This window comes from Bacteroides cellulosilyticus (genome assembly GCF_020091405.1).
GTDB lineage: Bacteria > Bacteroidota > Bacteroidia > Bacteroidales > Bacteroidaceae > Bacteroides.
The window spans coordinates 1,730,143-1,787,813 of record NZ_CP081903.1; the positions used below are offsets into that span (position 1 = coordinate 1,730,143).

46 protein-coding genes and 1 pseudogene (2 of these 47 only partly in view) are annotated in these 57,671 nt (G+C 44.6%); 35 read left to right on the forward strand and 12 right to left on the reverse strand.

What is annotated here, in order from left to right:
• The 6 genes and pseudogenes from K6V21_RS05935 to K6V21_RS05960 all read left to right on the forward strand — a co-directional run.
• Positions 1-1,019, forward strand: the 3' portion of a protein-coding gene (locus K6V21_RS05935; protein WP_224321217.1) for a glycoside hydrolase family 97 protein. 922 nt of this gene lie to the left of the window's left edge; 1,019 of the gene's 1,941 nt are visible here — the last part of the coding sequence; its start codon lies off the left edge, out of view; the stop codon is at positions 1,017-1,019.
• Between the two features lie 18 nt (positions 1,020-1,037).
• A complete protein-coding gene (locus K6V21_RS05940) occupies positions 1,038-2,399 on the forward strand; it encodes a glycoside hydrolase family 43 protein (RefSeq protein WP_224321218.1) in 1,362 nt (453 codons plus the stop codon).
• A gap of 61 nt (positions 2,400-2,460) precedes the next feature.
• The gene (locus tag K6V21_RS05945) at positions 2,461-5,046 is read left to right on the forward strand and encodes a TIM-barrel domain-containing protein (RefSeq protein WP_224322004.1); all 2,586 of its coding nucleotides are present in this window, start codon (positions 2,461-2,463) and stop codon (positions 5,044-5,046) included.
• 33 nt (positions 5,047-5,079) lie between these two features.
• On the forward strand, positions 5,080-7,107 hold the full coding sequence (locus K6V21_RS05950) for an NPCBM/NEW2 domain-containing protein (RefSeq protein ID WP_224321219.1): 2,028 nt from the start codon (positions 5,080-5,082) through the stop codon (positions 7,105-7,107).
• A 31-nt stretch (positions 7,108-7,138) separates the two neighbouring features.
• Positions 7,139-8,209 carry a glycoside hydrolase family 43 protein gene (locus K6V21_RS05955; RefSeq protein ID WP_224321220.1) on the forward strand — a complete coding sequence of 357 codons (1,071 nt, stop codon included), beginning with the start codon at positions 7,139-7,141 and terminating at the stop codon, positions 8,207-8,209.
• Positions 8,210-8,315: 106 nt separating this feature from the next.
• A pseudogene (locus tag K6V21_RS05960) lies at positions 8,316-8,465 on the forward strand (RNA polymerase subunit sigma-70); the annotation flags it as partial.
• Between the two features lie 93 nt (positions 8,466-8,558).
• On the opposite strand, the gene K6V21_RS05965 reads toward K6V21_RS05960, so the two are convergent.
• Positions 8,559-8,852, reverse strand: coding sequence for a DUF4884 domain-containing protein (locus tag K6V21_RS05965; protein WP_217716081.1), 294 nt, complete (start codon positions 8,850-8,852; stop codon positions 8,559-8,561).
• A gap of 209 nt (positions 8,853-9,061) precedes the next feature.
• On the opposite strand from K6V21_RS05965, the gene rbr reads away from it, so the two are divergent.
• Positions 9,062-9,640, forward strand: a complete 579-nt coding sequence (rbr, locus tag K6V21_RS05970; protein ID WP_007216470.1) for a rubrerythrin — start codon at positions 9,062-9,064, stop codon at positions 9,638-9,640.
• A 115-nt stretch (positions 9,641-9,755) separates the two neighbouring features.
• On the opposite strand, the gene nadB is transcribed toward rbr, so the two are convergent.
• Both nadB and K6V21_RS05980 read right to left on the reverse strand, forming a co-directional pair.
• Positions 9,756-11,327, reverse strand: a complete 1,572-nt coding sequence (nadB, locus tag K6V21_RS05975) for an L-aspartate oxidase (protein WP_224321221.1) — start codon at positions 11,325-11,327, stop codon at positions 9,756-9,758.
• A 77-nt stretch (positions 11,328-11,404) separates the two neighbouring features.
• Entirely contained in the window at positions 11,405-13,324 is a 1,920-nt protein-coding gene (locus K6V21_RS05980; RefSeq protein WP_224321222.1) for a tetratricopeptide repeat protein, read from the reverse strand.
• Positions 13,325-13,545: 221 nt separating this feature from the next.
• On the opposite strand from K6V21_RS05980, the gene K6V21_RS05985 reads away from it, so the two are divergent.
• The 3 genes from K6V21_RS05985 to K6V21_RS05995 all read left to right on the forward strand — a co-directional run bounded on the left by K6V21_RS05985 (position 13,546) and on the right by K6V21_RS05995 (position 15,203).
• On the forward strand, positions 13,546-13,905 hold the full coding sequence (locus tag K6V21_RS05985; protein WP_224321223.1) for a helicase: 360 nt from the start codon (positions 13,546-13,548) through the stop codon (positions 13,903-13,905).
• A gap of 50 nt (positions 13,906-13,955) precedes the next feature.
• Positions 13,956-14,366 carry a PH domain-containing protein gene (locus K6V21_RS05990; protein WP_217716078.1) on the forward strand — a complete coding sequence of 137 codons (411 nt, stop codon included), beginning with the start codon at positions 13,956-13,958 and terminating at the stop codon, positions 14,364-14,366.
• A 63-nt stretch (positions 14,367-14,429) separates the two neighbouring features.
• Positions 14,430-15,203 carry a LytR/AlgR family response regulator transcription factor gene (locus K6V21_RS05995; protein WP_217716077.1) on the forward strand — a complete coding sequence of 258 codons (774 nt, stop codon included), beginning with the start codon at positions 14,430-14,432 and terminating at the stop codon, positions 15,201-15,203.
• A gap of 228 nt (positions 15,204-15,431) precedes the next feature.
• On the opposite strand, the gene K6V21_RS06000 is transcribed toward K6V21_RS05995, so the two are convergent.
• Together K6V21_RS06000 and K6V21_RS06005 are read right to left on the reverse strand one after the other, a co-directional pair.
• Positions 15,432-16,643 (reverse strand): hypothetical protein, encoded by a 1,212-nt coding sequence (locus K6V21_RS06000; protein WP_224321224.1) that lies wholly within the window; start codon positions 16,641-16,643, stop codon positions 15,432-15,434.
• Positions 16,640-17,956: a DUF4270 family protein gene (locus K6V21_RS06005; protein WP_224321225.1), complete on the reverse strand. Its 1,317-nt coding sequence runs from the start codon at positions 17,954-17,956 to the stop codon at positions 16,640-16,642. The genes K6V21_RS06000 and K6V21_RS06005 overlap by 4 nt, the downstream gene beginning before the upstream one ends.
• Positions 17,957-18,244: 288 nt before the next feature.
• Between K6V21_RS06005 and K6V21_RS06010 the strand changes: the two genes are divergently transcribed.
• Positions 18,245-19,300, forward strand: a complete 1,056-nt coding sequence (locus K6V21_RS06010) for a Kelch repeat-containing protein (protein ID WP_217716074.1) — start codon at positions 18,245-18,247, stop codon at positions 19,298-19,300.
• A 22-nt stretch (positions 19,301-19,322) separates the two neighbouring features.
• Positions 19,323-19,667 carry a DUF4907 domain-containing protein gene (locus K6V21_RS06015; protein ID WP_224321226.1) on the forward strand — a complete coding sequence of 115 codons (345 nt, stop codon included), beginning with the start codon at positions 19,323-19,325 and terminating at the stop codon, positions 19,665-19,667.
• Here the strand turns inward: K6V21_RS06015 and K6V21_RS06020 are convergent.
• Positions 19,639-20,592 (reverse strand): hypothetical protein, encoded by a 954-nt coding sequence (locus K6V21_RS06020; RefSeq protein ID WP_224321227.1) that lies wholly within the window; start codon positions 20,590-20,592, stop codon positions 19,639-19,641. The genes K6V21_RS06015 and K6V21_RS06020 overlap by 29 nt on opposite strands.
• Positions 20,593-20,763: 171 nt before the next feature.
• Here K6V21_RS06020 and K6V21_RS06025 point away from each other — a divergent pair, with 171 nt between their 5' ends.
• The 4 genes from K6V21_RS06025 (at position 20,764) to dacB (ending at position 24,737) form a co-directional block, all read left to right on the forward strand.
• Positions 20,764-21,330: an ORF6N domain-containing protein gene (locus K6V21_RS06025; RefSeq protein WP_224321228.1), complete on the forward strand. Its 567-nt coding sequence runs from the start codon at positions 20,764-20,766 to the stop codon at positions 21,328-21,330.
• 71 nt (positions 21,331-21,401) lie between these two features.
• Positions 21,402-22,760 (forward strand): dihydrolipoyl dehydrogenase, encoded by a 1,359-nt coding sequence (gene lpdA / locus K6V21_RS06030; RefSeq protein WP_224321229.1) that lies wholly within the window; start codon positions 21,402-21,404, stop codon positions 22,758-22,760.
• Positions 22,761-22,813: 53 nt separating this feature from the next.
• Positions 22,814-23,239, forward strand: a complete 426-nt coding sequence (locus K6V21_RS06035; RefSeq protein WP_217716069.1) for a DUF2007 domain-containing protein — start codon at positions 22,814-22,816, stop codon at positions 23,237-23,239.
• A gap of 76 nt (positions 23,240-23,315) precedes the next feature.
• The gene (gene dacB / locus K6V21_RS06040) at positions 23,316-24,737 is read left to right on the forward strand and encodes a D-alanyl-D-alanine carboxypeptidase/D-alanyl-D-alanine-endopeptidase (protein WP_217716068.1); all 1,422 of its coding nucleotides are present in this window, start codon (positions 23,316-23,318) and stop codon (positions 24,735-24,737) included.
• Positions 24,738-24,853: 116 nt separating this feature from the next.
• Here dacB and K6V21_RS06045 read toward each other — a convergent pair whose 3' ends face one another.
• Together K6V21_RS06045 and K6V21_RS06050 are read right to left on the reverse strand one after the other, a co-directional pair.
• Positions 24,854-26,350, reverse strand: a complete 1,497-nt coding sequence (locus K6V21_RS06045) for an acetyl-CoA hydrolase/transferase family protein (protein WP_217716067.1) — start codon at positions 26,348-26,350, stop codon at positions 24,854-24,856.
• Positions 26,351-26,443: 93 nt separating this feature from the next.
• Positions 26,444-26,887: a hypothetical protein gene (locus K6V21_RS06050; RefSeq protein ID WP_224321230.1), complete on the reverse strand. Its 444-nt coding sequence runs from the start codon at positions 26,885-26,887 to the stop codon at positions 26,444-26,446.
• A 425-nt stretch (positions 26,888-27,312) separates the two neighbouring features.
• Between K6V21_RS06050 and miaB the strand changes: the two genes are divergently transcribed.
• Positions 27,313-28,680 (forward strand): tRNA (N6-isopentenyl adenosine(37)-C2)-methylthiotransferase MiaB, encoded by a 1,368-nt coding sequence (gene miaB / locus K6V21_RS06055; RefSeq protein ID WP_217716065.1) that lies wholly within the window; start codon positions 27,313-27,315, stop codon positions 28,678-28,680.
• A 484-nt stretch (positions 28,681-29,164) separates the two neighbouring features.
• On the forward strand, positions 29,165-30,316 hold the full coding sequence (locus K6V21_RS06060) for an ISAs1 family transposase (protein ID WP_224319883.1): 1,152 nt from the start codon (positions 29,165-29,167) through the stop codon (positions 30,314-30,316).
• A gap of 172 nt (positions 30,317-30,488) precedes the next feature.
• Here K6V21_RS06060 and K6V21_RS06065 read toward each other — a convergent pair whose 3' ends face one another.
• On the reverse strand, positions 30,489-31,337 hold the full coding sequence (locus K6V21_RS06065) for a helix-turn-helix domain-containing protein (protein WP_224321231.1): 849 nt from the start codon (positions 31,335-31,337) through the stop codon (positions 30,489-30,491).
• A gap of 79 nt (positions 31,338-31,416) precedes the next feature.
• On the opposite strand from K6V21_RS06065, the gene K6V21_RS06070 reads away from it, so the two are divergent.
• The 4 genes from K6V21_RS06070 (at position 31,417) to K6V21_RS06085 (ending at position 36,968) form a co-directional block, all read left to right on the forward strand.
• A complete protein-coding gene (locus tag K6V21_RS06070) occupies positions 31,417-32,697 on the forward strand; it encodes a nucleoside hydrolase-like domain-containing protein (protein WP_224321232.1) in 1,281 nt (426 codons plus the stop codon).
• Between the two features lie 474 nt (positions 32,698-33,171).
• Positions 33,172-34,914 carry a tetratricopeptide repeat protein gene (locus K6V21_RS06075; RefSeq protein WP_224321233.1) on the forward strand — a complete coding sequence of 581 codons (1,743 nt, stop codon included), beginning with the start codon at positions 33,172-33,174 and terminating at the stop codon, positions 34,912-34,914.
• Positions 34,915-34,991: 77 nt separating this feature from the next.
• Positions 34,992-35,402 (forward strand): DUF3244 domain-containing protein, encoded by a 411-nt coding sequence (locus K6V21_RS06080; RefSeq protein WP_224321234.1) that lies wholly within the window; start codon positions 34,992-34,994, stop codon positions 35,400-35,402.
• A gap of 27 nt (positions 35,403-35,429) precedes the next feature.
• Positions 35,430-36,968 carry a vitamin K epoxide reductase family protein gene (locus K6V21_RS06085; protein WP_224321235.1) on the forward strand — a complete coding sequence of 513 codons (1,539 nt, stop codon included), beginning with the start codon at positions 35,430-35,432 and terminating at the stop codon, positions 36,966-36,968.
• A gap of 212 nt (positions 36,969-37,180) precedes the next feature.
• On the opposite strand, the gene K6V21_RS06090 is transcribed toward K6V21_RS06085, so the two are convergent.
• Positions 37,181-37,684 carry a DUF3836 domain-containing protein gene (locus tag K6V21_RS06090; RefSeq protein WP_195352668.1) on the reverse strand — a complete coding sequence of 168 codons (504 nt, stop codon included), beginning with the start codon at positions 37,682-37,684 and terminating at the stop codon, positions 37,181-37,183.
• Positions 37,685-38,025: 341 nt separating this feature from the next.
• On the opposite strand from K6V21_RS06090, the gene K6V21_RS06095 reads away from it, so the two are divergent.
• A complete protein-coding gene (locus K6V21_RS06095; protein ID WP_224321236.1) occupies positions 38,026-40,293 on the forward strand; it encodes an alpha-N-acetylglucosaminidase in 2,268 nt (755 codons plus the stop codon).
• 6 nt (positions 40,294-40,299) lie between these two features.
• Here K6V21_RS06095 and K6V21_RS06100 read toward each other — a convergent pair whose 3' ends face one another.
• Positions 40,300-42,189 (reverse strand): DUF3857 domain-containing protein, encoded by a 1,890-nt coding sequence (locus tag K6V21_RS06100; protein ID WP_224321237.1) that lies wholly within the window; start codon positions 42,187-42,189, stop codon positions 40,300-40,302.
• A 10-nt stretch (positions 42,190-42,199) separates the two neighbouring features.
• Positions 42,200-44,185, reverse strand: coding sequence for a DUF3858 domain-containing protein (locus K6V21_RS06105; protein WP_195352665.1), 1,986 nt, complete (start codon positions 44,183-44,185; stop codon positions 42,200-42,202).
• Positions 44,186-44,382: 197 nt separating this feature from the next.
• Between K6V21_RS06105 and K6V21_RS06110 the strand changes: the two genes are divergently transcribed.
• From K6V21_RS06110 to K6V21_RS06165, 12 genes are all read left to right on the forward strand, one after another.
• Positions 44,383-45,285, forward strand: a complete 903-nt coding sequence (locus K6V21_RS06110) for a class I SAM-dependent methyltransferase (protein ID WP_217714947.1) — start codon at positions 44,383-44,385, stop codon at positions 45,283-45,285.
• 42 nt (positions 45,286-45,327) lie between these two features.
• On the forward strand, positions 45,328-46,209 hold the full coding sequence (locus K6V21_RS06115) for a cell division protein FtsX (protein WP_044262865.1): 882 nt from the start codon (positions 45,328-45,330) through the stop codon (positions 46,207-46,209).
• 101 nt (positions 46,210-46,310) lie between these two features.
• Positions 46,311-46,574, forward strand: coding sequence for a DUF3098 domain-containing protein (locus tag K6V21_RS06120; protein WP_044262867.1), 264 nt, complete (start codon positions 46,311-46,313; stop codon positions 46,572-46,574).
• Positions 46,575-46,583: 9 nt separating this feature from the next.
• On the forward strand, positions 46,584-47,387 hold the full coding sequence (locus K6V21_RS06125; protein ID WP_195352662.1) for an undecaprenyl-diphosphate phosphatase: 804 nt from the start codon (positions 46,584-46,586) through the stop codon (positions 47,385-47,387).
• 3 nt (positions 47,388-47,390) lie between these two features.
• Entirely contained in the window at positions 47,391-48,086 is a 696-nt protein-coding gene (gene truB, locus K6V21_RS06130) for a tRNA pseudouridine(55) synthase TruB (RefSeq protein ID WP_195423223.1), read from the forward strand.
• A 123-nt stretch (positions 48,087-48,209) separates the two neighbouring features.
• A complete protein-coding gene (gene queA, locus K6V21_RS06135; protein ID WP_217714944.1) occupies positions 48,210-49,268 on the forward strand; it encodes a tRNA preQ1(34) S-adenosylmethionine ribosyltransferase-isomerase QueA in 1,059 nt (352 codons plus the stop codon).
• Between the two features lie 11 nt (positions 49,269-49,279).
• Positions 49,280-49,615 (forward strand): hypothetical protein, encoded by a 336-nt coding sequence (locus tag K6V21_RS06140; protein ID WP_224321238.1) that lies wholly within the window; start codon positions 49,280-49,282, stop codon positions 49,613-49,615.
• 7 nt (positions 49,616-49,622) lie between these two features.
• Positions 49,623-50,090 (forward strand): 2-amino-4-hydroxy-6-hydroxymethyldihydropteridine diphosphokinase, encoded by a 468-nt coding sequence (gene folK, locus K6V21_RS06145; RefSeq protein WP_224321239.1) that lies wholly within the window; start codon positions 49,623-49,625, stop codon positions 50,088-50,090.
• A 16-nt stretch (positions 50,091-50,106) separates the two neighbouring features.
• Positions 50,107-51,093, forward strand: a complete 987-nt coding sequence (locus K6V21_RS06150) for a lysylphosphatidylglycerol synthase transmembrane domain-containing protein (protein WP_224321240.1) — start codon at positions 50,107-50,109, stop codon at positions 51,091-51,093.
• Positions 51,094-51,186: 93 nt separating this feature from the next.
• Entirely contained in the window at positions 51,187-52,806 is a 1,620-nt protein-coding gene (locus tag K6V21_RS06155; protein WP_217714933.1) for a DUF6377 domain-containing protein, read from the forward strand.
• Between the two features lie 212 nt (positions 52,807-53,018).
• Complete coding sequence (locus tag K6V21_RS06160) at positions 53,019-55,994, forward strand: SusC/RagA family TonB-linked outer membrane protein (RefSeq protein WP_224321241.1); 2,976 nt, start codon at positions 53,019-53,021, stop codon at positions 55,992-55,994.
• 23 nt (positions 55,995-56,017) lie between these two features.
• Positions 56,018-57,671, forward strand: partial view of a RagB/SusD family nutrient uptake outer membrane protein gene (locus tag K6V21_RS06165; protein WP_044262885.1) — the 5' portion only. The gene runs 38 nt beyond the window's last position; the window shows 1,654 of its 1,692 coding nt (coding positions 1-1,654); it begins with the start codon at positions 56,018-56,020; its stop codon lies off the right edge, out of view.

Genomic DNA, 57,671 nt, shown 5'->3' on the forward strand with positions numbered 1-57,671 from the left:
ATGGAAGCACGAAGTATGAAGAGCAGTTGCGCTATATTGATTTCTCGGCGGCAATGGGTTATCAGTCTGTATTGGTAGATGCATTGTGGGATACGCAGATTGGATATGATAAGATTGAGCAGTTGGCTAAATATGGGGCGCAGAAAGGGGTAGGTCTCTATCTGTGGTATAACTCTAACGGATACTGGAATGATGCTCCACAATCACCCCGTGGCATTATGGACAATGTGATAGCCCGTCGTAAAGAAATGAAATGGATGCAAAGCATTGGAATACGTGGCATAAAGGTTGACTTCTTTGGTGGTGATAAGCAAGTTACCATGCAACTGTATGAAGATATTCTTGCTGATGCCAATGAATACGGGTTGCTGGTGATTTTCCACGGATGTACTTTGCCTCGCGGCTGGGAACGTATGTATCCTAACTATGCGTCGAGTGAAGCAGTATTGGCGAGTGAAAACCTGCATTTCTCTCAGGGAAGCTGTGACGCTGAGGCATTCAATGCCTGCCTGCATCCGTTTATCCGTAATACGGTGGGTAGCATGGACTTTGGGGGCAGTGCACTGAATAAATATTATAACTCAGATAATGCTCCGCGCGGAAGCCGGCGTATGACTTCTGACGTGTTTGCTTTGGCTACTGCAGTATTGTTTCAAAGTCCGGTGCAACATTTTGCCTTGGCTCCGAATAACCTGACGGATGCTCCGGAATGGGCGATAGGCTTCATGAAAGAAGTTCCTACCACATGGGATGAAGTACGCTTTATTGATGGCTATCCCGGAAAATACGTAGTTATGGCTCGCAGGCATGGAGATAAATGGTATATTGCAGGGGTTAATGCCCAGAAAGAAACTGTAAAACTGAAGATTGCCTTGCCGATGTTTATGCCTGGCAATCAGGTACGGGTATTCAGTGATAATGAAGAATTGCAAGGAAACGTAAAACAAGTAAAGGTAAATAAGAAACAGGAGTTACAATTGACAATGCCTTGCAATGGTGGAATATTAATTGTAGAATAATCAAACTAAAAAAGCAATATGGATAAAATGAAGTCTTTATTCTTCTCATCGCTATTGACGGTGGTGGCTACTTCGGGACTGGCACAGAACCCGATCATTCAGACAAATTATACGGCCGATCCGGCTCCGATGGTATATAACGATAAAGTATATCTTTATACTACCCATGATGAGGATAATTCCACCTGGTTTACGATGAACGACTGGCGATTGTATACCACGAGTGATATGGTGAACTGGACCGATCATGGGGCTGTTCTGTCATATACCGACTTCAGTTGGGCCAAAGGGGATGCCTGGGCTCCGCAATGTATCGAAAGAGGTGGAAAGTTCTATATGTATGTGCCTGTGATTTCGAGAATCAATAACAGAGGTGCTATTGGAGTGGCAGTGGCTGATAGTCCTTACGGCCCCTTCTATGATCCGCTTGGAAAGCCATTGGTTCAGAGTGAATGGGGAGATATTGACCCGACGGTTTTTATTGATGACGATGGACAAGCTTATATGTATTGGGGAAACCCGAATTTGTATTATGTGAAATTGAATGAAGATATGATTTCCTACAGCGGGGATATTGTACGTGTACCTTTAACTGCGGAATCGTTTGGAAAGCGTGAGGGTGACTCTCAGAGAGCTACTTTGTACGAGGAAGGTCCCTGGCTTTATAAACGGGATAAGAAATATTACCTATTCTGGCCGGGAGGTCCGCTACCCGAGCATATCGGATATTCTACCAGCGATAGCCCTACAGGACCGTGGAAATATGGCGGTACGGTAATGGCTGCCGGAGGCGGATCGTTTACAATCCATCCGGGAGTTATCGACTTCAGAGGCAAGACCTACTATTTTTATCATAACGGAAAGTTGCCCGGTGGTGGTGGTTTCAACCGTTCGGCATGTGTGGAAGAACTTAAATTCAACAAAGACGGCTCAATTCCTGAGGTGAAGATGACGGAAGGAATCACCAAGGGGCTTGTTACCTTGAATCCATATGTAAAGAATGAAGCGGAAACAATCGCTTTCTCCGAAGGTTTTAAATCTTTCAAGAACAATCAGGTGGGTGTCTTTGTAACAGCAATGAAGGATGGTAGTTATATCCGGGTTCGTGACGTGGACTTTGGAACAAACGGTGCAACGAAGTTCACTGCCAGACTCGGTACGACACACAATGACCCCGTGCGGCTTGAGGTGCGCCTGGGTGGTGTGGACGGAGAATTGGTGGGAACCATTAAAGTACCCCGGACAGGTGGCAGTGACCGTTGGGATTTGCGAACCATTGATATCTCGAAAGTGACCGGAGTACATGATCTATGTTTTGTGGTGAAGGGAAGACCGTCTACCAACCTTATGTATTTCGATTATTGGATGTTCTCTAAATAAATCAGCACTATATACTATGAAAACAGTATGGAAGAAGTGGAATCTGGCTGGGTTAATTGCGATGACTCTGTCTCTTTCCATATTTTTACTAAATGCAGCATGTGTTTCGGACGAAAAGAAAAATGTAGTTCTTGAACTGGAACAGGGTACACTTTCATTGATACCGCTAAATCGGAATGCTGTTCGGGTACAGTTCGCTCAATCAGGTTCAGTGCCTATGCAGGAACTTATCTATACGGAGAACTCTCCCGTTCCGGAGTATGAAGTTGCAGAAGATGATAAATCTCTGACTTTATCTCTGGAAGGGATTTCTGTGGAGTTTGATAAAGGCACGGAGGCGCTGACTTTTAAAGATGCGAATAAGCGTATCATTCTTCAGGAAAAAGTCGGAGGGCGCTTTATGGCAGCTTCTTCTGTTCAGGGAGAAGCTACATTCCAGGTGGAACAACACTTTGTATCTCCGAAAGATGAGTATATATACGGTACTGGTCAATTTCAGGATGGTTATCTCAATATCAGAGGCTTGTCGAGGAGGTTGACACAGGTCAATACACAGATTTCCATACCTTTTATTCTGTCAAACAAAGGTTATGGACTGTTGTGGAATAACTATGGATTGACGGATTTCAATCCGGCAGATGAATCTATTGAGTTGACTCCTGCGAGTGCAAGCGGTGAGGCCGTTACTGTCAATACTACAGGTACGAGCGGGAATGTAAGAGAAACCCGGCAGACATACTCGTTCACAGCCTCATTGGAAGTACCTCATTCCGGGCGTTATTCTTTGTTGTTGGATGTCGGACAACGGATGGCACGCAAGTACTATCTTGCTATCGATGGAGATAAGGTGTTTGATATCAATAATTTGTGGCTGCCTCCTACAACTTCTGCAATAGTGGAATTGAGTGCCGGAAAGCATGCCATAGAGGTGCAGGGTGAGCGTAATGATAAGCCTGTACTATATTGGCATCCTGTTTCCGAAGAAACCGTTTTTCGTTCACCGGTTGCCCAAACATTGGATTATACTGTTTTCGCCGGTAATGGAGATGAAGTTATTGCCAGTTACCGCGAGTTGACCGGACCTTCTCCCATGATGCCTTTATGGAGTTTGGGATATATACATTGCCGGGAACGGTACAATACTCAGGCGGAGTTATTGGAGAATGCCCGTGAGTTCAGGCAACGGAAGTTACCTATAGATATGATTGTTCAAGATTGGCAATATTGGGGAAAACATGGTTGGAATGCGATGCGGTTTGATGAAGACAGGTATCCTGATCCGGGGAAAATGCTTCAGGAGCTTCATGATATGGATATACGCCTGATGATTTCCGTCTGGTCTAAAATAGATACCCAGTCTGAAATAGGAAAGCAGGCAACAGAAAACGGATATTATATTCCGGGCAGTGACTGGATTGATTTCTTCAATGCTGATGCTGCGGCTTTTTACTGGCAGAACTTCCGTAACGGACTATTGAAATATGGCATCGATGCTTGGTGGCAGGATGCTACCGAGCCTGAAAATGACGACCTCCAGAACCGGCGTATAAATAACGGGCAGACACCGGGAGAGGTTTACCGGAATGTTTATCCGATGTATGTCAGTAAGACGATCTATGAAGGTTTGCGCAAAGATGCTCCTGACCGGAGGGCTATGATATTTACCCGTAGCGGCTTTTCCGGAATGCAGCGTTATGCGGCGGCCACATGGTCGGGAGACGTGGGACATGACTGGGAAACTCTGCGTCGGCAAATAGCCGGAGGGCTGGGGCAAATGGCAACAGGTCTGCCTTGGTGGACGTATGATGCCGGTGGTTTCTTCCGTCCGGGCAATCAATATACCAATACGGGGTATCATGAACAGTTTATCCGTTGGTTGCAGGCAGGAACATTTTTTCCATTAATGCGTGTACATGGTTACATGAGTAATACCGAACCATGGAGATATGGAGAGAAAGTTGAACGTATCGTTGCCCGTTATTTAGATTTGCGTTACAGACTTCTTCCCTATATTTATTCTCAAAATGCTGCGATTTCCTTTAAAGGTTCCACTTTAATGCGTCCGTTAGTAATGGATTTTCCGGAAGACTCCCGTGCATTGGAGCAAAAACATCAGTTTATGTTCGGACCTTCTGTTTTAGTCGCCCCGGTTGTGGAAGGTGGTATTAACCGGATGAAAGTGTATCTTCCTGAATGTCCGGCAGGTTGGATAGACTTCTGGAATGGTGCATCTTATAAAGGTGGACAAATGGTGGATGTGGATGTTGACCTTGAGAAAATACCTTTATTTGTGAAAGCCGGTTCTATATTACCACTGGGCCCTACGAAACAATCTACTTCTGAAGACACAGAAGAACCGTGGGAAATCCGTATTTATCCGGGTGCCAATGGCACTTATTCTGTTTATGAAGATGAAGGGAATAACTATAATTATGAAAAGGGCCAGTTCTGCACATTTGACTTAAATTGGAATGATACGGACAGAACTTTGACTATCAGTGACAGGAAGGGAAAATTCACTGGAATGAAAAAGAAAATAACCTTTAATGTCATAATGGTATCGTCACAATCCGGTACCGGAGTTTATCAGTCAACACCGGATAGAACTGTCACGTATTCAGGGAAATCTATGGTAGTTTCGTTATAATGGTTTTAATCAATTAAGAATGAATTTTAGAGTATGAAGAAGAATAAGATTTTGATAATTGCAAGTTTTGTATTAGCAGGTATCGTTACTGGGTGTAGTCAGCCACAGACTGTGTGGCTTGATGATCTGGACCTGACAGCTATGACCCAGGGACATGGAGTTGGTATGAAAAACAAATCGGTTGACGGTAAAACCCTGACAATCGGAGGACAGACGTTTGAACGTGGAGTAGGTACCCACTCTGTCAGCGAACTGGCAATTCAATTGGATGGTAAAGCAACATCATTTACGGCTCAGGTGGGTCTGGATGATGAGATTCTGGAACGTAAGCCGTCGGCTGAATTTATTGTAATCGGAGACGGGGAACAGCTATGGTCCAGCGGAGTTGTGAAAGCAGGAGATGCGGCTAAGCAATGCTCTGTTTCACTTGATGGCGTGAAAAGGCTTGAACTGATTGTTGCTGATGGCGGTGATGGTCCTTATTATGACCATGCCGATTGGGCAGATGCAAAAATAATTTCGAAAGGTAAGAAAAGCTTTCCTACACTGAAGTTTATAGCTACTGAGCCTTATATACTGACTCCTCCTGCTCCTGCGACACCAAGAATTAATGGCGCTTCTGTATTTGGAGTACGTCCCGGTTCTCCCTTCCTGTTTCAGGTAGCGGCAACTGGTGATCGTCCGATGGCATTTGCTGCAGCAGGCCTACCGGCAGGGTTGGAGATTAATCCGGAAACGGGTTTGATTACGGGTAAATTGACCGAACCCGGAACGTTTGAGGTGACTCTGCAGGTTAAAAACGATAAAGGAATGGCGGAGAAGAAGTTCCGCATTGAATGTGGCGACAGAATAGCTCTTACCCCGCCGATGGGCTGGAACAGTTGGAACTGCTTCGGGCACGAAGTTTCGGCCGAGAAAGTGAAGCAGGCGGCAAGAGCCATGGTAGAAAGCGGTTTGATTAATTACGGCTGGACTTATATCAATATAGATGACTCGTGGCAACATCACCGGGACCCCAATGACCGGACCAGAAGCGGAAAGTTTCGCGATGCCCGTGGTAACATCCTGACCAATGCCCAATTCCCTGACATGAAGGGATTGGCTGACTATATCCATTCACTTGGAATGAGGGTGGGTATTTATTCTTCACCCGGCCCGTGGACTTGCGGAGGCTGTGTAGGTAGCTATGGCTACGAGAAACAGGATGCCGACATGTATGCCAAATGGGGAATTGATTATTTGAAATACGACTGGTGCAGTTATGGAGGAGTACTCGACCGTGATTTGAAGAAAGATCCCTATAGCGTATCTTCTTTAGCTTTTCAAGGAGGCGGAGATTCGATTGCCGGTAGGAAACCGTTTAAAATCATGGGCGACTATTTACGCCAACAACCCCGTGATATTGTGTATAACCTGTGCCAATATGGTATGGGAGACGTCTGGGAATGGGGAGATGCTGTCGGAAGTCAGTGCTGGCGTACAACTAATGACATCACTGATACCTGGGAAAGTGTAAAAAGTATCGCTCTTGCCCAAGACAAGGCGGCAGCTTGGGCAAAACCGGGTAACTGGAATGATCCGGATATGCTGGTGGTTGGTATTGTAGGTTGGGGAAATCCTCTCCAAACCAAGCTTAAACCCGATGAACAATATCTTCACTTTAGTCTTTGGAGCTTGTTTTCTGCCCCCCTCCTGATAGGTTGCGACTTGGAAAAGATGGATGACTTCACTTTCAGTTTGTTGACTAATAATGAGGTTATTGCTGTCAATCAGGATCCTTTGGGCAAACAAGCTACGTGTGTACATGCCATAGGAGAACTACGTATTTATGTGAAGGAGTTGGAAGACGGCAGTAAAGCGGTGGGATTCTGTAATTTTGATCGTGAAAAGGCGGAGCTCTCTTTCCGGGATTTTGATAAACTGGGCATTACAGGTAAGCAGACTGTCCGTGACCTTTGGAGGCAAAAAGACATAAAAACACTGGATGCCGGACGGGAAGCATTGTCCCTGAATGTTCCGGCTCATGGTGTGCTGCTTTATAAGTTTAAACCAGTTCAATGAATCTATTAAATTATAACTTAGTTATTTTATTATGAAAAATGGTCTTTTGGCTTTTAGCTTATATCTGCTCTTGTCCGGTTTGGGCGGGAAAAGTAATGAAGTGAAATTTACTCCGGAAGGGAATCCGGTCGTTTTAAATAAGTTTACGGCTGATCCGGCACCGATGGTGCACAATGGCACGCTTTACCTCTATGTGGGCCATGATGAAGCGGAAGAAGGGCAGGACTTTAACATAACGGAGTGGTTATGCTATTCCACCAAAGATATGAAGACGTGGACAGATCATGGAAGTGTGCTTAAACCTACGGATTTCTCATGGGGTGTAGGCGAGGCATGGGCATCTCAAGTTGTGGAAAAAGACGGGAAATTCTATTATTATACAACAGTACAAGCGGGATCGCCGTACAATAGTAAAGTAGTGGGTGTTGCCGTTTCGGATAGCCCGACAGGACCTTTTGTCGACCCGCGGGGTACTCCGCTTGTGACGGATGATATGACTCCTAATGGACCGCGCGGATGGTGGAATGATATAGACCCGACGGTTTTTATAGATGATAACGGCACTCCCTGGATGAGTTGGGGTAACGGAACTTGTTTCTTGGTGAAACTTAAACCTAATATGATAGAACTGGATGGACCTATTGAAATACTTAAAATGCCGAAGTTTGTAGAGGGACCATGGATTCATAAACATGGGAATCTTTACTACCTGACATACGCTTCAATGGGTAAAGGGCGTGAGACGATAAGCTATGCGACGGCACCAAGTATGGAGGGACCGTGGACATATCGTGGACTTCTGACGGGAATGGCAGAGAACAGCTTTACCATACATCCGGGAATCATTGAATTCAAAGGTCAGAGTTATCTGTTCTATCATAATGCAACGCTTACCCTGAACGGAAAATCAGGAGCCACAGGCCGTAGAAGTGTTTGTGTCGATTATCTGTATTACTTGCCGGATGGGCGTATGGCGTATGTGGAACAAACCAAAGAAGGGGTTACTGTGAAACCGAAGACGACAGCGGAAGTAGCCGGAATGGTGAATCCATCTGCTGATGAGAAAGAAGTAATTGTAGAGAAAGAGATTATTAAGAACTGAGTTTCCCTTGATTTAATAGAAAAATAAGCTTTTTGTAGGTTATATTTGCGGTAACAATCGACCGGATGCATTTTCTTACGTATCATTAATAAACGAAGATGTTATAATGATGAACCAAGAAAAGATACAAGAGCTTATAGTCAGGAGCAGAAGAGAAGATACGAATGCATTTTCTCTTCTGCTCTCTGATTTTCAGCCGCTTGCATTCCGGTTGCTGTGCGACGAAGACGAAGCCGAGGATATGGTGCAGAAAACCTTGCGCCATTCACCGCTCGATAATGATGCCGGTTATTCTTGCTATTAGCAGGTTATTGCTGGAAAAAATATCTTCGGTGGAAGAGAATTTAAATTAAGGATATACTTCGTCGTTGCCGGAATAAATAGTATCTTTATAGATAGTGACCGTCCGATGTGCAGTTGAATCATTCTTGATGGCAGTGACATCTCCCCGGGTAGTGAAATAGACATAGTTTCCCCTATCATAAAAGCGATAAACCCTGCATCCGTCATGTTCGAAAAGATAGCTGACCTTATATGTCGTGTTATTTTCAGATTTCCCTTCTTTTAGCGGAATTGCGGTGTAGCAAGAGGTGATTCCCATTACTATGAATGAGAAGATAAATAATTTAGCTATTGTCTTCATAGTCGGAAGTATTTATGTATGATTAAATACAAAGATAAGGTTTTCTTCGGATATATTTGCTGATTATAGATTTTATCTATCCCTGCATAGACAAATCCGATGAATAAAAAGTGTGTAAATATCAAACAAAATCCTTATTTTTGTGTTGTTAATAAGAATGACTAACGACAATTGATACGTAATTTACTAACTAAATAAGAAAAAGAACTATGGCTAAAAGTGTTAAGGGAACTCAGACAGAAAAGAATCTGTTGACCTCATTTGCAGGAGAATCACAAGCAAGAATGCGTTACACTTACTTTGCAAGTGTGGCTAAGAAAGAAGGTTACGAACAAATCGCTGCTATCTTCACTGAAACGGCTGACCAGGAAAAAGAACACGCTAAACGTATGTTCAAGTATCTGGAAGGCGGTATGGTGGAAATCACTGCAAGCTATCCTGCCGGTGTCATCAGCACTACATTGGACAACCTGAAAGAAGCTGCTGCCGGTGAACACGAAGAATGGTCATTGGATTATCCTCACTTTGCTGATGTGGCAGAAAAAGAAGGTTTCTATGAAATCGCTGCTATGTACCGCAACATCTCAATTGCCGAAAAAGGTCATGAAGAAAGATACCTGGCTTTCGTAAACAATATCGAGAATGCTACAGTATTCGCTAAAGAAGGTGAAGTAGTATGGCAATGCCGTAATTGCGGTTTCATCTTCACAGGTAAAGAAGCTCCTGAAGTTTGCCCGGCATGTTTGCATCCGCAGGCTTACTTCGAAGTGAAGAAAGAAAACTATTAAGAAATTCTTATTTCTACGATAAAGAACGCCCGGGTGTTTCGCTTGAAGAAACATCCGGGCGTTCGGCATTAATAAAGGAGATAACTCCTTAATTCCGCCAACGGGTGTCCTTATCCTATTTCTTTGCGTGCGGATAATCAATCGTATAGTGTAACCCCCGGCTTTCCTTGCGTTCTATTGCCTGACGTGTAATCAGATATCCGACATTGACCATATTGCGCAGTTCGCAAATCGCCCTGGATGCCTTGCTACGTTTAAAGAGATCTTCCGTCTCCTCATATATCATATCCAAACGTACCCAGGCACGTTTCAGACGCAAGTCACTTCGTACGATACCTACATAGGCTCCCATAATCTGGTTCACTTCTTTCATGCTCTGAGTAATAAGCACCATCTCTTCGTTGGTCACTGTTCCTTCGGCATTCCATTCCGGTATTTCGTGGTTGAACTCATAGCGGTCGAGCACGCTCAACGCATGTTTGGCGGCAGCGTCGGCATAGACAACCGCTTCAATCAAAGAGTTGGAAGCTAAACGATTGCCTCCGTGAAGACCTGTGCAAGAACATTCTCCTACGGCATACAGGCGATTGATGGAAGACTCTCCGTTCAGGTTTACCTTGATGCCACCACAGAGGTAGTGTGCGGCAGGGGCTACCGGGATATAGTCTTTGGTGATGTCGATGCCTAAGCTGAGGCACTTTTCGTAGATATTCGGGAAGTGCTTCTTGGTTTCTTCCGGATTTTTGTGCGTGACGTCCAGATATACATGGTCGTCGCCACGTTGCTTCATTTCGCTGTCGATGGCACGTGCCACGATGTCACGCGGGGCAAGAGAAAGACGCGGATCATATTTCTGCATAAACTCTTCACCACCCATATTGCGCAATACGGCACCATATCCGCGCATCGCTTCCGTAATCAGGAAACAGGGACGGTCGCCCGGATGATAAAGCGCTGTGGGGTGGAACTGGATGAACTCCATATCCTGTACGAAACCTTTGGCACGGTAGACCATGGCAATACCGTCTCCGGTAGCAACCAGCGGATTGGTAGTGTTGCGGTAAACAGCACCTACACCTCCCGTAGCCATTAGCGTTACTTTGGAAAGGAAAGTGTCCACTTCGCCCGTGTCCTCATTCAGTACATACGCTCCGTAGCACTTGATGCCCGGGGTATGGCGGGTTACGATGATACCCATGTGATGCTGCGTGATGATTTCTACGGCAAAATGGCGGTTGAATATTTCGATATTGGGGTGCGTCTTTACGGCTCTGATGAGGCTTTCCTGTATTTCGGCACCTGTATTGTCTTTGTGGTGCAGAATGCGGAATTCGGAGTGACCGCCTTCTTTATGGAGGTCGAAGTCTCCCTTATCGTTCTTGTCGAAGTCCACTCCCCAGTCTATCAGTTCTTTGATTTGTCCGGGGGCTTCGCGCACCACTTTCTCCACAGCGGCGCGGTCACTGATCCAGTCGCCTGCAATCATGGTGTCTTCAATGTGCTTGTCGAAGTTATCTACCAGTGTATTGGTTACTGAGGCAATTCCCCCTTGGGCGAAGAAGGTGTTGGCTTCTTCCAGTTCCGTCTTGCAGATGAGTGCTACCTTACCTTTATGAGCCACTTTCAGAGCGAAACTCATACCGGCTATACCGGAACCAATTACTAAAAAGTCGAACTCTTTAATCATATTTCGTATGTTTAAGTACTGCAAAGCTACAAAATAACTGGGTTGCTTGTACTTTTCCTGTATATTAATTCACGATTTTATGATAAGTATTGCTTTATAACCTCGTCCAGCGACTCATCTTTTGTAAGCTTTATTTTCTTACGCATACGCGAACGGATCATGTTGACACTACTCCGGTTGATGCCCATTATCAAGGCTATTTCATCCGTACTTTGATTCATGCAGATGAGCATGGCCAGTAGCTCCTCGTTGCGGGTGAGTTGCGGATATTTCTCCCGTAACTTAGGCAAGTAAAGCGGATATATGGCGGCAAATGATTTTCTGAAGGTGTTCTCGTCTTCTTTACTGAGCAGACTTTGTCCGGTCAGTTGGCTGACGGCGCTCAGGTTGTTGGCCGCCATTGCCTGCTCTATCTGTCCTGCTAATAATTCGTTGTGCCGGTTCAGTTCTTGCTGACGGGCCATTAACTTTTGTATTTCCTGTTTACGCTTTTCCAATAACAGGCGGTTCGCTTTCCTCTTGGTGATAAAATAGGCAATGGAAATGATAAGTAACAACAACAGTGCAATGGAGATGTATATATTGAAGAACAACTGATGTTGTTGCAGCTCCACTTGTGCGGAAAGCAACTTGTTTTCCTTCTCTTTACGCTCGGCGTCAAACCGGATGTTGGCGGCGGCAACGGCACGTATCTTTTCATCCAGATTCAGGGAGTCGGCGAAGAGCTGGTCGCGGTCGTAGCAACGGAAGAAGGCATCGTCCATTCTCATCCTCCGGTAGTAGTCCATCAGTATCCGGTTGGCATTCTTCTCTTTTCCAATCATGTCCATCCGGGCAAATCCACGGGCTGCCTTTTCTATAAGAGGTATTCCTTGTGAGGCCTTACCTGTCTCCAGCAGAGCACGTCCTAAATGAAGGTTCAGGTCATATCTGGCCCATTGAGGCATGCGGGTACTGTCCGGACAAATGCTTACTGCAAGCTGCAATGCTTTTTGTACAGAGTCCGGATAGTCCAGATAGCTGTCTACTGTGAGGACTTTGTTGACAAACACACCTTTAAAGCTCTCCTGTCCGGCTGAAATTTTCCCGGCCTGGTTCAGATAGTAGAATACAGAATCTTTATTCTGGGTTCTGCGGAATATTTCTGCACGATAGCGATAGAGATCGCCCAGTCCGAAGCTGTCTTTCAGGAGTGAATAATATTGGGCTTTTGAATTCAGTTCTAAGGCACGGTCGTACATGCCCAGTTCGGCATAGAGGTTGGCCTGTTCGCCATAGGCTATCACGATATTAGGCGGGGCTATGCTGTCATTGTAGCTGTTGATGGCCTCTTGGTTGGTGGCTACCGCTTTCTCGTATTCACCGACCAGGCGGTAGTAGATGCCCAGCCGGGATATGATGCGAAGCATATTGTGGAATTTTCCTCCCTGATGGTAATATTCCATTGCTTTCTCCAGGAGTCGGATGGCTTGGGGAACGTCGTTACCGGAATAGATATAAACTCCGCTGACAATTTCGGCTTGTGGAATGTAACGGTCGGCATCATCGTATTCGGGTAATTGCAAGTATTCGTCTGCCAGCCGGATAGCTGCCTCATTGTCTCCGTACATCTGGTGCAAGCCTGCCCGTGTGGATAACAATTCATGTTTGCAATGCTGTTGCAGAAAGGGAGCGTTGTTGAGGCTGTCCAGATATTCTATGCCGGGACGGAATTGCTTGCTGCCCAGATAGCTGAAATAGAATAAGTTGATCATCTGCCGGGCGTATTTGACCATTGTATCTTTGGGTTCGGTGTAATCTGCTACGGCTAACAATTCGGATATCTTTTGTTTGCCTTCGTCAATGGCTGCCTGATGCTTTCTCTCTTTCAGTAATGTGTTCAGTTGTTGGATAGTCTGCTGCCATTGCTGTGTGTCCTGACTGCCTGAAGAATGTGTGGGGGCGGTGCAGGCTCCGGCAGACAGTATGAGGAGTAATATAAGTGTTTTTATCTTCATAAATTGGAGGTTTATTTGGTTTGCCGGACAAAGATACAATTCCATTTTAAAAAAGAAATAAGTGCTACCTCTATTTTTTTATGTTTTATCGGGCTTGATAATGAGAGAGATACATTTTTGTATATTGGATTGTACATTGGTTATTTATGGTTTAATCTTATAGTTTCTGCAAATTTGCAGTCTATAGAAGACTAACCAAATAATAAATTAAGGTGGAAAAGATGTCACGATTGTGTATGAAAGAAATCAGTAGGGCTTTGATAGAGATGATTTCCGATGAATCGCCCTATGCTTCGAAAGATATGCTTTGCGGAGCGCGTGGAGCCGTTTTCCGCGAGATATTTATTTTTCATTATCCAGGCTTTATAAAAAAGGTGCAGAAGCTGGTTCCCGGTGTTACGAAAGACGAGGAACTGCTCTGTATGCTGATTGCCGTTGGGCAGTCGGTAGATGAGATTGAGCAACTGTTTTGTTTGCCGGCCGAGCAGGTGTATATGTTCCGTAAGTCGGTATGCTGGAAGATGAGATTGGAGGAAGAAAAGCTGTTGGGCGATAAATTGCGGGAGATATTGGAGGGATAACTCCTGTCGTTCCGCAAAAATACCTATCTTAGCGGCAAAAACAGAACAAAATGAATCGTATCTTCCATGCCCGCATCGCTATAGGGCAATATTTGTTTTTAGTGCTGACAACGATTATCGTTGTTTATGCCATGTGGATGCAGCATGCCGTCATGGCCATCCTTTTTATGCTCCTGCTCGTCATCGCCATCGAGCGCCTCATTCATACTACGTATACGCTGACCACGGACGACAAACTCCTCCTTTTTTACGGACGTTTTTCCCGTTCGGAGGAAATATCCCTGAAAGACATTATCTCTGTGGAACGGGCCTCGTCCATGAAAATAGGACGTTTTGCCGTGATGCGCTATGTGCTGGTGAAGTACGGAACGAAGGGAAAATGTGCCGTGCTACTTCCGGTGAAAGAAGATATGTTCATAAAAACCCTTACTAATCGTTTAAATGAAGTGAAGAAATACTAATTCTCCATTCACCTGTTGCAGCCTTCCCGAGAGTCGTCCGTCTAATTTCTAAAAATAAGAGAAATGATGATGAATTTGACTTGTGCTATTTTGCATGCCGACAGACAGGTGAGTGAACAATTAGAAGTGTTCATAGCCAAGACACCCTTTCTTGCTTTGTGTGGAAAGTACAGTAATCCTATTGAGGCTTTGAAGGGTTATTATGATAATAAGGTACACCTTTACTTCGTAGGAATCGGACAGGAAGAAACGGAGGGCATCAACGGGATGGAATTCTGCAAACTACTCTCTCCGTACACCCGTGTCATATTTATTGCGGATACTCCCCGGTATGCCGCCGAGTGTTTCCGGCTGGATGCATTGGACTATCTGATATCCGAAGTCAGTTTTCCGGTCTTTTTCGAAGCGGTGAACAAGGCTTCGCGTTGGTTCAGCCTGAAAGGTGAAACGGGAATATCGCTTACCGCTCTTCCCGAAAAGTCTCAGACAGAAACTTGCCAGCCGGAAACGCCCAAGGTGATTTATGTGAAGTCCGACAATCGGATTTTCCGCCTGGATATATCCAGGATCTCCTATATCGAAGGGTTGGGCGATTACGTGAAGATTTATAGCAAGGACGAACCGAAGCCTGTGCTGAGCCTGTGCACGATGAAGTATATGGAAGAGAAACTGCCTTCTGATGAGTTCATACGCGTTCACCGTTCGTTTATTATACGCAAAGACTGCATACGCATCATAGAAAGCAGCAAGATTGCTTTGGACAAGAGAAGTATTCCTATCGGAGAGGTTTACCGGAAGAAGCTGAAGAATTATATTGCTGATTATTCTGTTCTTTAACCTGTTGCGATGCTTGTCTCCGGAATTAGCTCGCATCGATACAGTGGTGGGATATCTTCCCACTGCGACTGAAGGTATTTCCCACTACGACTGAAGGTATTTCCCATTACGACTGAAGGCATTTCCCATTACGACTGAAAGCACTTCCCATTACGACTGAACTGGTGTTTCACTGCAACTGAACTTAGTGAAACACCAAGTTCTCTATCACACAGATAGTTATGCTTCTTATTTCAGCTTTGCCCGTGATATTCTTTCTCCGAACGTAAGATTCAGGTTTACGCTAAAACGACTTTCCTGCGTCAGGCTGCTGCGTGAATTTATCTGCTTCCGCCAGGTGGCGCCCAATGAAAGGTAGGAGTAGCGGATAGGAAAACTTGCCCCGGCACTGACCTCCAGATACTTCATTTTTCCACCTCTCAGATTTATATAAGAATTGCTGAAGCCTACCCCTCCCATTATTTCAGTGGACCGGGGATAGCGTGGATTTGTGGTATAAACTCCCCCGATATTCATCTTGTGCTGATTCTCATATTTCATGGAAGTGTAGGATGAAGTGTTACGGCTCCAGTCCAGGTAATTGTAGTCGGCGGTAACCACCCAACGTTCGGTAGTCATGGACACTCCGCTGCCGATGTGCATGGGCAGGTATTGCGTCCGGCTATGGTAACTCTTGTCAAGGTTGTCGCTGGTAGAGGAGTTACTATAAGTCAGACTGTTGTCGTGGCTGATTTGAAGGGAGGGAGCAAACACTAACCCGGCCGCCCACTTCTGCCTTCCGGTGGTATTGAATTCATAATGCACTCCGAAATCGGCGTAAAAGGCACGTTTGGAAGATTCATACTCCACAATGGCACTCTCCTGTGTTTCACTTTGGGTGACAGTTCCCAGTATGATGCCCAGATTCACGCCTACCGACAGATTTTTGGTCAGTGCAAAGGCATTGGTAAGATAACAGCGGTATAAGCCTCCCGATCCTTCAAATAACGAATAAGTATAGCTTCCGGGCATTCCTTCCACCTCTTCTTCGGTCTGGATGACGTATCCTACGCTGCTGTAAGGCGAAGCACCCACCATGGCATACCAGCGTGGCAATACACGGAAGCCTATGCTGAAGCGGTTGGGATTGCCCATAAAGCTGGAACTGTGATCGTTCTGGAAAGAATAACGGGCATACGAAGCCGATGCGCCGACATCGAATATAAAGCAGGTGCTGTCCATTCGGGTGATGGCTGCCGGGTTCAGAGTGTTCTGGAAGCCGGGCTTGTTCAGGGCTATGCCGATATTGCCCATTCCGGCATAGCGTCCGCCGTCGCTGGTGCTCAATTCACCTATTCCATACATGGAAGTAGGCAGGTTGGTGGTGTTCTGGGCTACGACAGAGAGGCTTGCTGCACATAAACTGCACAGCATAAGGGGAATCCGTTGGTGATGTTTCATTTCTCGTTGTATATTTTAAATCTGATATCTAATCTGCATTGCCTCTCCTGATCGGGGTCGTTGGCAAAGATGATCTGATTGAAGGTCGTTGTCATTTCATTGTCCGGCAGACTCAGCAGCAGTTTCTGTCGTTTGATGCCCCATGTGCCGAAGTTGTTGCGGATGAATTCGGTTACATCAAAAGAATAGTAGGTATCCCGTCCGAACATGTCGTCCACACTCAGATTGCCGGTCTGTACCGTTACACCGTCGCTGCCATATACATAGTCTTCCAGTACATTGTTTTCATCCGTGATGTAGAGGCGGATGTCTTCCGGTAACTGGTTCAACTTGTTATAGCTTCCGGCCTGCGGATAGAGGTAGAGGGTGGCGCTTTCTATGGAGACGATTTCTCCCGCATCCTGCAAATTGTTCAGGTAGGGGAACTCTATCTGGTTGTAGAGTCCGGTTAGCCCCTGCATATACGCATGCTTGTCCAGATCGTAGGAGTGGATAAGGTTTTCTATTCCGCTTTCCAGGGAGGCAAGGGAAGTCTCGGTCCGGTCGTGACGAATACCCGTGTAGGCATAGTCCGTATTTACGCTGAATACCAGTTCCTTTTCCGTGCGTTGGCTGGTTATCTCTTTATAATGCAGGGTGATGGCCATGGATGAATCATTTACCTGGAATCCGGTGATACATTCACCGCTGCTTTCGGCTACGAGGGCCAGTCCGGGAAATTTCTCCTTGAACTTATCTTGGCTGTCGAAATAGTCTTCTTCGGCTATGAGGTCCGTCAGCAGTTCCTTTCCCAGTTCGTCGGGCAGACGTATCTCTAATTCTTTCTTTTGCCCGGGGCGTGGAGTGAAGGCAAAGCTGAACAGGGGAGTGCCCTCGGTGGGCAATACGGTGGTGGTGTATAAATCTTCGTCATCATCCAGATAAATGGGCTGTTTCAGCCGGTATACGGAGATGCGTTGCTGCGTCAGCGTATCGCCCCAGAAGTGGCCGGAGGGCGTCATCCGTAGTACGAGTGAGTCGAAGCTATAGCTGTAGTTCTCGTTGGGAGTGAAACTGTTTGCGGAGTATTCGGCATAATAGGTGGCAGAGGCTTCGCCCCATGACGGGTCCTTGTAATGTCCCAGCTGGCAGATACTGTCTCCCCTGGTTTCTATGGAGTCCATAAGAATAGTGCTGATATCCACGGTGCAAGTGTCTACATATATATTGTAGAAAGAACTGTCGACCAAGCTTTTGCCCAGTTCTGAGTTTTCGTCCTGGCAGGCGCAGATGGCGGCGATCATTATAATCAGGCTATACAATAACTTTTTCATTGTTCATAGTGTTTTTGAGCTACGAGCTACAAGCTACAAGCTACGAGTGCCTTTCGGTATGATAGCGCAGCCACTCGTAGCTCGTAGCTTGTAGCTTATAAATTCTTTCGCAAAGGAAAATGAAATCTTCCATATCTTCCTATTAAAATCGGCTATCGGGCGGGTTTTATCGGTAAAGCTATTTACCGAAAAATTAGTGCTGTTTGTCGGTTATATTTGCTGATGAAGTGCCTGCCGCCTACTTTTGCTACCAAAAATATAGTAATCAAAATAAGTTCTGAAGAAAAAATGAATCGACTATTATTTGGAATGATGCTGCTGGCGGTTGGATGCCTGGCCGGCAGTTGTACGGACGACGATGAATACACCCAGGGTGTATGGATGAGAAGGTCGGACCTGGACGGTGTTGCACGGGGACAAGCCAATAGTTTCACCATCGATAATAAAGGCTATCTGTGCTGCGGTTTCCGTGGGACGAACAAGACATACCTGAAGGACCTTTGGATGTACGACATCAACAATGATTATTGGACACAATGTGCCGATATGCCCGATGAGGCACAAGGTCGCCACAGTGCAGCCTCGTTTGCTCTGAATGGAAAAGGATACATTACCACCGGTGTCCAGAAAAATGAGTCTACGAACCTGGCAGATACTTGGGAGTATGATCCCAATACAGACACCTGGACGCAGAAAGATGACTTTGGCGGAGGTGCACGTTATGGCGCACTGGCTTTTTCCATCGGAGAATATGGCTATGTGGGTACGGGTTATAATGACAACTACCTGAAAGACTTTTATCGTTTCGACCCTAATGCTGCTACCGGACAGCAATGGACAATCGTGAATGGATTCGGTGGATATAAACGCCGGTACGGTACAGCTTTCGTTATAGATGATGTGGCTTACATCTGTTGTGGGGAAAACAACAGTACTCTGGTAGACGATTTATGGAAGTTCGACGGTAGCGATTGGAAACAGTTGCGCGACATTGCCGATAATGATAGCGATGAAGATTATGACGACGATTATGCCATTACCCGTGCGGGTACCGTATCTTTCGTTATAGACGGTAGGGGATATATCGCAACAGGAACCCGTAGTGGGGTGACCAGTGATTATTGGGTATATGATCCGGAAGAAGATTTGTGGTATGGTGACTCTGATGATGACTATACGCCGATGACGAATGTGCATAATGTCAGCTCCGGAGGCTCATCGCGTTCCTATGCGGTATCTTTCTCCACGGGTAAGCGGGGTTTTGTTCTGTCGGGATCTTCGGGAACCAGTTATTTTGATGATGTCTATGAGCTCTTGCCTTATGAGCAGGAAGATGTTGATTAGTGTTTTTGCTATATAAAGATTTATGAAGCTGATGTTTATTGTGAAGATAGGTGTGCTGTCCCTTGTGGCAGTATGCCTTTCTTATTGTTCCGGTTGTACGAATGCTGCCGGAGAAAAGTTATCCTGCCGTTCCATGCAAGTGGAAGGGGGGTATGGATATGTGGTGGTTTACGGGGCAGATACACTGATTTATCAGCCTTATATACCTGCCATAGGCGAGAGGACAGCCTTTGCATCAGAAGAAGAAGCCTTGAAAATAGGCAGATTGGTGTGTCGCAAGTTAGCGGAGAAACAACCTCCTACCGTGAGCAGGGAGGAGATTGTTGAAAACTTACCGTCTATGCGTCTTCCGGCGGCAGGTCGCTGACTTCATGGCGTATAGGAGAACAATCATAAGGGTAACTCTTTAGCAGTTTACCTGTAATGGTTTTCTTTGTGTCACTGCCGGATCTTGACAAGGTCATAGTGTAACTGACTTGCAAGGTCTTATAATAGACATCAGCCTGATACCTGTTTTGTTTCATGCCGACCATGTCCACCTCGAAACTAATATCTTTTAATTCACCTCTGTACATTCCTCTGTCGGTGTATTTCTGTTTTTCTTGCTCGAAGATAATTTGTCCGTCTACAATATTTCCCGGCATATCCACATAGCGGCTTTCTCCTTCGGGATTCATCCATTCCTTGGGATATTCGCCGGTATCGGTGTCGAAGTAATATTCAGTAAAAGCATTGTAGAAGGGGAAAAAAGAAGTTTTCTTTATTTCTTCTCCGCTACCGGTTCTGTCTATCCAGGTGATTCCCCAAGGCTTTGTTCCGGCTTCTCTTACTCCATCAAATTCATCCAGGGAGTAAGTGATGGATTCTATCTGATAGTAATTGGTGCATATTTTCTGCCGGATGAATATTTGTTCTGAGTAAAGTCCTTGTTCGCTACTCAGTTTGAGAATCAATCTGCGCTCTTCCCCTGCAAAGTTGTCATTCAGTTGTATAGTCAGGGATTTTGCCTTGTCGCGGGTGATGCTGCCCCAATGGAAGCGTACGGTACCCATACCCTCCAGTTTCAAGGGATACCCGTTCTCATCTGTCATGATGCCTCCATCCGGGTACATAACGGAAGCCACAATCCAGTTGGTTCTGGTCATCGGAATCTCTATGGAGCTTGCATCGCCTTCGACGGTAAATTCTTCTGTAGAAGAGAAACGTTCATCATTTGCATTATCACAGGCTGTTCCACCGAAAAGGATGACAATGGAGAATATTAGCGCTTGGAGTACGTTTGTTCGTTTCATGTATCTTTAGTTTCGTTCGTTTAAATAGCTTTTGTTTATAGACGTATTTTATTGGAAAATACTGCAAACAAAGGTATGTTTTTTTAGTAAGAAAAAGATAGGGGAGGATGCTTTTTGTAGAATATTAGTTGTACCTTGTAGGTCTTTAAATCAACAAAATACATATAAAGTATGGAAAACGAATTACAAGTTATCAGAGAACAGGAAATAGAAGCATGCCTGATAGAACTGAGAGGACAAAAAGTACTGTTGGATAGAGATGTGGCAACGCTGTACGGAGTAGAAACGAAGCGGGTGAATGAAGCGGTGAGAAATAATCCGGATAAGTTCCCTAAGGATTATATCATTGAATTGAATGAAAGTGAGATACGATATTTGCGGTCGAAAATTTCGACCACAAATTTATCTTCCAAAGTACGTGCGGTCCCTAAAGCTTTCACCGAAAAAGGACTTTATATGCTTGCCACCGTTTTGAAAAGCCCCCGGGCTACGGCTACGACTCTTGCCATTATAGAATCTTTTGCCCATTTAAGAGAACTCTCCCGCAATCTAAATATCTTGTCAACAGAAACAGATGAAGGTAAACAGAAAACATTGACCCAACGCAGCAGTGAGTTACTTCACGAATTATTGTCTGTAGAAGAGAAAGGGGATACAACAGAAACCGAATCTTCGATAGAGCTGAATTTATATGCCTTAAAGATGAAGCGTACGGTGAAAAAGACAAAGAAAGGATAATTCTTTTGTGCAGATAAGAGAGGTTTTTATTAACTTGCAGGCAGTTTACAAGTATACTAATAAATAAGACTATGAAATACCAAGTTGCCATTATCGGTGGAGGTCCTGCTGGATATACTGCTGCCGAAACAGCCGGAAAAGCCGGTTTGAGTGTAGTGTTGTTCGAGAAACAGAATTTGGGTGGAGTCTGCCTCAATGAAGGCTGTATCCCTACCAAGACCTTGTTGTATTCGGCAAAGACGTATGATGCTGCGCGTCATGCTTCCAAATATGCGGTGAATGTTTCCGAAGTCTCATTTGACTTGCCGAAGATTATTGCCCGCAAACAGAAGGTAGTGCGCAAGCTGGTGCTGGGCGTTAAAGGCAAACTGACGGCACACGGTGTAAATATCGTGCAGGGAGAGGCTACCATCATTGACAAGAATACCGTGCAGTGTGGTGGCGAAACTTACGAATGTGAAAACCTGATTCTTTGTACGGGTTCGGAAACCTTCGTTCCGCCTATTCCCGGTGTGGATACCGTACCTTTCTGGACGCATCGCGACGCTTTGGATAATAAGGAGCTTCCCGCATCACTTGCCATTATCGGTGGTGGAGTGATTGGCATCGAGTTTGCTTCTTTCTTCAATAGTCTGGGCGTGCAGGTCACTGTGATAGAGATGCTTGATGAAATTCTGGGCGGCATGGATAAGGAGCTTTCTGCTATGCTGCGTGCAGAGTATGCCAAACGTGGAATTAAGTTTATGCTTAGTACAAAAGTGGTATCTATTGCTGAGGCTTCTTCCGATGATGGGAAACCACAGGTACAGGTGAATTATGAGAATGCGGAAGGTGCAGGTGCTGTATTGGCTGATAGATTATTGATGAGCGTAGGCCGCCGTCCGGTGATAAAAGGATTCGGGCTCGAAAACCTGGATTTACGAAAGACTGAACGGGGAAATATCTGTGTGAACGAATGTATGCAGGCCTCTGTTCCGGGCATATATGTATGTGGTGATCTGACGGGGTTCTCGTTGTTGGCACATACAGCCGTGCGTGAGGCAGAAGTAGCCGTACATACCATACTTGGCCAGAAGGATGCTATGAGTTACTGGGCTGTTCCCGGTGTGGTATATACTAATCCGGAGATTGCCGGTGTGGGGCAAACGGAAGAGGCTCTGCAACTAAAAGGTATCAACTATCGGGTTGTAAAGCTTCCGATGGCCTACTCCGGGCGTTTCGTCGCTGAAAATGAAGGTGTGAATGGAGTTTGCAAGCTTCTGATAGCGGATGATGAAACAATAGTGGGGGCACATGTACTGGGCAATCCGGCTTCCGAAATCATCACTTTGGCAGGTATGGCCATCGAGTTGAAACTGACTACTACGGAATGGAAGAAAATCATTTTCCCCCATCCTACGGTTTCTGAAATCTTTAAGGAAGCATTATGATAATCACAATCGCTTCTTAGCGCTTTTCAGGACTCATATAAAATATTAGAACGATGAAAACTGTAAAATTGATTACTTGTAACGATGCTGCTCAGGCACACATCATTCAGGGAGCATTGGAGAATGAAGGCATTTCTTCCCTTCTTCACAATGAGAATATGTCTACGTTGTTGCGCGGCTACATCAATGATATTGCCGGAGTGGACGTTTTGGTTGACGAAACCGATTATGAAGCTGCCGTTCGCTTGCTGGAACAGAATGAGATGATCCCGGAGCAATTAAAATATTGCCCTTTCTGCGGTTCGTCCGACATTAAGTTTGTGTTGAAGAAAGAGCATCGGCTACGGGCTGTCATGTCGGCCATCGCCTCTTTGTTGGCGGCTACTCCTCCGGGAAATAATCATTGGGAGTATGTCTGCCATGCCTGTGGAGGAAAGTTTGAAAAGCCGGTTGCAGAATTTCATTCGGCTGAGATATGATCCGTAAGTATATCAAAAGGTACTAATTCCCTCAACAGGTAATTTAATATTAGTACTTATCAGTAATTAAATGCACATGAAAAAATATCTTTTGTCGCTTACTCTTTCTCTCTTATTTATTCCCATAGTACTATGGGGGCAGAATACGAGTGCTAAGAGTCTCTCTTCCCGCCTGGATACCCTGATAAAATATCAGCTTCCTACCGGCTCCAACGTTGGTATATCCGTATACGACCTGACTACAGGAAAGTCCTTATATACCTATCAATCGGATAAACTTTCCCGTCCGGCTTCTACCATGAAGTTGCTGACTACCATTACCGCCCTTGCCCGCCCCGATGCGGATGAACCTTTTAAAACGGAGGTATGGTATCAGGGAGTGATTGAACGGGATACACTGAAGGGTGACATATACGTTGTCGGTGGATATGATCCTGAATTTGATGATGAAGCTTTGGACTCGCTGGTGAATACGGTGAGCCGCTTCCCCTTTTCGGTGATAGCAGGCAACGTATACGGTGATGTTTCTATGAAAGACTCCATCTATTGGGGAAGTGGCTGGGCATGGGATGATACGCCTGCCTCATACCAACCCTATCTCTCACCGTTGATGCTGAATAAAGGTCTGGTTACCGTAACTGCTTCTCCGGGTGAGAAAGGAGAAATGGCAAATATCGAATGTGTCCCCGCCTCTTCCTATTATACTGTGACCAATGAAACCCGGTCCCGTACTCCTTCTGCCGGACGTTTCGGTGTTTCTCGGGATTGGTTGCAGAATGGCAATAATGTGATTATTAAAGGAAACGTGGAAAGTAAGCGGATAGGTACGGTGAATATCTATTCCTCCCAGGATTTCTTTATGCATACTTTTCTTGAACGCCTGCAAGCAAAAGGTATCCAATGCCCCGCCGGTTATGCTTTCAACGAATTGCAGAAAGATAGCCTTTCAGTGCAAATGGCTTTGTTTGAGACTTCCACTCAAGATGTAGTCAATCAGATAATGAAAGAAAGTGATAATCTGAATGCCCAGGCTTTGCTTTGTCGTTTGGGTGCCCAAGCTACCGGTAAAAAACGAATTTCGGATGAAGACGGGCTTTCTGCCATTCGTAAGCAGATAAAAGCTTTGGGAGGAGATGCGGATAGCTATAAACTGGCTGATGGCTGTGGACTTTCCAATTATAATTATATCTCTCCTGATCTGCTGGTTTCTTTCCTGAAGTTTGCTTATTCGCGCACGGACGTTTTTCAGAAGTTGTATAAGGCTTTGCCCATTGGCGGTGTGGATGGGACACTAAAATACCGGATGCAACGCGGGACTCCCTCTCATAAGAATGTACATGCCAAAACCGGGTCCTTTACAGCTATTAATTGCTTGGCCGGCTATTTGCGTGCCGCAAACGGGCATGAAGTGGCTTTTGCCATCATGAATCAGAATGTACTTTCAGGAGCTAAAGCACGTGCTTTTCAGGATGCGGTATGTGACGAAGTAATAAAATAGTTACGAGCTACAAGCTACGAGCTACGAGTGGCTGCGTTGATGTCGCAGAACTCGTAGCTCGTTTCTTATAGCTCGTACTGATTTACACTTGTAGTTCGTAGCCCGTAACTCGTAGCTTACTTATACTGTGCCCAATCTACATTCTTCATGTCTCCACTTTTTGCCAATTCCGCATGCATAGCCAATGCAGCGCGGGTTGCTTGCGGAGTCTGAGACTTACCATCAGTTATCTTCAAGTAATCCCAGAGGATATTCTTGTAATCCGGATGAACGCAGTTTTCGATGATTGCCTGCGCGCGTTCTTTCGGGCTCTTACCACGCAAGTCGGCAACGCCTTGTTCAGTAATGATAATGTTTACGTCATGTTCTGTATGGTCGTGGTGAGATACCATCGGGACAATGGCGCTGATCTTGCCTTCCTTGGCGACGGACGGACAAGTAAAGATGGAAATATAAGCGTTGCGTGTGAAGTCACCGCTTCCGCCGATACCGTTCATCATCTTCGTGCCGCCGATATGTGTAGAGTTAACGTTTCCGTAGAGGTCAGCTTCGATAGCCGTGTTGATAGAGATAACCCCCAGACGGCGTACAATCTCCGGATTATTGGAGATTTCCGACGGGCGGAGCACCAGTTTATCACGGAAGAAGTCCATATCATCATAAATACCTTGCAGACAGTCGTTCGTTACAGTGAGTGAGCAAGCGCTACCAAACTTCACGCGACCGTCACGGATTAATCCGATTACGGAATTCTGAATAACTTCCGTGTACATTTCGAATGCCGGGATGGTCTTGTCACGTCCCAATGCACCGAGCACAGCGTTAGCGATATTGCCTACACCGGATTGCAACGGCAGGAAGGTTGACGGAATGATTCCGCGCTTCATGTCCGCAGCCAGGAAGTCGGCTACATTCTGACCAATCTTGTCGGTCAACGGATCAGCCTCGGCAAAACTGCGTGCTTCGTCCGGCCAATTGGTTTCCACAACGCCTACAATCTTTTTCGGATCTACCTGGATATACGGTTGACCGATGCGATCACTTGGTTTATAGATAGGTATTTCGCGGCGGTAAGGCGGATCAAGCGGTTCGTATACATCGTGCAGTCCCATAGCATTTTTGCTGTGAGCAGCATTCAGTTCCACGATGATCTGGTCGGCAAGGCGGCAAACGGTGGGAGCGATACCACCGGCTGCGGTCAGATAAATCTTGCCGTCGGGAGTTACTTCGCAAGCTTCGATAATGGCAATGTTTACTTTGCCCATGAAACCGTAACGAACTTCCTGTGCCATCTGAGACAAGTGGATGTCGTTATAGGCAATTTCTCCGCTGTTTACTGCTTTACGGAAATCGGAATTGGTTGTGTAAGGAGCACGATAGCGGATTGCTTTGGCGCGTGATAGTATACCGTCGCAGGAGTCACCCGTAGAGGCACCTGTGAAGATCCCTATCTGGAAAGGGTTTCCTTTTGCATGTTCAGCTTCCGCTATTTTTGCTAATTCTGCCGTAACGGCTTTGGCTGTTCCAGCGGGAGTAAATCCGCTCAAGCCGATGTTGTAGCCATGTTTGATCAGGCTTGCAGCTTCCGCTGCCGAGATGTAATTGAATGCCATAATGTATTTAGTTATTTTTCCTGTGTGAAAATTCATAAGTTACTGGAAGAGTTACTCTCAACTCTCTGTTTTCAACTCTCAATTCTCCATGTATTAATACTTCCGTTGTAGTATTTCCGACCAAATGATGGCTTTCCGCGCTTCTTCTGCCGAATGAATGGAGTATTCGGAATTGGTTTCAGGTTTTTGCGGAGTGGACGGAGGAGGAGAAATCTTCTGTTTCGGAGGAGTTGTGGTATGCTTGGGAGATGTATTTGTAGAATCTCCTCCAAAAATATGTTTTGAAGCTGAGAATTGATATTCTTCTTTTGCTGTCGGAGCGGAGGGTGTTTGGGGGGTGGGACCTTCGGGAATAAATCCGCCATACGTCTTTCCCCAGGCTTCAGGAATGGGTAATGCGTCTTCGTCAATATCATTTTCCGGCACAGGCATAGCAGGCCTGTTCTCAGCGTTCTTCTTTGCTTCTTTCTTGAACTGCTTAACAACTCCGATAACGATTATGCCTGCGATTAACAGAAACTGTAAGATACCATCCATACTCATTTAAGTTTTTCACCGCCAAAGGTAACTAATTTATCTGAATAACAGCCAATTTTTAGGCATGAAAAAAGGGCAGCTTCACAGCTCCCCTTATTTTTTTTAACCTAAACCTTAACTATGAAAAAATCTAATGTTTCTTTCATTACGCAAATTTGTGAAATAAAATCCTTTATGCCAAATAACAGTCTTGAAAATGTTCGTTATATTAACATTTATTATAAGAAACAACTCATTCTCTAACTATTGAGTGTTATTTTTTGCCTTTTCATCTGTAATTTAGTGGCGAAGGCGTATCTTTGCAGCTGAAACTTTTTCACCACAAGAGGACACAGAGGACGCTGAGTCTTTTTTATTTTTGTGTTTTTTGAATCTTTCCTCTGTGTTCTCCGTGTCCTCTGTGGTGAGCTAAAAAACAGGAAATTATGGAAAAAGTAACGGGAGCAGACTTTAAATCTGCAACTGCTGATGACAACAAGAAGTTGTTCATCGAAACCTATGGCTGCCAGATGAATGTGGCGGACAGTGAAGTTATTGCCTCTGTGATGCAGATGGCGGGATATTCAACGGCTGATACGCTGGAAGAAGCGGATGCGGTGTTTATGAACACTTGCTCCATTCGCGACAATGCCGAGCAGAAAATTCTCAATCGTCTGGAATTTTTCTATTCGCTTAAAAAGAAGAAACGCAATTTGATTGTGGGAGTACTGGGATGTATGGCCGAGCGGGTAAAGGATGATCTGATCACTAATCATCATGTTGATCTGGTGGTAGGTCCTGATGCTTATCTAACTCTTCCTGACTTGGTTGCTGCTGTGGAGGCGGGCGAGAAAGCTATCAATGTAGAGCTTTCTACCACTGAGACCTATCGGGATGTTATCCCTTCGCGTATCTGCGGTAATCACATTTCCGGGTTTGTATCCATTATGCGTGGATGTAACAACTTCTGTACCTACTGCATTGTTCCTTATACCCGTGGACGGGAACGCAGCCGTGATGTGGAAAGCATTCTTAATGAAGTGTCCGACTTGGTGGCGAAAGGTTATAAAGAAGTCACTTTGCTGGGGCAGAATGTCAACTCTTACCGTTTTGAGAAACCGGACGGAGAAGTTGTAACTTTCCCTATGCTGCTCCGCACCGTAGCTGAGGCTGCGCCGGGTGTGCGTGTCCGTTTCACTACTTCGCACCCCAAGGATATGAGTGACGAAACGCTGGAAGTCATTGCACAGGTTCCCAACGTGTGCAAACATATCCACCTGCCTGTACAGAGTGGAAGTTCCCGTATCCTGAAACTGATGAATCGTAAATATACCCGTGAATGGTATCTGGACCGTGTAGATGCTATCCATCGCATTGTTCCCGATTGTGGTTTATCCACAGATATCTTCTCAGGCTTCCATTCCGAAACGGAAGAAGATCATCAGCTTTCCCTTTCTCTGATGGAGAAATGTGCTTACGACTCAGCTTTTATGTTTAAGTACTCTGAGCGTCCGGGTACTTATGCTTCCAAGCATTTGCCGGATGATGTACCCGAAGAGGTAAAGATACGTCGGTTGAATGAGATTATTGCTCTGCAAAACCGCCTCTCCGCCGAGTCTAATGCCCGCTGTATCGGTAAGACGTATGAAGTTCTGGTGGAAGGAGTTTCCAAGCGTTCGCGCGAACAGCTTGTAGGACGCACGGAGCAAAACCGTGTCGTGGTGTTCGACCGTGGTACGCACCGTATTGGTGATTTTGTAATGGTGAAGATTACAGAAGCCAGTTCAGCAACGCTGAAGGGAGAAGAGGTTTGATTTATTTGCTTCGCGCGCGTACACAAGATTTTTGGTATACTTTTACCTACACGCTTGCACTCATGCGCTGCACCTCCCTGTTCATCGGTGATAGAGCGGTGGTGTAAGTAAGTTAAAACTGCGTGTAGGTAAATTTACCTACACGCAGTTTTGTTCGTCCTAAACAGGGATTGTAAACGTTAATCCCCTATGTCCATTACGAAAACTATACATGCGCATTTTGTTGATAATCATTGTTTTAGTTATGGCCACCGCTGTGGTGGTTGTGCTTTACGATTGTGGAGCACGAGCCTCATAGCCGTGAGGCTGCCGAACCACTTCTGTGGGCAGGGCTGACGCATTATAGTTTTTACCATAAATACTTATATTCAATTTATTAAAATCGCACTATATATAATTGACAATTAATGTATAAACTATTTTTATATGTCATCTTAAATTCTTATCTTTATAAGCAATTAAGAAACATAAATTGACTAAAATAATGGCAATATTTAGTATTTGTAAACAAATCAATGATCCTCGTATTGACAGAAAACGTGTACATTCTGCCGATGCTATCGTTTATATTTCAATGGCTGCTGTAATATGTGGTGCAGAATCCTGGTATGAAGTAGAAGATTTCGGCAATGCCAAGATTGACTTTTTCCGCGAACGGCTGCCCGGATTGGAATCTATCCCCAGTCACGATACCTTCAATCGTTTTTTCAGTGCTCTGAATCCTGAGTATTTCGAACGTATTTTTCGGCATTGGATGTTTGAAATCTGCGAGAAATATGAGGGTGTTGTAGCTATTGACGGCAAAACCATTCGTGGTGCCAGTAAATGTAGCTCATCTCACCCCACTGGTAATCGAAATTTTAAACTTCATATGGTTAGTGCTTGGGCTACAGCTAATGGCATCAGTCTTGGACAGCTGAAAGTTAATGAAAAACATAACGAGATCGTGGCTATCCCGTTGTTGTTAGAAGCCTTGGATTTAGTCAAGTGCATTGTAACCATTGATGCAATGGGGTGTCAAACGGATATTGCTAAAAAAATAATAGAGGGTGGAGCAGATTATGTCTTAGCTCTGAAAGAAAACCATAAGAATCTTTATAATACCGTCAAAAGTTGGTTTGATGATTTGGATGATAAAAATATCGATGTGAACAAAGCACATTATGCCACCAGATACGGCAAATATATAACAGAGGAAGAGTCTCATGGCAGACACGAACGCCGTGAATGTTTTGTGTACAGTTGCCAGGCTTTAACCGGAATGTTCAAAGAATGGAAGGGATTGAAGGCGGTTGTGAGAATATCTTCACAAAGAACAATCAAAACAACAGGCGAAACCTCTGTAAGCCATAGGTTTTATATCACCTCTTTAGGGCTGGAACCTCAAAAAATAGCAGAGTCTATACGGGCACATTGGGCTATTGAAAACAATTTGCATTGGCAGTTGGATGTCTCTTTTAATGAAGATGCAGGCAGAAAAACCGGAAATGCGGCACAAAACGTTTCACTTATGAATAAAATAGCACTGATGGTTATTAAGAAAAATGAAAGAAAAGGAAGCGTAAAAGGGAAAAGAAAGGCAGCAGGATGGGATAATGAACTACTTTGTGAACTTTTATCCATGAAATATTTTTAATGCGTCAGCCCTGCTTCTGTGGGAATTGCAAAATGAAGCATTTTGAGAAGGATGATCATAGGGAGAAGATATATTATCCTATGGTAGTTATCATGTTAAGTGTGCATATTTGAGTGGTATGATAGCCTTTGGGTATGGCTTCTATAAGGCTTGACGCAAGCCCGATATAATTTCACTTGTTCTGTTCGCGATAGTGCCGGGGAGTCTGCCCGCAGATGTCAAGAAAGGTACTGTTGAAACGGCTGATTGAATTGAATCCGCAGTCAAAGGCTATCTGCGTTATGCTCATGTCTGTCAGGATAAGTTTGCGTTTGACGTGGCCTATCCGCTCTTCTGCCACGTAACGACTTAGCGTACAGCCAAAGGCCTTCTTGAAAATGGCATTGGCGTAATCGGGGTGAAGTCCCACGGTCCGCCCAATATCGGAAATCTTTATTGGACGGTCATAGTTGTGGGCAATATAGCTCACAATCCTTTCCAAAATCGATGCGTCGGCAGGATTAAGCATGGCAGTGGACTTGGCTTCGGATACAGACATGTTTTTTGTCAACCGCAATATTCGGGCCTGAATCTCAAGGCTTACCGCTTCCTGATTTTGCTTGCTGGCCATATCGGAAACCCACCTTTCAAACATTGGCTTGCCGAGTCCGCACTCAGACTCGACGGCTTCAACCACAACTTCCCCTCCGAGAATCCTATCGACAAGGACCGAAGGTAATCTCCAGCTTAAAAAGAGGTTGAACGGTATGGTGACCACAAAATAGGGTGCGTCAGCCTCACTTTTGATGATCTTGTGGGGTATAAGCCCCCAAAACAGAGCCATTTTGTGAGGCGGAACCGTAACTTTTCCTGTAGGGAAAAAATAGGTAATGCTTCCTTCGGGAATGTAGTTGAGCTCAATCTCGTTATGGCGGTCGATTTTCGGCATAAGCTGCGGGCGCCAGGTTTCACACGTCAGACCGTAGGGTTTCAACTCGCCACGCTTTTCATCGAAAGTTTTCAATATCTCGGAATCCGGCATGTTTTTATGAATTTGTGGGTGGTTTAAATTGAATTTCGAGCGTAAATTTGCAGAATAAATCTTAAATTAGCAAACTATTATGAAAAGATTGATTTTACTTGCCATATTGATCTTTGGATCAATCGGAGCAAAGGTTCAGGCTACTGACCTTGTCAAACCGCGTGTGCTCATTAGTACTGACATCGGAGGAACGGATCCCGACGACAACCAGTCGATGGCTCATCTGCTGATGTATACCGACTGTTTTGACCTTGAGGGACTTGTCTCTTCCCCCTCTTACGGTTCGGGAAGCCGGGAAGAAATTCTCCGCATGATCGACCTCTACGAGAAGGACCTTCCAAAACTGTCCAAACATATTAAGGGGCTGATGTCTCCCACGGAACTCCGTGCCATAACCAAACAGGGGCGCAAGGGGGCGGCTTCTTATCGGGGTTTTCTTACTCCCACCGAAGGTTCCCGGTGGATAGTGGAATGTGCGCGTCGGCAGGACGAACGCCCGCTGTGGATATCTGTCTGGGGCGGACTTGACGATGTGGCCCAAGCTCTTCACGACGCGCCAGACATCGCTGGCAAAATCCGTGTCTACTGGATTGGGGGGCCTAACAAAAAATGGAGTACTAACAGCTACGCCTATATAGTAGCAAATTTTCCCAATCTGTGGATGATTGAAGACAATGCTTCCTATCGGGGCTTTATCACCCAGAATAAAGTGAAAGATAAATACAATGCCGGATATTACGATACCTACATCAAGGGTGCAGGATACCTTGGCGCAGACTTTATCAACTATTACCAGGGCACACCCAAGATGGGCGATACGCCGGCTCTCCTCTATGTGATGGACGGCAATCCAGACGATCCTGAGGGCGAGTCATGGGGAGGCAGCTTCGAACCAACCGCACGCAGTTCGCGACCGGTCTTCCACCGGCTCACCACGGCTGCGGACACCGTACCCATCTATTCGATTATCGAGTTTCATGTCCAAGGTCCTGACCGTCCCGACATTCCCGCCGATTCGGCCTGCTTCACTCTCACCATAGGGCGGCAGAAGTGGGACGGCTTCCACCTCGGAGGTGGTGATTATGCCGTGCGTCACTCCACATATTACACTGGCACACTCCCCTATACCATTACCTCCGGCATATCCGGTTTTCCTGTGCTGGAGGGTGCCATAACTATTGAAAACCTGTGGCCGGGTCGCGAGTCTGCCACCGACTACGAGGTAGGTCCCAACTGGTACACTGACAAGAGCGCCCCTGCACTGTTCTGGCGAGATCTTCAGGGTGCCGAGACTGTCTACAAGTGGCGTCAGGCAGTTATGGAAGACTGGGGAAAACGGCTGCAATATCTGAAGAATTAACCGACTTTTTTATACAATGAAGTAATTTATAACAAGGTGCGGATATCTTTCCGGCAATGTCTGCTTCTTCATTTTTAGGAATTTGTGGACTTGTAAATAGTTAATAATCAGTTTTCTGTAATGGCTACACCCTTTCTCACGGATGGCTACACCCTTTTATGCTTAGGGCTACACCATCCGGGTGAAAGGGTGTAGCCATTTCACAACCCGGTTGGCGGGGTTAAAGTTGAACTCTTTTTTTTGAAGTAAACTGTTACTGAACTATTCTTACATTTTGATATGAAATGGAATTATTACTTATTCAGGGAATCCTAAATAGCGAATCAGATAAGAATCGGCCATATGGAGGGGGTGACGTAGGATAAGATTGGCTGTTTTCTCTGATTTTAGTCTATTCTTTCTTCTAACATCTGACGCCTTTGGCAGGAAAACATTATCTTTGTCCAACTAAGGACTCAGTAGATGACTTATAGGATGGGAAAAACTAAAGCTATTATATTCTTTTTAGTCGCTTTTTTGCTGTTGGCATGTACAGCCCGGCAAAGCAATAACAAGCAATTGATATGGGCAGATTCCCTTATGCGGTCGCTGCCGGATAGTGCCTTGTCTGTTTTGCAGAATATCTCTACTCAGGAGTTTACCTCGCCGGCTGATAGTGCCTATTATGCGCTGTTGCTGACACAGGCAAGAGATAAAAATTATGTTGTGCAGGTAGATGATTCGTTGATACGTTACGCTGTTGCATATTATGATAAAGTGGGAAATACAAGAATGCAGGCAGGTGCGCATTACTATTGGGGATGTGTGTATAGGGATATGAATAAACAGACAGAAGCATTTAGAGAATACCTCATTGCCGCACCTTTAACAAAAGCGGCTGGAGAAAAACGGCAACTAGGTTTGATATACAATAATATAGGCTATATTTATTATATACTGAATTTCAAGGAAAAAGCAGATTCTATCTATCAGTTAATGGAGAATATAGCTCAAGATTTGAAGGATACGGATCTTTGGGCAGAAGCCTTATCTAGACAAGGTTCTATTGCCTTTATGAAGGGTAGTGATTATTTTTCGGTTGCTGAACGAAAATTATTGGACGCTTTTGTGGTGGCAGACAGAATAGAAAATAATGAGATAAAAGCTGATATTTCAGCTACATTAAGTCGTTTGTATAATCAGATGGATCAAGATGGTAAGGCTTTATATTATGGAAAACTTAATCTTGCTTTGCGGAGGGATACTGCACGAGCCTATCGAGCTTTTCTTATTTTAGGAGATGCTTACTATAAAATTGGAGAGTATGATTCCGCAACTTTCTATTTGAATAAAAGCCTGTTAAGTAAGGACTATGGAAGAAGGGCAGATGCCTATATGCGTTTAGCTGATATAGCAATGATTCAAGGAAATGCTGCTCTTTCTATGCAATTGGAGAGGTATAGCTCTACATATAAAGACAGTTTATATCAATTTCGTCGGAATATAGTTACTGATAAGATAGTTGAAGCTGAGACTGATGCACAACTAATGCTTCACCAGTTATACTATAAAGGGCGCTTAAATATATATTTGTGTATTTTTATACCAGTAACGATCATAATCATTATGATTGTTTTTCTTCTTTATAGAAAAAATAAACAATATCGAGGAAAAAATGATTTGCTGCAAAAGAATAATCAGCAATTAGAGAAGGTAAACCAAGACTTAAGTCAACATTATGCTTGTCTACAGAAAGAGATTACCCAACGAGATCTGGAAATTGAAAATCTAAGGAAAGAGTTAGCTTCTTGCCGGATTGATGAAGAGCAAAGGGAAAAAATACGGGTAGAACTGGATGAAATGGTTTTAAGGAGAAAAGCTTTGGTAAAAGAGGCCTTCCTACATTCACCACTTTATGCAAAAATGCAGGCAATTATAAAAGATCATCTGGATAAAGATGCATCAGATAAAGAAATAAGCGATCAGGAATGGCAGGAATTAATTGTCAGCATGGACTCCCAGTGGAATAATGCCATTTCACGTTTTCATGTCAAGTATCAATTATCCAAAGAGGAACTCTATTTAGTATGTTTAAGTTTGACAGATTTTCCATTTGCTCATTTGGCATATTTGATGCATCTTTCCAGAAGAACACTTTATCGGAAAAAGAATGCTTTATGTGAACGGATCGGTGTTGAACAGAACAGTGAATTTAAAGAAATCTTGCGCGAAATATAGGGATGGCACACTTGTGACACACTCTTTTTGCATGGACTTTTGTAGTTTAGCGGCATCAAACAAAAAAGTTATGCATTATGAAAAGAGTATTATCTATTTTATTTCTATTCTTGGTTTTAGGTAGCTCAGTAAAAGCACAATTGGGTTTTGGGGTTAAGGAGATTGTGTTTGTACAAAAAAGTGGTGACAGAGATATAAGTGATCAGGCTGAATCTACCAGTCCGGAAGATGCTCCTAAAACTCGTAGTGTTGTTCCCCAACCGGTGTATGCTTACTTGGATAATGGAGAAGTAACTGTTTATTTTGAAACTGTATTCCCTACTGTTGCAATCAATGTTATTAATGAAACTACAGGGAAAACTGTTTGTTCGAAGACGCTTCTTAGTCCTACAAACTTTTCTATTGATTTGAACGGAGAAGATAGTGGAGAATATATAATAGAGGTTATTTCTGACGGAACCTCCTTTGAAGGCACTTTTTCTTTATAATATCCTGATAAATAAACGAAGGTAATCATGACCGGGGCTGATAACATCAGTGTCGTACTTTATCAATATCTGCGGACATTGTCCGTGAGAGTAAGTAGAGATACTGTACATCGCCTGCTTAGTACTCCGTTGGGAGACAGTATGCGCGGCGTCAGTAATGCACTGGATGCGCTTCATATAAAAAATGAGGTATTTCGGCTCCTGTCACATGATTACTTTTCAAAACTGGAAACTCCTTTTATCACAATGCTTGAGGTGGACAAAAAATCTTTTTGTGTTGTGACGAAAAAGGACGGTTTCATCGTAGAATTTATCAATGGAGAGGGTGGAAAACAGCATGTAAAGGTAGACAAGTTTCTACAGCATTGGACAGGTACAGTCCTATTGGGAGAACCTACTGAAGCAACACCGAACGAGCAATTTTATATAATGAGAAATATCGTATTTTATTTATTGCGTTATAGATTCATTATTGCTTTGCTCTTTGTCCTGATATTGGGACTCCAGACTGCATTTTGTCAGAGTCGGTCGCTTGCCTTTATGTTCTATTTATCTGCATTGGTTTTTGGAATACTCGTATCTGTCGCCATCCTCTACAAAGAGCGGGTGAACGGGGAGTTCATGGAGCGATTCTGTAATATCGGTAAGGTAGTGAATTGCAATGAAGTGTTTCACTCTAAAGGGGCAAGTATAGCAGGGTTAGGGTTAGGGGAATTATCTCTGCTATACTTTGCGCCTCTTTATCTATTCTCGCTAATCCGGCAGGATGATTTTTATATAATTTCTGTTGTATGTTGTGCTGTAGCCGTGACGCTTTCTTTATACTCTATTATTTATCAGGTTTTTATTTTGCGTAAAGCCTGCATGCTTTGTGTATTGGCTGATTTTGCAGTATGGGGTAGTGCGGTAGCTCTTTATATATTGAAAAATGATTTTGTAATGGAGCTGTCATTATCCTCACTTTTCGCATTTGTGGTCATAGGGTATATCTGTTTGATTTTTGAACTACAGTTAAGAGCCATACAAACCGGAGAAAAGGAAAGGATTATTTTAAAGAAATATTTTGGCAGCCTGCTTAACCCGGAAACTTTTCAAACATTGTTGGCATTAAAACCTCAGATCGGGAAAATGGTAAGTCGGGATATTGCATTGCATAATCAAAAAGAAGGTAGTAATGAATTGATGATAGTGACTAATCCCAATTGCAAGAATTGTGCAAGTGTTCATCGTCATATAGTAGAAATTGCTTCAAGTGTTCCCGTGTCATTAGTATTGGTAACATTTCCAAATGATAGGTTGGGTGAGGAAATTGCCCAGGTTATTATTGCGGCTTATTACCTTGTCGGTTGGGATAGGGCAATAGAGCTTTTGGGGGAGTGGTATGAAACCAGGCACATGGAAGACGCGGGTATATATAGTATAACGGCTGAGGTACGTGATGTGTGGACAAAACAACAGATATATTGTCGGGAACAAAAGATAAGTAAAACCCCTTCTGTCATAGTGAATAAGCATTATGTGCCGGAGGTATACCCATTATCAGATTTAAGATTTGTATTGACATAAAGATTTATTGTAGATTTAGTAATTAATAACCGGAACCTTAACTTTGTTTATCTGATACTGATAGCTCAACAGAAGTTGGGCTTCAGTAACAGTAGCATTCAATATAATGGTATTAGGTGCTTTATAGCTGTTTTGTAATCGGATAACTAAAAAAGCACGAGCCTCCCGGCCCGTGCTTTTCAACTAATTGTTAACTTTAATTTCTATATTTATTACTTTGCAATTGCTAATAGATTGGTCGTGAAGTCCATCTGCTTGTGGTTAACCAGAGTCCAATCTGATTTGTTTTTGTTGTCTTGCTTGTAGGCTTTGTAAGCCGTCGGCATATTTGCGTCATTCAGTTCGTATATGCTTTTCTGAACGGCTTCATCATAAGCTTTGTGAGATTCGTTCCAGCGTGCGTAATTCATGGTTATTTCATTATCGCTGTACTGGTAAGTCATCTTGAAATAGGGCACCCACGCATCTTTTGCACCATCCCATTTGGATGCTTCTTTGCTAATCAGACGGTTTTGGTCGTCATAAGTAAAAGTGTATTGCATGTGGCGTTGCAAATAAGAGCCTTCTTGCTTGAAGATAGTTTTGGATGCGACTAATTCGCCGTTCATCACTTGATTCGTTATGAAACCGTCCTGAGCTTTCACTTCGGAGTTGAGAACACTTGCTACCATAATAGCTACCAATGCGACTGCTTTAAATAAACTTGTAGTTTTCATAATCTTTATTTTTTAATTGTTACTATTTCTATTTGGCTTTCGCTCTTATCTGTTAGACGGAACTACTTGCTGAAAAGTGGCAGATAATCTTTATTTTTTTTGCTGACCGCTTTCGCTTAATAATAGTCAATTCCTGTGCCAAAGTGATAAGTAGTTGAAAATCAGCAAATACGAGAAATGCTAAGCTGTTCATTATCGGACAGTTGTCCGCTTATTATCGAACAGTGGCCGGGATAAAACAAAATATTTATTCCTTTTGAGACATGAGTGCAAAGATTTGGTACATTATCAATATCTTTTTATCGATAGCACAACTATCTTTGTCTCCCAAATAATATGCTATGAAGAATTTCTGTTTAATTACCTTGTTTATTTGTTTCAGTAGTTTGCCGGTATGGGGTGGCGGAGCGTCGGAAAAGGCAGTGTATGACTTGATAGAGCGGGTTACTCCCGGTTATGTTTCGCAGTATCGGTTAGAGATGATACATCCGGAAAATGGAAGTGATGTTTATGAAGTGGATGGTGACGGGCAGAGAATTATCCTGCGGGGAAACAATGCTGTTTCCTTGGCAACTGCTTTCAACTGGTATTTGAAGTATACGTGCCACGCCCATGTATCTTGGTTTGGTAATCAATTGAAATTGCCTGCAAAATTGCCACAACCTGCGAATAAAGAACGGAGGATTATTAATGGTAAATACCGCGTTTACATGAACTATTGTACGGTAAGCTATACTGCGGCGTGGTGGAATTGGGAACGTTGGCAACAAGAACTGGACTACATGGCGATGAATGCTATCAATATGCCTTTGTTTTCTGTAGGGCTGGATGGTGTATGGTATAATACGCTGTTACGTTTTAATTTTACGGAAGAAGAAGCCCGGGCTTTTCTCACTGGGCCGGGACATTCGGCGTGGCAGTGGATGCAGAATATTCAGAGTTATGGAGGTCCTTTGCCTAAATCGGTGATAGACAAGCATGTCATATTGGGTAAAAAGATACTGGCGCGTCAGTTGGAATTAGGGATGCAACCTATTCAGCAGGGCTTTTCAGGATATGTTCCGCGGGAATTGCAAGCTAAATATCCGCAAGCCAAAATCAGCATGAAACGGAAGTGGTGTGGTTTTGACGGTACTGCTCAACTAGACCCGACTGACCCTTTGTTTCATGAAATGGGCTTGGCCTTTCTGGAAGAGCAGGATAAATTGTTTGGTAGTTATGGAGTATACGCAGCCGATCCTTTTCATGAGAGCGCTCCCCCGATAGATACACCTGAATATCTGACAGGGGTGGGGCAGACCATACATAAGCTTTTCCAGACATTTGATGCGGGAGCTTTGTGGGTGATGCAGGCATGGAGTATGCGGGAAGATATAGTGAAAGCTGTTCCTAAGGAATCTTTACTGATATTGGACTTAAACGGATCGAAAACTGCTGCTAACGGTGGTTGGGGATATCCTGTGATAGCTGGTAATCTTCACAATTTTGGCGGGCGTATCAATATGCATGGCGATTTAGCTTTGCTGGCTTCTAACCAGTATAAGAAAGCGAAGGCGCGTTATCCGAATGTGTGCGGATCCGGACTTTTTATGGAGGCCATTGAGCAGAATCCTGTTTACTATGAACTGGCTTTTGAAATGCCCAATCATGCTGATAGTATCCCTTTGCAGGCATGGATTGCTGCTTATGCCGAACGTCGGTATGGAGCGAAATCAGCTGCTGCCGGAAAAGCGTGGATGTACCTGTTGGAAGGTCCTTATCGTCGGGGTACGAATGGAACGGAAAGGAGCTCTATTGTAGCTGCTCGTCCGGCATTGAATGTAAAGAAGTCTGGCCCGAATGCGGGTTTGGGTATTCCTTATGAACCGATGTTGGTGATTCAGGCTCAATCGCAACTTTTGAAGGATGCTGATAAACTGGCATTTTCCAAACCTTATCGTTTTGATATTGTAGATGTGCAACGCCAGATGATGACTAATCTGGGACAATTAGTGCACAAAAAGGCGGCAGAAGCATTTGCTTCCAGAGATAAAGCGGCCTTTGCCTTGCACTCAGGGCGTTTTCTTGAATTATTGAGAGATATGGATGAACTGCTTTATACACGTAGCGAGTATAGTTTTGACAGATGGTTGACGGAAGCCCGCAGTTGGGGAGAGACTAAAGAGGAAAAGGATCTGATGGAACGTGATGCAACTTCATTGGTCACTATTTGGGGGGCTGATGGTGATCCGCGTATATTTGACTATTCATGGAGGGAATGGGCAGGTTTGATTAATGGGTATTATTTGCCTCGCTGGCAGAAATTCTATACAATGTTGCAGGGACATTTGGATGCAGGTACTGATTATCAGGAGGAAGGGCTACCCTTGGCTTACGGTAGAGAAGATTTCCGTGCAAACGACTTTTACAACCGGCTTGCTGAATGGGAACTTGCCTATGTGGATCAGACGGGTAAAGCACGAACACCTGTCACTCATGGGGATGAGCTGGTTGTTACCCGTCGTTTGTTTGATAAATACCTGAAGCTGTCTCGTGAATATTATGCGGACTTCTCGGGTGTGGGAGAAATCAGGGAAGAACGTACTTATGAAAATGTCGGTGAGGAGTAATAGTAGTTACTCCCCACTTTTCTTCAATATTATTTTTGCCCCGTATTGAGTAGCGATACTTTTGCGGAAATCCAGGAAATCGGTATAGTCTTCTTTGGGGTAATTGCCTTGGTGATAGAGCAGGCGATGAACGATAAAAACATTGCCTGCTTCGCCCAAGGTAATGGAAGACCGGAACTTGCCGAATTTACTTTCCTGATCAACGGGTTTAGGCAATGATTCTATTTCATACCCTTCCGGCAGGCGGATGCTGATGCTATCTATATCGAGATAGCCATAATTGGTTTGAATGCTTTGGGTGCGTTCTCCCTGGTTGTTCGGACTGTAAAAGCTTCTGTGGAAAATATTGATCGGGATAAACAGGCGTTTTCCGGTTTTGTTTCCATATTGTTCGCTTTCGATGGTGTACGAGATATCCAGTTGAGGCTCTTTCTGCTTGATTTCGTTAGCGCGGATGGCATCGACTTTAGCCTGTACCAGGTTGATGTCGGAGCGTAGCCAGTCTTTCTGCCGGGCAGGCTCCATGTCGATAATGGATGCCATGTCTTCATATTGAAACAGGCGGGAGGTTTGTTTGACTTCTACTTTAGCACTTCCATCCGGTTGCAGGGTTACGAGGGTGTTGTTGACTTGTGTATTCAGAGAGTCCGCATACGTTGGCAATTGACAAAGAGTTCCGCCGTTGGGACCAACGAGTAGAGCATCGTGCCCTGCAATGGAATGATGCACGTAGCCTAAGGGTAAAGTAGGATTGGTACATTCCAGCCAAAGCGTATCATTGGGTAACGGTACTTGTAAGATGACATGGTTGTTTTGATTGGCACTGGCAAAGTCGGCTAATAAACGCCTATTAGTAGTGCTGATTACGGTGTAAACGGATGGAATACCCAGCTCTGTAAGCATGGCACGCATATAGTTGGATAGTCCTTTGCAGTCTCCGAAGCCGGTGCGGTTTACATCGGTGGCGGCTATGGGTTGCAGACCTCCGATTCCTAGCTGTATGCTGACATAGCGGGTAGTGGATGCGAGATACTGATAGATTGCGGCTATTTTTTCATACGGGGTATTGCAGTTTGCCGTCCGTTTTTGTAATTCCTCCTTTAGTGCCGGAGGAAGCTGGTCTCTTCCACTCAATAACTGATATTGCCATTCGCCATACGATTGCCAGCTTTCCATACTCCCTTTAGTTCTTTCGAAAGAGAAATTCAGGGGAGTGAAGTAGATACGGGGCAGCAATTCGGATAGAGAAGGGCTGTAGGGCTCTTTTTTGATAGCGGGCAGAGACTGGACTTTGACTTCTGTCAGCCAGTTTCCGTCAGCTGTCTGTTGCTGGCTGACTTCTGCCTGCATATTGATGGTCCGGTAACGGCAAGGATTGTCAGCCGGAGTCAGAATACGGTAACTTGCCTGTGCAACGGATTGGTTATAACTCTTTTGCGGAACGAAGCTGGGGTAGCCGATCAGTCCATCGCTGTTCTTTATCTCCCACTCGTAGGTGATGGTAACAGGATATCGTGACGGGGTATATTCGAAGAAATAGTAATAGTCGTCACTGACAAGGCCGTCTGAATATTCGGTAATCTTCAGTTCGCTCTTTTTAATTTTCCGGATCACATTGCCGGAGGCGTCCCGAACTTCTCCGGAGAACTTTTTCAGAGAGGAAAAACGGTCGCACAGACAGACAAAGGAGGCATCTTCTTTTCCTTTTTCATTCAATACCTGTATCACACGTTTCTCTTTCTGGATGGCATCGGTGGATGAACTGCATACGATATCCGTTACGGCATCTTGTATGATAGAGTATGCGTCGGTACGCAAATCTGCTTGAGCGTACAGGCTGCCGGAGTAAAAGGCGGCTTGTAGCAGGAGACCGAAAAATAATTTGTTCATTTTCATAATTTCCGCGTTACAGTTTCTTTAAAACCATCATTTCATTATTCTTCTTGGCGATCAATTCCCATAATTGTTGCAGTTCAGGATAGTCAGTATGCAGGAACAGCAGCTTCTGCAACCGGAAAGAATACCTGAGTGTGACCTGATTATTCTGTTGCGTGATTATATATCGGCAAAGCACTTGTCCGTCACTTGTCTGCAATCTCTGATTCTCCGGCTTTTCATCGACTGTGTATCCTTCCGGAATGGTCAGATTTATGGTTAGGGACACCTGGTCTGTGTAAGGAAATTCTACGGGAAGTTTCCGTTCCGACTGTTTGAAGGGGGACTCGGAGACATGCAGGAATACAAGCGGATTGACGTAAATGAACTGATCGTTAACAGTGTACTGCTTTTCAAATTCTACCAGTTCATGTACTTGCGGTGAGAAGTGGGTTCTCCCTTCCATCTGGAGTTTTTTCACCTGTATGTTCTCTTCGGAAGCCAGTTTGCTGACAAACTCGGTACTGTCCTTGGCTGTGCGGTATTTGTTACGCAAACGGGAGGCATACTGACCTATATAAACAGTTTCACGTGTGCCTGTAACAACTCCTTCAGAAGAAATTCCGGCCTTCACGCTTGATCTCAGCAGGTTTGCCCCTACATTTTCCAGACTGACCCACTGACTGTGATTGTCCGGAGCGATAATACGCGCACGGTTGGTCATCAGTACAGGAGGGAGGACATTAAGGTAGCCATTTTCTACGGAACTGTCCAGATAAACCAGAGTACTGTCTGTAGGGCTAATGGCTACGACAAATGTATTTAGTTTCTGGATGCTGGGATGGCTATAAGGAAGTATACCCATATCCCGGCGGCTCATTACTGCCGGATAGGCGGGTATTCCGGCATCTTTCAGCATGCTGATAAGGATAAAGTTGATGTCGGCATTGCTGCCTGTGCCTTCTTTCAGCACTTGCTTGGGTGATTTGCTATATAAGGCATATTTCTCATTCCATCTCACTTTGTTTTTCAGAAACGTGTAGATGGCGCATATCTTTTCGTCCGCTCCCTTCATTTGTTCCAGATGCAGGGCAGTCATTTCTTCTTTGAGCGGATTGTTCATTTTCAGTCTGCTACCGAAGTCCGAGTCCTTCAGTAATGTTTCGTCAATCTGTTCCCAGCTTTGGGTGAACGATTTGTAGAGGGAACCGGGGAAATCAATTCCCTGCAATTCCAGGTTTACTTGTGTGCAGTAGTCATCCGCGCACCACACATGACTGTCGTCTTTCAAAGCGGGGAGTTGGTTGCCCTGGAAGTTCAGATGCGTCCCGGAGCATCGGAGCAATTGCGATCCGATGGATAAGTTGAGGGAAGCGCTTTCGTTTACGGTTTCCAGCTTTTCCGCACCGTGCATCTCTATGTTGAATTTGAAATACTCGGGTATGGTGACATTATATTCGGTATATAAGATAGGAATATCACTTTGTGCTTTCCAACTGTCGATGCTGAAGAAGAAATCGGACTCTACCCGGTATTCATACTCTATCAGCGTTCCGGCTTTCACCTGCGGAATGGAGAATTTCAGGTTCATCCGGCTTTCGCCCACACGCTCCTTGAACACTACATCTTTCTTCATTTTGGTACGTACAATTTTTCCGTTTTCCAGGTTGTAGGCGCTGGCATCCAGTCCGATTATATTTTCTTTCATGGCGTTATTAGGCAGTTCGTAGTAGGGAATGGTGACATCGGCATAGGAGGTTCCTTCCGGTTTGAGTACTTTGATTTTTACTTTATACTCAGAAACCAGCCGGAAGCTTTCTATTCCCCATTTATAACTGACGTCAGTCAGCTTACACAGGATAACGGCGGTGGCGCTGGAGTCGGGTTCATAAACAGCCATGTTCAGTTCTTCCATGGTAGGTTTGCCGAATTTCCGGTTCGGTAGAATAGTTTGTCCGTCAGCGAATAGCTGAAAACAGCAGAAGCAAAAAAGTAAGGAGAGTAAAGCGTTTTTCATGATAGTATGTAATTGAAGTGTTCTTGTACCGACAAATATATGTTTTTTTTATTTAAAACAAGTGTTTAAACTTCTCTTTTATTAAATCTCCTTAAAGAAAGCCCGATGCGTCACTTTTTATTTGTTATTTTGCACCAAATTCGGGTATAGTGCGGTCTGTTCAGTTCAGGCTGCACTTCATTATTGCAGAACGTTCAATGAATAAACTCACCATAAAAGTCTGTCCGGTATGTGGTAGTGCGCATATAGAGCGTGCTATGACTTGCATAGACCACTATGCTTCCAGCGAGGCATTTTATCTGTGCCGCTGTCAGGATTGCGACTTTCTCTTTACGCAAGATTTTCCTGTGGAGGCTGAGATAGGCAAATATTATGAGACTCCCGATTATATTTCCCATTCTGATACGAAAAAGGGCCTCATGAATAAGGCGTACCATTGGGTGCGTGGTTATATGCTGGGGCGCAAGGCACGTCTGGTGGCTCGTGAAGCACACCGGAAAGAAGGACATTTGCTGGATATCGGTACGGGAACAGGATATTTTGCCGATACCATGAAGCGGCGGGGCTGGCAGGTGGAAGCAGTGGAGAAGAATGCGCAGGCGCGTGCCTTCGCCAAAGAACATTTCGGTCTGGATGTGAAGCCCGATACCGCATTACAGGATTTTGCTCCCGGAAGTTTTGATGTCATCACTTTGTGGCATGTAATGGAACATCTGGAACATTTGAATGAAACGTGGGATACACTGAATAGCCTGTTGACGGAAAAAGGCGTGTTGATTATTGCCGTGCCCAATTGCTCCTCGTATGATGCGAAGAAATATGGTGCGCACTGGGCTGCCTACGATGTTCCCCGTCATTTATGGCATTTTACGCCCGGCACTATTCAGAGATTGGGAGCAAAGCATGAATTTATATTGGCTGCACGCCATCCGATGCCATTTGATGCATTCTATGTGTCGATGCTAAGCGAAAAGTATATGGGACATTCGATGTCTTTCTTCCGGGGGATACTCAGTGGTACGTTAGCGTGGTTCAGCGCGTTGGCGAGCAAGGAGCGAAGCAGCTCGATGATTTATGTATTCAGGAAGAAGCAGAAATAAGATATGAGGTGGTAAGATGATAAAATGGTAAGATGATAAGGCATGAAGACGAAAAGCAAGAATAATTCCGTATCCTATTTTGATATGCAGTTCATTACTTCCAGCATCAGTACGACGCTGGTGTTATTGCTGCTGGGATTGGTGGTGTTTTTCGTACTGACTGCTCACAATCTTTCTGTGTATGTAAAGGAGAATATCAATTTCTCTATTATCATCAGCGATGATATGAAGGAAACGGATATTCTGAAGTTACAAAAAAGACTGGATAAGGAAGTATTCGTACGGTCTACGGAGTATATTTCGAAGAAGCAGGCGCTTCGTGAACAGATTGAAGCCATGGGGACAGATCCGCAGGATTTTCTGGGATACAATCCTCTTCATGCTTCTATCGAAGTGAAGCTGCACTCCGATTATGCGAATACCGACAGTATTGCCAAAATAGAAAAAGAAATAAAGAAGAATACCAATGTACAGGAAGTGCGTTATCAGGAAGACCTGATAAATATGGTTAATGAGAATATCCGTAATATCAGTTTGATGTTGTTGGGATTGGCTGTATTACTGGCTTTCATTTCCTTTGCATTGATCAATAATACCATCCGGTTGACTATTTACTCTAAACGCTTCCTGATTCATACGATGAAGCTGGTAGGTGCGAGTTGGAGTTTTATCAGGCGTCCGTTCCTGTGGCGTAACTTCTGGATCGGTGTGTTGGCGGCTGTCATTGCCGATGGTGTTCTGTGGGCTGCGGCATATTGGCTGGTGGTGTATGAGCCTGACCTGATCAGTGTAATCACACCCAATGTTATGTTGCTGGTTTCCGTATCGGTGCTTGGGTTCGGAGTGTGTATCACGTGGTTCTGTGCATACCTGTCCATCAATAAGTTCCTGCGGATGAAGGCGAGTACGCTTTATTATATATAGTATTGAACATTACAACTTCAACCGGAACTATACATTAATAGAGGAATAAGAGATGTTTTGAGTGAAGTTAAATTGTAAATAATTAAATCATAAATAAAGAGATGAGTAAAGAGAAATTTGCTTTCGATAAAACTAACTTTATCCTGCTTGCCGTTGCAATGGCGGTGGTGATTATCGGTTTTATTCTGATGACCGGTCCGGTGTCTACCCCGACACATTTTGAACCGGATATTTTTAGTGCGAGACGTATTAAAGTAGCTCCCGTAGTATGTCTTGTGGGTTTTTTACTCATGATATACGCTGTATTGCGCAAACCGCGTGACAAGCAAATGAATAATGAAGGAATAAAAAATTATAATTCATAAATCAACTACATGGAATGGTTTGAGGCGCTCATCCTGGGCTTGATCCAGGGATTGACAGAGTATTTGCCGGTAAGTAGTAGCGGACATTTGGCTATCGGTTCGGCATTGTTTGGTATTCAGGGAGAGGAAAATTTAGCATTTACGGTGGTAGTGCACGTAGCTACGGTGTTCAGTACAATGGTGGTCTTGTGGAAAGAAATCGAATGGATTTTCAAGGGACTGTTTAAGTTTCAGATGAATGATGAAACACGTTATGTAATCAATATCCTGATATCTATGGTGCCTATCGGCATTGTGGGTGTGTTCTTTAAAGATGAGGTGGAGGCAGTTTTCGGTTCAGGCCTGCTGGTTGTGGGTTGCATGTTGCTGGTAACGGCTGCTTTGCTGTCATTCTCTTATTATTATAAACCGAAGCAGAAGGAGAACATCTCCATGAAAGATGCGTTCATTATAGGTTTGGCTCAGGCTTGTGCGGTGCTTCCAGGACTTTCACGTTCCGGTACCACGATTGCAACCGGATTGTTGCTGGGTGACAATAAAGCAAAGCTGGCTCAGTTCTCTTTCCTGATGGTAATGCCTCCGATATTGGGTGAAGGGCTGCTGGATGGTATCAAGTTGATGAAAGGAGAAGAGATTGCCGGAAGCATTTCAACGTTATCATTGCTGATAGGATTTATTGCAGCTTTTGTGGCGGGTTGTCTGGCTTGTAAGTGGATGATTAATATTGTGAAGAAAGGAAAATTGGTATACTTCGCTGTTTATTGTGCAATAGCCGGTATCGTAACCATCGTACTGTCACAAATGCAAGGATAACGGATGAAGTTTAAAGAAGGAGAAGTACTATATTTCAATAAACCGCTGGGATGGACATCGTTCAAGGTTGTGGGGCATGCGCGTTACCACATCTGCCGGCGGATGAAAGTAAAGAAGTTGAAAGTAGGCCATGCCGGTACGCTCGATCCTTTGGCAACAGGGGTGATGATTGTCTGTACGGGTAAGGCTACGAAGAGAATAGAAGAGTTCCAGTATCATACGAAGGAGTATGTCGCTACCATTCAGTTGGGTGCCACTACCCCCTCTTACGATTTGGAACACGAGATAGATGCCACTTACCCTACTGAGCATATCACGCGGGAGTTGGTGGAAGAAACGTTGAAGACATTTATCGGTGAGATACAGCAGGTTCCCCCCGCCTTTTCGGCCTGTATGGTAAATGGCAAACGCGCCTATGACCTGGCACGTAAGGGCGAAGAGGTAGAGTTGAAACCGAAGTTGCTGGTGATTGACGAGATAGAGTTGCTGGAATGTAATCTGCCGGAAATTAAAGTCCGTGTGGTATGCAGTAAAGGTACTTATATCCGTGCCTTGGCCCGCGACATTGGTGAAGCGCTGAACAGTGGCGCCCATCTTACGGCTTTGGAACGCACCCGTGTAGGTGATGTCCGGCTGGAAGATTGCCTCGATCCGATGGATTTTAAAGAGTGGATAGACGCTCAGGAGATAGAAGAGTGACAAGCTACAAGCTACGAGTTACAAGTGGCTACGCTATAAACCGTATGGCACTTGTAGCTTGTAGCTCGTAACTTGTAGCTTACTAATGAACTCAAAAACTTAAAACTTAAAAACTCAAATAATATGAAACTGTCGCAATTTAAATTTAAGCTTCCGGAAGAGAAGATTGCTTTGCACCCTACAAAGTACAGAGACGAGTCGCGCCTTATGGTGCTGCATAGAAAGACAGGTGAGATTGAGCACAAAGAATTCAAAGACGTTTTGAACTACTTTGATGATAAGGATGTGTTCATTTTCAATGATACGAAAGTATTTCCTGCCCGTTTGTATGGCAACAAGGAGAAGACTGGTGCCCGTATTGAAGTGTTCCTTTTGCGTGAGTTGAATGAAGAACTCCGTCTGTGGGATGTGTTGGTAGACCCTGCTCGTAAGATCCGTATCGGCAATAAGCTGTATTTCGGTGATGACGACTCTATGGTAGCTGAAGTTATCGACAATACAACGTCTCGTGGCCGTACGCTCCGTTTCCTCTATGACGGTCCGCACGATGAGTTTAAGAAGGCTTTGTATGCGTTGGGCGAAACTCCGCTGCCTCACAGCATCATCAACCGTCCTGTAGAGGCGGAAGATTCGGAGCGTTTCCAGTCTATCTTTGCCCGTAATGAGGGTGCGGTGACGGCTCCTACTGCGAGTCTGCACTTCAGCCGTGAGTTGATGAAGCGTCTTGAAATTAAAGGTATCGATTTTGCGTATATCACGCTGCATGCCGGTTTGGGTAACTTCCGTGATATTGATGTGGAAGACCTTACGAAGCACAAGACAGATTCTGAACAGATGATTGTGAACGAAGAAGCTGTCGGCATTGTAAATCGTGCCAAAGACCTGAACAGACAGGTTTGCGCTGTAGGTACCACTGTGATGCGTGCCATTGAGAGCACCGTAAGCACAGACGGTCACCTGAAGGCATACGAAGGATGGACTAACAAGTTTATCTTCCCTCCCTATGACTTTACAGTAGCCAATTCGATGATTTCCAACTTCCACATGCCGCTTTCCACGTTGCTGATGATTGTTGCCGCTTTCGGTGGCTACGATCAGGTAATGGAGGCGTACAATGTGGCTTTGAAGGAAGGTTACCGTTTCGGTACGTATGGGGATGCGATGTTGATTACGGATAAGTAAAAAGTACAGTTGTGAAAATATGTCCTAAGTGCCACGAAGAAGTAGAAGATAGCTTTGAGATCTGCTGGAACTGTAATTATAGCTTTCCGGATAATAAGATATTGGATATGAATCTGGCAGGAGAGAACGATGATAGAGGGCTGTCTATTGACTGTTTACGCTGTCAGGTCAAGATGGCTTATTCTGGAAAATATGAGTTTTATGAAGGAATGAACACAGGTGTTTTGGGGAATCTTTTTGAGCTATTCCAGAATCGCGAAGCCTTTGACCTATATGTCTGTCCTAAATGTGGTAAAGTAGAATTTTTTGTTCCTTTGGATAGGGAACGGGAATTTAAGATAGAATAGACTGGTGATGGCGAAAGTGTATATAGGCCTCGGCACTAATCTGGGAGATAAAGAACAGAATCTCCGGACTGCTGTACACAAGATAGAAGAGCGGATAGGGAAGATTATTTCCCTGTCCGCTTTTTATGCTACTGCCCCGTGGGGGTTTGATTCTGATAATGCTTTCCTGAATGCTGCCGTTTGTGCGGAGACTTCACTTCCACCGTTGGAGATACTTTCCATAACCCAGTCCGTTGAACAGGAGATGGGGCGTACCCATAAATCAGTGAACGGTGTGTATAGTGACCGTGTGATAGATGTCGATTTGTTGTTGTATGATGATCTTATTCTGGATACCCCTACACTGAAATTGCCTCATCCGCTGATGCGGGAACGCCGCTTTGTGATGGAGCCGCTGGCGGAGATTGCGCCCGATGTGATGCACCCGGTATTAGGAAGAACACTGGGGGATATCTATCGTGATCTGACTGATTAATAATCGGTTTCCTGCAATGAAGAATAAATACCGTAACTTGTTCTTGCTTTTCGGCATACTCGCCATTGTCATCATGCTTTGTACAATGGATATGGATTATTCCGACATTTGGGAGAACGTGAAGCGCATAGGCTTTTGGTTTCCTGTAATCATGTTGTTGTGGTTCTTTGTCTATCTGATAAATACCTGTTCATGGTATCTGATAATCAGGGACGACCGTAAATATAGCGTTCCTTTCTGGAAGGTCTGCAAGTTGTCGATCACAGGCTTTGCCATAAATTACGCTACACCCGGCGGACTGATGGGCGGTGAACCGTATCGGATTATGGAACTGACTCCCTATGTAGGTGTAAGTAAAGCTACGTCTTCGGTCATTTTGTATGTGATGATGCACATCTTTTCTCACTTTTGGTTCTGGTTTCTTTCCATATTCTTATATATCTTCCTGTATTCTGTGAATACCTTTATGGCAATATTGCTTACTGCAATAGGGGTATTTTGTCTGTTGGCTATCTATTTCTTTACCCGTGGATATAAAAATGGGATGGCGGTGAAGACTTTCCGGTTCTTACAGAAGGTACCCTTTATCAGGAAGTGGGCGCATAGTTTCGTTGTGAAGCAAAAAGATACTCTGGAACAGATTGATAGTCAGATAGCCTTGCTGCATAGCCAGCATAAGATAACTTTCTATAGTTCTTTGCTATTGGAACTTTCGGCACGCATACTCTCCAGTCTTGAAATATACATTATTCTAAGCGTTTTCACACCGGACGTTAACGGGTGGGATTGTGTGTTGATACTAGCCTTCTCTTCTTTGTTTAGTAATCTGATTTTCTTCTTTCCGATGCAGCTGGGCGCACGCGAAGGTGGTTTGGCATTGGCTGTGGACGGGTTGCACATGTCCCCGGCATTGGGCGTTTATGTGGGGCTGATTACCCGCATACGCGAATTATTATGGATAGCTATCGGAATGGCTTTGATAAAGATCGGTAATAAGAAGTAAGCTGCCTTTTATCTGCTAAAAAGAGGCAGTACACGGATTATCATAGAGAAAAAATCTATATCTTTGCTCTTGAAGTATATAACCGGTAGTCTAATGTCCAGATATTCTGTTTCTATCTTATTTTGTCTTTTTATTTGTTCCGGTCTGTGGGCTGCGGTCAAAGCGGACGACGATGCCCTGCTTTTAAAACTGGATAAGATGATCGAGCATCGTGAGGTTTACCAGCAAAAAGTGGAAAAGGAAATAGCAGACATTCGCCGGACGCTGGATTATGCGGAAGATGATAAACTCAGGTTTGATATATTAGGGAATCTGTTCACTAAATATCGTTCATTTCGGATTGATACGGCTATGATTATCGCAAAGGAGAGACTGCAACTGGCAGAAAGTCTGAAGGATGAAACACTAATCAATCAGGGGCTGATGAACATAGCCGATGTAATGAACAAAATGGGAAAGCATGAGAATGCGTTGATTATGCTTGGCAAGGTGAAACGGACGGAGGATGTAAAAAAGGATACTTATTTCTATTATCTATACCACACCATTTACTTATCCTGCTATAATGATGCCATAGATGACCCCGGCAAACAACTTGCCTGGCAGCAGATAAAGGCTTATAAAGACACCCTGATTGCGATTAGCGAACCACACTCTTCCAGCTATGTTACCAATAAATGCGGTCGACTGAGTATGTCCGGAAAGTGGGATGAGGCTATCCGGCTGCTGGAGGATTATTACGGGCAAAGTGCAGAAGATAATTCGGACAGAGCGAGAATGGAGTATCTTCTGGCAGAATTGTATTTGGGAAAGCAGGATACTTTGCAGGCAAGGCATTATCTTATTCTGGCTTCATTGACTGATATTGCCAATGCCAAGAAGGTGTATATGTCTTTGCAGCATCTGGCAATACTTCTCTTCCGGGAAGGAGACATTGCAAGGGCTTATAATTATATTTCATGTTCGCTGGAAGATGTGAACTTCGGGAAAGCCCGCTATCGCTTTATCGACATTGCCGGATATCTCCCCATCATTCAGGCCGCTAATGATGCGCGTATTAAGGCTGATGAGAATCGGGTGCTCTTTTCCCTTCTGATACTCCTGATATTGGTAATAGCCCTGGTTGTCGCTTTCTTCTTTATCCGTAAGAAGAATACCAAATTGCTGAAGGTGAAGCAATCGCTGGCCGAACAGAATCTGCGCTTGCAGGAAATGGCTGGGAACCTCACCCGGATGAATGAGCAGATTCAGGAATCAAATCATATCAAGGAAGAATATATCGGGTTGCTGTTCAATATATGTTCCGAATATATCTATAAGCAGGAGAACGACCGCAAGGCATTACTGAAGATTGCAAATACAGGCTCTATGGCGGATATATCAAAGACACTCCGCGGACAATCTTCCACTTCCGATGATTTCAAGCTTTTCATCAGTAAGTTTGATACTATATTCCTTTCCATCTTTCCTAATTTTGTGGAGTCGTTTAATGCTTTGTTGAAGGAAGAAGAGCGTGTGCAGCTGAAGGAAGGTGAATTGCTGACGCCCGAGTTGCGTATATATGCTCTCATACGTTTGGGTATAAACGATAATTCCAAGATTGCCAACTTCCTTCATTATTCACTTCAGACGGTTTACAACTACCGGATGAAAATGCGGAATAAAGCGATCATTCCGGGCAAGGATCTGGCAATTCAGGTACAGAAACTGTAATTTTATACTTCCTTTGATCTTACTTTTTCTCTTTTATTCTTATTGGTCAATGTGTTGATAAATAAGATGTTACTTTCTATTCTCTTCTTTATTTACTTACTTTTCCGCTTCGTGTAGTTGTTCTGCTATACCATTGGAATTACTTTTGCTTCGTATCGTATGAGACACGCGATGCCTTTGTTACACGTATAATAAACTAATTTAAAACTATTATGAAAAACAAGAAGAATCCGGAAACTTTTGGAAGTAGATGGCGGTATGTTTGGGTACTGTTTGCTTTGGTTTTCAGTGTGAGCGTTGCCGCACAGAAAACGGTTGTAAAGGGCAATATCCTCGATAAGGATAATCTGCCTATTATTGGAGCTAATATTTTGGAGAAAGGAACGTCGAACGGAACGATCAGTGATGTGGACGGTAACTTCACTCTCTCGATCACAAATCCTAAGGCTACATTACTGATTACCTATATAGGGTATAAAAACGTGGAGATGCCTGCTTCTGCCAACATGAAGGTCGTGATGACGGAAGATAGCGAGATGCTTGAAGATGTGGTTGTCATCGGCTATGGTAGTGTAAAGAAGTCGGATGCAACAGGCTCGGTAACAGCCATTAAGCCCGATGACTTTAATAAGGGACTGCGCACAACCGCTCAGGATGCCCTGGTGGGTAAAGTACCGGGAGTAAACGTAGTATCCAGTTCCGGTGCTCCGGGTACAGGCGCCACGATTCGCATCCGAAGCGGTGCTTCGCTTTCCGCCTCCAACGATCCGTTGATTGTGATTGACGGTGTACCGGTTGATAACTCTACTATCGAAGGTGGTGGCAATGTGATTGGTGGTATTAATCCCGATGATATAGAAACCTTTACGGTGCTGAAAGATGCGTCGGCTACGGCTATCTACGGTTCGCGGGCTTCGAACGGTGTGATTGTAATCACTACGAAGAAAGGGGCTGATACCAATTTGCGCTTTAATTATTCAACGAACCTGTCAGTAAGTACAGTTACTGAAACGCTGGATATTCTTTCTGCCGATGAATTTCGCCAGTTTGTTCCCACTGTATCCGGAGTACCGGCTTCTGTGACCTTAGGCACAGCATCGACCGACTGGCAGGATGAAATCTACCGGACGGCATTCGGACAGGAACACAACTTTTCTGTATCGGGTAAAGTGAAGCAAAATGCTCCTTATCGCCTTTCGGTGGGATATACCAATCAGAACGGTGTCATACGTACCAATAACTACGAGAGATTTACATTCAACGGAGGTATTTCGCCTAAGTTTTTTGATAATCATCTCACGGTTGATCTGAACCTGAAAGTGTCTTATGAGAATAATAAGAAAGTCGATGAAAGCGTCGTAAATAACGCGCTTCGCTATGATCCTACACGTCCGGTTAAGACCGGAAGTGCCACTGCAGCTACTGATCCGGGGTTGGGATATTTTATCTGGATGAACGGTAATTCTCCGATGGCCATCCAGACGGATAATCCGGTGGCACAGCTTGACTTGCAGGATATCCGCAATAAAGTGACACGCTCTATCGGCAATGCATCCTTCAACTATAAGGTACATCATTTGGAAGACTTGCAGCTGAACATGAACCTGGGCTACGATGTCCTGACCAGTAAATACTCGAAGGAAGTGCCCGAGCTGGCGGGAATGATGTACACCTCTAACATGAAGGACGGTACAGGTCTTGTCTATGACTCCAAGCAGAACAAACGGAATTATCTGCTGGACTTATACGCTAACTATTCTCATGTTTTCAATGAGAAGCATAACTTCAGTGCCATGGGCGGATATGGCTGGCAGCATTTCTGGAAGAAGTTTGATGCTACTACCTTTTCTCCGGAGGGCAAGGAGCTCTTCTCTCCCAATCATTATGAATCGGAATATTATCTGCTTTCGTTTTACGGTCGTCTTAACTATTCGTATGATAACCGCTATATGATTACTGCTACGCTGCGTTCGGATGCTTCATCCCGTTTTGCAAAAGGCAATCGTTGGGGATTGTTCCCTTCCGTGGCATTGGGGTGGAAAATCAGCCAGGAAGCTTTCCTGAGAGATTCGGATATTCTGTCTGACCTGAAACTGCGCCTGAGCTACGGACAGACCGGACAGCAGGATATTCTGAACGACTATCCTTATATGACAACTTTCACAGTATCCTATCCTGAAGCTTGCTATCAGTTCGGAGATAAATGGTATAATACGTATCGTCCGAATGGTTATGACTCCGACATTAAATGGGAGACTACCGAGACTTATAACATCGGATTGGATTACGGCTTCCTCAATAACCGTATCTATGGTTCTGTGGACTATTACCAACGCCACACCAAGGATTTGCTGAATACGATTCCTGTGATTTCGGGAACTAACTATTCTTCTGTGATTACCACGAATATCGGTGAAATGGATAATAAAGGACTCGAATTTTCCATTAATGCAGTGCCGGTACATACCAAGGACTGGAAATGGACAGTAGGCATGAACTATACCTGGAACGATTCAAAGATCACAAAACTGAATGTAGTGGATTCGGAAGCCAACTTTGTACAGACCGGAGCCATTTCGGGTACCGGTAAAACAGTACAGGTATTCATGGTAGGCGAACGCCCTTATACTTTCTATCTGGCAAAACAAGCTTATGACGACAATGGCAAACCGATAGAAGGCCAATATGTACAGCCGGACGGTTCCGTATCGGCAACAGAAACAAAGTATGCCACCAACAAGAGTGCATTGCCGGAATCCTATCTGGGCTTCAATACCCAACTGAGCTATAAGAACTGGGATTTCGCTATCAGCGGGCACGGAGCTTTCGGCAATTATGTCTATAACTACATAGCTGCCGACCAGTATGTACAGTCTGTTTACAGCGACCAGGGAAACTTCTCGAATATCCTGAGCAGAACCAAAGCTACAGGCTTCCAAAACCAGCAACTGTACTCGGACTACTTCCTGGAGAAAGGAAACTTCTTCCGGATTGACAATATCTCATTGGGTTACACTTTCAAGAAACTGTGGGATCAGTCAAGCTCTTTGCGGCTGACTTTCGGTGTTCAGAATGTGGCTACCTTTACCGGATATTCGGGCATCGATCCGGAAATCTACAGCGGTATCGACAAGGAGATATATCCTCGTCCGCGAGTATTCTCATTAAGTGCTAATTTAACTTTCTAACGGATTAAAAAAAACTATGCGATATGAAAAAGATAATTGCCTATTCATTCAATCTACTTTTCTTGGTCACGTTTCTGGCTTCGTGCCTGGGTGACCTCGATACCATGCCACTGGATAATAACCAGTTAGTGAGCGACCAGGTATATAAGACCAAGGACGGCTATACAGGCGTGCTGGCCAAGTGTTATTCATCTCTGATCCTGACAGGACAGCAGGGTGGCGATGGCGGCAATGGCGACTTGGAAGGTGCCAATGAAGGATATTCCGGTTATGTGCGTCTGTTGTTCTACCTGCAGGAGATGAGTACGGATAACTTCCTGATGCCTTCTTCCTCAAACGGTCTGCGTAAGTGCCTGAACCTGCAATGGGATGCCTCCAATGCCTCTGTTGTCACCTGGACTTACCAGCGGCTTTATATGAGCATTGCCTACTGTAACGAGCTGCTGCGCGAATGTACCGAAGGGAAGTTACAGGATAGAGGACTTTGGGAAGAAATGAAGGACGAATACATTGGTTACAGAGCCGAAGCACGTTTTATACGTGCGTACTGCTATTCCATGCTTTGTGATTTGTTTGGTTCCGTGCCCTATGTTGACGAACATACAGGTGTGAAGGAAATTCCGGTTCAGTATACCCGTAAGCAGATATTTGAATATGCGGAAAGTGAATTGCTGGCTGTTGAGAATGAACTGAAAGCTCCGGGAGAAAACGAATACGGACGGATTGACCGTGTAGCCGACTGGTTCCTGCTGGCACGTATGTATCTGAATGCCGAGTCCTGGATTCATGAAAATAAATACCAGGAGGCATATACGTATGCGAAGAAGGTAGTTACAGACGGACACTATCCGCTGGCTTCTGACTATCGTGAAATCTTCCTGGCGGATAACAAAACCTGCAAGGAGATCATCTGGGGGTTGGTACAGGACGGACAGCGTGCCCAAAGTTCAGCCGGAACAAACTTCTACGTAAAAGCTTTCGTGAATGGTCCGATGGACGAATTGTATAAGACAGGAGTCGGTTCGCGAGGCTGGGGTAATGTTCGTGCCAAGATGACACTGGTAGACGCCTTTGATGCGGATGATGTGGCGTTTGATGTCAATGATACCTGGGGTAACGGAAAGAAAGATAAACGTGCCCAGTTCATGACCGCCCTTCCGAATCAGGTGAAGGAAACCTGGGACTCGGAACTGAACATGACCAGCACCTTTACCTGTGGTTATGGCTATATCAAATGGAGAAACGTGACCAAGGATGATCAGCTCTGTGCTTCGGGCGATGCTTATACCTCTATTGATTTCCCGTTGTTCCGCACAGCCGATGCCTATCTGATGGCTGCCGAAGCTATCTTGCGTGGAGCAAATGGTACGGAAACGGAAGCATTAGGCTACGTCAATGAAGTTCGGTCCAGAGCGTATATGTCCGGTAAATATGCGAAGAGCGGCGTTCGTTCGGATGTTTCAGGAGAAATCGCCCTCAATGAGCTTTCTTTGAACTTTATCCTGAGCGAGCGTCAGAAAGAACTGGCATCCGAGCTGACCAGGCGTACCGACCTGATCCGTTTCGGTAAATATACGAAAGGCAATAACTGGGACTGGAAGAATGGTATCCGTCTGGGAGGAGATGTGGACGACAAGTATCAGCTGTTCCCGATACCGGAAAGCGAATTGACCAACA

Excerpts from the sequence above, each read along its gene's own strand:
- K6V21_RS05940 (WP_224321218.1), top strand. The coding sequence starts at position 1,038 with ATGGATAAAATGAAGTCTTTATTCTTCTCATCGCTATTGACGGTGGTG.
- K6V21_RS05945 (WP_224322004.1), top strand. The coding sequence starts at position 2,461 with ATGACTCTGTCTCTTTCCATATTTTTACTAAATGCAGCATGTGTTTCG.
- K6V21_RS05950 (WP_224321219.1), top strand. The coding sequence starts at position 5,080 with ATGAAGAAGAATAAGATTTTGATAATTGCAAGTTTTGTATTAGCAGGT.
- K6V21_RS05955 (WP_224321220.1), top strand. The coding sequence starts at position 7,139 with ATGAAAAATGGTCTTTTGGCTTTTAGCTTATATCTGCTCTTGTCCGGT.
- K6V21_RS05965 (WP_217716081.1), bottom strand. The coding sequence starts at position 8,852 with ATGAAGACAATAGCTAAATTATTTATCTTCTCATTCATAGTAATGGGA.
- rbr (WP_007216470.1), top strand. The coding sequence starts at position 9,062 with ATGGCTAAAAGTGTTAAGGGAACTCAGACAGAAAAGAATCTGTTGACC.
- nadB (WP_224321221.1), bottom strand. The coding sequence starts at position 11,327 with ATGATTAAAGAGTTCGACTTTTTAGTAATTGGTTCCGGTATAGCCGGT.
- K6V21_RS05980 (WP_224321222.1), bottom strand. The coding sequence starts at position 13,324 with ATGAAGATAAAAACACTTATATTACTCCTCATACTGTCTGCCGGAGCC.
- K6V21_RS05985 (WP_224321223.1), top strand. The coding sequence starts at position 13,546 with ATGTCACGATTGTGTATGAAAGAAATCAGTAGGGCTTTGATAGAGATG.
- K6V21_RS05990 (WP_217716078.1), top strand. The coding sequence starts at position 13,956 with ATGAATCGTATCTTCCATGCCCGCATCGCTATAGGGCAATATTTGTTT.
- K6V21_RS05995 (WP_217716077.1), top strand. The coding sequence starts at position 14,430 with ATGATGATGAATTTGACTTGTGCTATTTTGCATGCCGACAGACAGGTG.
- K6V21_RS06000 (WP_224321224.1), bottom strand. The coding sequence starts at position 16,643 with ATGAAACATCACCAACGGATTCCCCTTATGCTGTGCAGTTTATGTGCA.
- K6V21_RS06005 (WP_224321225.1), bottom strand. The coding sequence starts at position 17,956 with ATGAAAAAGTTATTGTATAGCCTGATTATAATGATCGCCGCCATCTGC.
- K6V21_RS06010 (WP_217716074.1), top strand. The coding sequence starts at position 18,245 with ATGAATCGACTATTATTTGGAATGATGCTGCTGGCGGTTGGATGCCTG.
- K6V21_RS06015 (WP_224321226.1), top strand. The coding sequence starts at position 19,323 with ATGAAGCTGATGTTTATTGTGAAGATAGGTGTGCTGTCCCTTGTGGCA.
- K6V21_RS06020 (WP_224321227.1), bottom strand. The coding sequence starts at position 20,592 with ATGAAACGAACAAACGTACTCCAAGCGCTAATATTCTCCATTGTCATC.
- K6V21_RS06025 (WP_224321228.1), top strand. The coding sequence starts at position 20,764 with ATGGAAAACGAATTACAAGTTATCAGAGAACAGGAAATAGAAGCATGC.
- lpdA (WP_224321229.1), top strand. The coding sequence starts at position 21,402 with ATGAAATACCAAGTTGCCATTATCGGTGGAGGTCCTGCTGGATATACT.
- K6V21_RS06035 (WP_217716069.1), top strand. The coding sequence starts at position 22,814 with ATGAAAACTGTAAAATTGATTACTTGTAACGATGCTGCTCAGGCACAC.
- dacB (WP_217716068.1), top strand. The coding sequence starts at position 23,316 with ATGAAAAAATATCTTTTGTCGCTTACTCTTTCTCTCTTATTTATTCCC.
- K6V21_RS06045 (WP_217716067.1), bottom strand. The coding sequence starts at position 26,350 with ATGGCATTCAATTACATCTCGGCAGCGGAAGCTGCAAGCCTGATCAAA.
- K6V21_RS06050 (WP_224321230.1), bottom strand. The coding sequence starts at position 26,887 with ATGGATGGTATCTTACAGTTTCTGTTAATCGCAGGCATAATCGTTATC.
- miaB (WP_217716065.1), top strand. The coding sequence starts at position 27,313 with ATGGAAAAAGTAACGGGAGCAGACTTTAAATCTGCAACTGCTGATGAC.
- K6V21_RS06060 (WP_224319883.1), top strand. The coding sequence starts at position 29,165 with ATGGCAATATTTAGTATTTGTAAACAAATCAATGATCCTCGTATTGAC.
- K6V21_RS06065 (WP_224321231.1), bottom strand. The coding sequence starts at position 31,337 with ATGCCGGATTCCGAGATATTGAAAACTTTCGATGAAAAGCGTGGCGAG.
- K6V21_RS06070 (WP_224321232.1), top strand. The coding sequence starts at position 31,417 with ATGAAAAGATTGATTTTACTTGCCATATTGATCTTTGGATCAATCGGA.
- K6V21_RS06075 (WP_224321233.1), top strand. The coding sequence starts at position 33,172 with ATGGGAAAAACTAAAGCTATTATATTCTTTTTAGTCGCTTTTTTGCTG.
- K6V21_RS06080 (WP_224321234.1), top strand. The coding sequence starts at position 34,992 with ATGAAAAGAGTATTATCTATTTTATTTCTATTCTTGGTTTTAGGTAGC.
- K6V21_RS06085 (WP_224321235.1), top strand. The coding sequence starts at position 35,430 with ATGACCGGGGCTGATAACATCAGTGTCGTACTTTATCAATATCTGCGG.
- K6V21_RS06090 (WP_195352668.1), bottom strand. The coding sequence starts at position 37,684 with ATGAAAACTACAAGTTTATTTAAAGCAGTCGCATTGGTAGCTATTATG.
- K6V21_RS06095 (WP_224321236.1), top strand. The coding sequence starts at position 38,026 with ATGAAGAATTTCTGTTTAATTACCTTGTTTATTTGTTTCAGTAGTTTG.
- K6V21_RS06100 (WP_224321237.1), bottom strand. The coding sequence starts at position 42,189 with ATGAAAATGAACAAATTATTTTTCGGTCTCCTGCTACAAGCCGCCTTT.
- K6V21_RS06105 (WP_195352665.1), bottom strand. The coding sequence starts at position 44,185 with ATGAAAAACGCTTTACTCTCCTTACTTTTTTGCTTCTGCTGTTTTCAG.
- K6V21_RS06110 (WP_217714947.1), top strand. The coding sequence starts at position 44,383 with ATGAATAAACTCACCATAAAAGTCTGTCCGGTATGTGGTAGTGCGCAT.
- K6V21_RS06115 (WP_044262865.1), top strand. The coding sequence starts at position 45,328 with ATGAAGACGAAAAGCAAGAATAATTCCGTATCCTATTTTGATATGCAG.
- K6V21_RS06120 (WP_044262867.1), top strand. The coding sequence starts at position 46,311 with ATGAGTAAAGAGAAATTTGCTTTCGATAAAACTAACTTTATCCTGCTT.
- K6V21_RS06125 (WP_195352662.1), top strand. The coding sequence starts at position 46,584 with ATGGAATGGTTTGAGGCGCTCATCCTGGGCTTGATCCAGGGATTGACA.
- truB (WP_195423223.1), top strand. The coding sequence starts at position 47,391 with ATGAAGTTTAAAGAAGGAGAAGTACTATATTTCAATAAACCGCTGGGA.
- queA (WP_217714944.1), top strand. The coding sequence starts at position 48,210 with ATGAAACTGTCGCAATTTAAATTTAAGCTTCCGGAAGAGAAGATTGCT.
- folK (WP_224321239.1), top strand. The coding sequence starts at position 49,623 with ATGGCGAAAGTGTATATAGGCCTCGGCACTAATCTGGGAGATAAAGAA.
- K6V21_RS06150 (WP_224321240.1), top strand. The coding sequence starts at position 50,107 with ATGAAGAATAAATACCGTAACTTGTTCTTGCTTTTCGGCATACTCGCC.
- K6V21_RS06155 (WP_217714933.1), top strand. The coding sequence starts at position 51,187 with ATGTCCAGATATTCTGTTTCTATCTTATTTTGTCTTTTTATTTGTTCC.
- K6V21_RS06160 (WP_224321241.1), top strand. The coding sequence starts at position 53,019 with ATGAAAAACAAGAAGAATCCGGAAACTTTTGGAAGTAGATGGCGGTAT.